At 70.8% G+C, this 55,761-nt stretch carries 58 protein-coding genes and 2 pseudogenes (1 of these 60 running past the window's edge); 30 read left to right on the plus strand and 30 right to left on the minus strand.

All coding sequences use genetic code 11. The features are described from left to right. Nucleotides 1-46, minus strand: the start of a protein-coding gene (locus V1227_RS32370) for a Maf family protein (RefSeq protein WP_329789039.1). The gene continues 554 nt to the left of window position 1, outside the view; only the first 46 of its 600 coding nucleotides appear in the window; the start codon lies at nt 44-46; its stop codon lies off the left edge, out of view. After that, nucleotides 6-1,418: an MFS transporter gene (locus tag V1227_RS32375; RefSeq protein WP_329789040.1), complete on the minus strand. Its 1,413-nt coding sequence runs from the start codon at nt 1,416-1,418 to the stop codon at nt 6-8. The genes V1227_RS32370 and V1227_RS32375 overlap by 41 nt, the downstream gene beginning before the upstream one ends. Before the next feature lie 77 nt (nt 1,419-1,495). Here V1227_RS32375 and V1227_RS32380 point away from each other — a divergent pair, with 77 nt between their 5' ends. Then, a complete protein-coding gene (locus V1227_RS32380; protein WP_236215830.1) occupies nt 1,496-1,885 on the plus strand; it encodes a hypothetical protein in 390 nt (129 codons plus the stop codon). A 6-nt stretch (nt 1,886-1,891) separates the two neighbouring features. On the opposite strand, the gene V1227_RS32385 is transcribed toward V1227_RS32380, so the two are convergent. Both V1227_RS32385 and V1227_RS32390 read right to left on the minus strand, forming a co-directional pair. Next, a complete protein-coding gene (locus V1227_RS32385; protein WP_329789041.1) occupies nt 1,892-2,128 on the minus strand; it encodes an acyl-CoA carboxylase subunit epsilon in 237 nt (78 codons plus the stop codon). After that, entirely contained in the window at nt 2,125-3,771 is a 1,647-nt protein-coding gene (locus V1227_RS32390) for an acyl-CoA carboxylase subunit beta (protein WP_329789042.1), read from the minus strand. The genes V1227_RS32385 and V1227_RS32390 overlap by 4 nt, the downstream gene beginning before the upstream one ends. A 117-nt stretch (nt 3,772-3,888) precedes the next feature. Here V1227_RS32390 and V1227_RS32395 point away from each other — a divergent pair, with 117 nt between their 5' ends. Genes V1227_RS32395 through V1227_RS32405 form a run of 3 tightly spaced genes read left to right on the plus strand, consistent with a single transcriptional unit; the run spans nt 3,889 to nt 6,149 of the window. Continuing rightward, entirely contained in the window at nt 3,889-4,695 is an 807-nt protein-coding gene (locus V1227_RS32395) for a biotin--[acetyl-CoA-carboxylase] ligase (RefSeq protein WP_329789043.1), read from the plus strand. Between the two features lie 13 nt (nt 4,696-4,708). Next, nucleotides 4,709-5,233 (plus strand): PH domain-containing protein, encoded by a 525-nt coding sequence (locus V1227_RS32400; protein ID WP_329789044.1) that lies wholly within the window; start codon nt 4,709-4,711, stop codon nt 5,231-5,233. After that, on the plus strand, nt 5,220-6,149 hold the full coding sequence (locus V1227_RS32405; protein ID WP_329789045.1) for a hydroxymethylglutaryl-CoA lyase: 930 nt from the start codon (nt 5,220-5,222) through the stop codon (nt 6,147-6,149). Before V1227_RS32400 ends, V1227_RS32405 begins: the two co-directional genes overlap by 14 nt. Before the next feature lie 288 nt (nt 6,150-6,437). On the opposite strand, the gene V1227_RS32410 is transcribed toward V1227_RS32405, so the two are convergent. Beyond that, nucleotides 6,438-7,583, minus strand: a complete 1,146-nt coding sequence (locus V1227_RS32410; RefSeq protein ID WP_329794163.1) for an IS110 family transposase — start codon at nt 7,581-7,583, stop codon at nt 6,438-6,440. A gap of 260 nt (nt 7,584-7,843) precedes the next feature. Then, nucleotides 7,844-8,293 carry a MaoC family dehydratase gene (locus tag V1227_RS32415; protein ID WP_329789046.1) on the minus strand — a complete coding sequence of 150 codons (450 nt, stop codon included), beginning with the start codon at nt 8,291-8,293 and terminating at the stop codon, nt 7,844-7,846. A 96-nt stretch (nt 8,294-8,389) separates the two neighbouring features. Here V1227_RS32415 and V1227_RS32420 point away from each other — a divergent pair, with 96 nt between their 5' ends. From V1227_RS32420 to V1227_RS32435, 4 genes are read left to right on the plus strand one after another with little or no spacing between them, the layout of a single operon-like run. Then, on the plus strand, nt 8,390-8,860 hold the full coding sequence (locus V1227_RS32420; RefSeq protein WP_329789047.1) for a YbaB/EbfC family nucleoid-associated protein: 471 nt from the start codon (nt 8,390-8,392) through the stop codon (nt 8,858-8,860). Then, nucleotides 8,857-9,171, plus strand: a complete 315-nt coding sequence (locus tag V1227_RS32425; protein WP_329789048.1) for a WXG100 family type VII secretion target — start codon at nt 8,857-8,859, stop codon at nt 9,169-9,171. Before V1227_RS32420 ends, V1227_RS32425 begins: the two co-directional genes overlap by 4 nt. A gap of 1 nt (nt 9,172) precedes the next feature. Beyond that, entirely contained in the window at nt 9,173-11,728 is a 2,556-nt protein-coding gene (locus tag V1227_RS32430) for a TNT domain-containing protein (protein ID WP_329789049.1), read from the plus strand. Beyond that, the gene (locus V1227_RS32435; protein WP_236221467.1) at nt 11,725-11,985 is read left to right on the plus strand and encodes a hypothetical protein; all 261 of its coding nucleotides are present in this window, start codon (nt 11,725-11,727) and stop codon (nt 11,983-11,985) included. Before V1227_RS32430 ends, V1227_RS32435 begins: the two co-directional genes overlap by 4 nt. Here the strand turns inward: V1227_RS32435 and hisN are convergent. Then, nucleotides 11,966-12,745, minus strand: coding sequence for a histidinol-phosphatase (gene hisN / locus V1227_RS32440; RefSeq protein WP_329789050.1), 780 nt, complete (start codon nt 12,743-12,745; stop codon nt 11,966-11,968). The two genes, V1227_RS32435 and hisN, sit on opposite strands and share 20 nt — an antisense overlap. 31 nt (nt 12,746-12,776) lie before the next feature. On the opposite strand from hisN, the gene V1227_RS32445 reads away from it, so the two are divergent. Both V1227_RS32445 and V1227_RS32450 read left to right on the plus strand, forming a co-directional pair. After that, nucleotides 12,777-13,451 (plus strand): response regulator transcription factor, encoded by a 675-nt coding sequence (locus V1227_RS32445; RefSeq protein ID WP_329789051.1) that lies wholly within the window; start codon nt 12,777-12,779, stop codon nt 13,449-13,451. Further along, complete coding sequence (locus tag V1227_RS32450) at nt 13,451-14,725, plus strand: ATP-binding protein (RefSeq protein WP_329789052.1); 1,275 nt, start codon at nt 13,451-13,453, stop codon at nt 14,723-14,725. Before V1227_RS32445 ends, V1227_RS32450 begins: the two co-directional genes overlap by 1 nt. An 18-nt stretch (nt 14,726-14,743) precedes the next feature. On the opposite strand, the gene V1227_RS32455 is transcribed toward V1227_RS32450, so the two are convergent. The 3 genes from V1227_RS32455 to V1227_RS32465 form a co-directional block, all read right to left on the minus strand. After that, entirely contained in the window at nt 14,744-15,280 is a 537-nt protein-coding gene (locus V1227_RS32455; protein WP_329789053.1) for a GtrA family protein, read from the minus strand. Next, nucleotides 15,210-15,809 carry a GtrA family protein gene (locus V1227_RS32460; protein WP_442916561.1) on the minus strand — a complete coding sequence of 200 codons (600 nt, stop codon included), beginning with the start codon at nt 15,807-15,809 and terminating at the stop codon, nt 15,210-15,212. The genes V1227_RS32455 and V1227_RS32460 overlap by 71 nt, the downstream gene beginning before the upstream one ends. 112 nt (nt 15,810-15,921) lie before the next feature. Next, entirely contained in the window at nt 15,922-18,180 is a 2,259-nt protein-coding gene (locus V1227_RS32465; RefSeq protein WP_329789054.1) for a sigma-70 family RNA polymerase sigma factor, read from the minus strand. A gap of 141 nt (nt 18,181-18,321) precedes the next feature. On the opposite strand from V1227_RS32465, the gene V1227_RS32470 reads away from it, so the two are divergent. The 7 genes from V1227_RS32470 (at nt 18,322) to V1227_RS32500 (ending at nt 24,275) form a co-directional block, all read left to right on the plus strand. Beyond that, on the plus strand, nt 18,322-19,089 hold the full coding sequence (locus V1227_RS32470; RefSeq protein WP_329789055.1) for a GGDEF domain-containing protein: 768 nt from the start codon (nt 18,322-18,324) through the stop codon (nt 19,087-19,089). Between the two features lie 110 nt (nt 19,090-19,199). Continuing rightward, on the plus strand, nt 19,200-19,580 hold the full coding sequence (locus V1227_RS32475; protein WP_329789056.1) for a GntR family transcriptional regulator: 381 nt from the start codon (nt 19,200-19,202) through the stop codon (nt 19,578-19,580). Then, entirely contained in the window at nt 19,577-20,371 is a 795-nt protein-coding gene (locus V1227_RS32480; protein WP_329789057.1) for an ABC transporter ATP-binding protein, read from the plus strand. Before V1227_RS32475 ends, V1227_RS32480 begins: the two co-directional genes overlap by 4 nt. Next, nucleotides 20,368-21,327 (plus strand): hypothetical protein, encoded by a 960-nt coding sequence (locus tag V1227_RS32485; RefSeq protein ID WP_329789058.1) that lies wholly within the window; start codon nt 20,368-20,370, stop codon nt 21,325-21,327. The genes V1227_RS32480 and V1227_RS32485 overlap by 4 nt, the downstream gene beginning before the upstream one ends. A 24-nt stretch (nt 21,328-21,351) precedes the next feature. Next, a complete protein-coding gene (locus tag V1227_RS32490) occupies nt 21,352-22,548 on the plus strand; it encodes a 5-(carboxyamino)imidazole ribonucleotide synthase (RefSeq protein WP_236221457.1) in 1,197 nt (398 codons plus the stop codon). Further along, nucleotides 22,545-23,033 (plus strand): 5-(carboxyamino)imidazole ribonucleotide mutase, encoded by a 489-nt coding sequence (purE, locus tag V1227_RS32495; RefSeq protein WP_329789059.1) that lies wholly within the window; start codon nt 22,545-22,547, stop codon nt 23,031-23,033. The genes V1227_RS32490 and purE overlap by 4 nt, the downstream gene beginning before the upstream one ends. Before the next feature lie 78 nt (nt 23,034-23,111). Continuing rightward, complete coding sequence (locus tag V1227_RS32500) at nt 23,112-24,275, plus strand: acyl-CoA dehydrogenase (protein WP_329789060.1); 1,164 nt, start codon at nt 23,112-23,114, stop codon at nt 24,273-24,275. Between the two features lie 44 nt (nt 24,276-24,319). Here the strand turns inward: V1227_RS32500 and V1227_RS32505 are convergent, their stop codons facing one another. The 3 genes and pseudogenes from V1227_RS32505 to V1227_RS32515 form a co-directional block, all read right to left on the minus strand. Next, complete coding sequence (locus V1227_RS32505; RefSeq protein WP_329789061.1) at nt 24,320-25,417, minus strand: tyrosine-type recombinase/integrase; 1,098 nt, start codon at nt 25,415-25,417, stop codon at nt 24,320-24,322. Then, nucleotides 25,414-25,643 (minus strand): annotated as a pseudogene (locus tag V1227_RS32510) (transposase); the annotation flags it as partial. The pseudogene V1227_RS32510 and the gene V1227_RS32505, both read right to left, overlap by 4 nt. 346 nt (nt 25,644-25,989) lie before the next feature. Further along, nucleotides 25,990-26,718, minus strand: coding sequence for a hypothetical protein (locus V1227_RS32515; RefSeq protein WP_329789062.1), 729 nt, complete (start codon nt 26,716-26,718; stop codon nt 25,990-25,992). Nucleotides 26,719-26,972: 254 nt separating this feature from the next. Here V1227_RS32515 and V1227_RS40745 point away from each other — a divergent pair. After that, a pseudogene (locus V1227_RS40745) lies at nt 26,973-27,302 on the plus strand (phage terminase small subunit); the annotation flags it as partial. A gap of 40 nt (nt 27,303-27,342) precedes the next feature. On the opposite strand, the gene V1227_RS32520 reads toward V1227_RS40745, so the two are convergent. From V1227_RS32520 to V1227_RS32530, 3 genes are all read right to left on the minus strand, one after another. Further along, nucleotides 27,343-27,702: a hypothetical protein gene (locus tag V1227_RS32520; protein ID WP_329789063.1), complete on the minus strand. Its 360-nt coding sequence runs from the start codon at nt 27,700-27,702 to the stop codon at nt 27,343-27,345. A gap of 109 nt (nt 27,703-27,811) precedes the next feature. After that, complete coding sequence (locus tag V1227_RS32525) at nt 27,812-28,294, minus strand: SRPBCC domain-containing protein (RefSeq protein ID WP_329789064.1); 483 nt, start codon at nt 28,292-28,294, stop codon at nt 27,812-27,814. After that, a complete protein-coding gene (locus V1227_RS32530; RefSeq protein ID WP_329789065.1) occupies nt 28,291-28,617 on the minus strand; it encodes an ArsR/SmtB family transcription factor in 327 nt (108 codons plus the stop codon). Before V1227_RS32530 ends, V1227_RS32525 begins: the two co-directional genes overlap by 4 nt. A 109-nt stretch (nt 28,618-28,726) precedes the next feature. Here V1227_RS32530 and V1227_RS32535 point away from each other — a divergent pair, with 109 nt between their 5' ends. From V1227_RS32535 to V1227_RS32545, 3 genes are all read left to right on the plus strand, one after another. Next, the gene (locus V1227_RS32535) at nt 28,727-29,485 is read left to right on the plus strand and encodes an META domain-containing protein (RefSeq protein ID WP_329789066.1); all 759 of its coding nucleotides are present in this window, start codon (nt 28,727-28,729) and stop codon (nt 29,483-29,485) included. Nucleotides 29,486-29,495: 10 nt separating this feature from the next. Then, complete coding sequence (locus V1227_RS32540; RefSeq protein ID WP_329789067.1) at nt 29,496-29,837, plus strand: META domain-containing protein; 342 nt, start codon at nt 29,496-29,498, stop codon at nt 29,835-29,837. A gap of 128 nt (nt 29,838-29,965) precedes the next feature. Continuing rightward, nucleotides 29,966-30,382 (plus strand): DoxX family protein, encoded by a 417-nt coding sequence (locus V1227_RS32545; RefSeq protein WP_329789068.1) that lies wholly within the window; start codon nt 29,966-29,968, stop codon nt 30,380-30,382. Here V1227_RS32545 and V1227_RS32550 read toward each other — a convergent pair. The 3 genes from V1227_RS32550 to V1227_RS32560 form a co-directional block, all read right to left on the minus strand. Next, nucleotides 30,363-31,046: a TIGR03089 family protein gene (locus tag V1227_RS32550; protein WP_236221450.1), complete on the minus strand. Its 684-nt coding sequence runs from the start codon at nt 31,044-31,046 to the stop codon at nt 30,363-30,365. The two genes, V1227_RS32545 and V1227_RS32550, sit on opposite strands and share 20 nt — an antisense overlap. 9 nt (nt 31,047-31,055) lie before the next feature. Then, nucleotides 31,056-32,258 carry an LCP family protein gene (locus V1227_RS32555; protein ID WP_329789069.1) on the minus strand — a complete coding sequence of 401 codons (1,203 nt, stop codon included), beginning with the start codon at nt 32,256-32,258 and terminating at the stop codon, nt 31,056-31,058. A gap of 66 nt (nt 32,259-32,324) precedes the next feature. Then, on the minus strand, nt 32,325-33,872 hold the full coding sequence (locus V1227_RS32560; protein WP_329789070.1) for an LCP family protein: 1,548 nt from the start codon (nt 33,870-33,872) through the stop codon (nt 32,325-32,327). A 126-nt stretch (nt 33,873-33,998) separates the two neighbouring features. On the opposite strand from V1227_RS32560, the gene rfbB reads away from it, so the two are divergent. Both rfbB and rfbD read left to right on the plus strand, forming a co-directional pair. Further along, nucleotides 33,999-34,985, plus strand: a complete 987-nt coding sequence (gene rfbB / locus V1227_RS32565) for a dTDP-glucose 4,6-dehydratase (RefSeq protein WP_329789071.1) — start codon at nt 33,999-34,001, stop codon at nt 34,983-34,985. Next, complete coding sequence (gene rfbD / locus V1227_RS32570) at nt 34,943-35,839, plus strand: dTDP-4-dehydrorhamnose reductase (protein ID WP_329789072.1); 897 nt, start codon at nt 34,943-34,945, stop codon at nt 35,837-35,839. The genes rfbB and rfbD overlap by 43 nt, the downstream gene beginning before the upstream one ends. 232 nt (nt 35,840-36,071) lie before the next feature. Here rfbD and V1227_RS32575 read toward each other — a convergent pair whose 3' ends face one another. Genes V1227_RS32575 through V1227_RS32595 form a run of 5 tightly spaced genes read right to left on the minus strand, consistent with a single transcriptional unit; the run spans nt 36,072 to nt 41,679 of the window. Then, a complete protein-coding gene (locus V1227_RS32575) occupies nt 36,072-37,163 on the minus strand; it encodes a glycosyltransferase family 4 protein (RefSeq protein ID WP_329789073.1) in 1,092 nt (363 codons plus the stop codon). After that, on the minus strand, nt 37,164-39,650 hold the full coding sequence (locus tag V1227_RS32580) for a glycosyltransferase (RefSeq protein ID WP_329789074.1): 2,487 nt from the start codon (nt 39,648-39,650) through the stop codon (nt 37,164-37,166). Nucleotides 39,651-39,653: 3 nt separating this feature from the next. Further along, nucleotides 39,654-40,205 (minus strand): hypothetical protein, encoded by a 552-nt coding sequence (locus V1227_RS32585; RefSeq protein WP_236221443.1) that lies wholly within the window; start codon nt 40,203-40,205, stop codon nt 39,654-39,656. Beyond that, entirely contained in the window at nt 40,202-40,777 is a 576-nt protein-coding gene (locus tag V1227_RS32590) for a hypothetical protein (RefSeq protein ID WP_329789075.1), read from the minus strand. Before V1227_RS32590 ends, V1227_RS32585 begins: the two co-directional genes overlap by 4 nt. Further along, nucleotides 40,777-41,679, minus strand: coding sequence for a glycosyltransferase family 2 protein (locus V1227_RS32595; RefSeq protein WP_329789076.1), 903 nt, complete (start codon nt 41,677-41,679; stop codon nt 40,777-40,779). Before V1227_RS32595 ends, V1227_RS32590 begins: the two co-directional genes overlap by 1 nt. 20 nt (nt 41,680-41,699) lie before the next feature. Here V1227_RS32595 and V1227_RS32600 point away from each other — a divergent pair, with 20 nt between their 5' ends. The 3 genes from V1227_RS32600 (at nt 41,700) to V1227_RS32610 (ending at nt 44,776) form a co-directional block, all read left to right on the plus strand. Continuing rightward, the gene (locus V1227_RS32600; RefSeq protein WP_329789077.1) at nt 41,700-42,686 is read left to right on the plus strand and encodes a glycosyltransferase family 4 protein; all 987 of its coding nucleotides are present in this window, start codon (nt 41,700-41,702) and stop codon (nt 42,684-42,686) included. A gap of 68 nt (nt 42,687-42,754) precedes the next feature. Beyond that, on the plus strand, nt 42,755-43,882 hold the full coding sequence (locus V1227_RS32605) for a glycosyltransferase family 4 protein (RefSeq protein WP_329794165.1): 1,128 nt from the start codon (nt 42,755-42,757) through the stop codon (nt 43,880-43,882). A 48-nt stretch (nt 43,883-43,930) separates the two neighbouring features. Next, on the plus strand, nt 43,931-44,776 hold the full coding sequence (locus V1227_RS32610) for a glycosyltransferase family 2 protein (protein ID WP_329789078.1): 846 nt from the start codon (nt 43,931-43,933) through the stop codon (nt 44,774-44,776). A gap of 349 nt (nt 44,777-45,125) precedes the next feature. Here V1227_RS32610 and V1227_RS32615 read toward each other — a convergent pair whose 3' ends face one another. Then, nucleotides 45,126-45,530, minus strand: coding sequence for a hypothetical protein (locus V1227_RS32615; RefSeq protein ID WP_329789079.1), 405 nt, complete (start codon nt 45,528-45,530; stop codon nt 45,126-45,128). 101 nt (nt 45,531-45,631) lie between these two features. Here V1227_RS32615 and V1227_RS32620 point away from each other — a divergent pair, with 101 nt between their 5' ends. Together V1227_RS32620 and V1227_RS32625 are read left to right on the plus strand one after the other, a co-directional pair. Then, nucleotides 45,632-46,699: an NDP-sugar synthase gene (locus tag V1227_RS32620; RefSeq protein WP_329789080.1), complete on the plus strand. Its 1,068-nt coding sequence runs from the start codon at nt 45,632-45,634 to the stop codon at nt 46,697-46,699. Continuing rightward, nucleotides 46,692-47,573: a DNA-3-methyladenine glycosylase family protein gene (locus tag V1227_RS32625; RefSeq protein ID WP_329789081.1), complete on the plus strand. Its 882-nt coding sequence runs from the start codon at nt 46,692-46,694 to the stop codon at nt 47,571-47,573. The genes V1227_RS32620 and V1227_RS32625 overlap by 8 nt, the downstream gene beginning before the upstream one ends. Here the strand turns inward: V1227_RS32625 and V1227_RS32630 are convergent. The 4 genes from V1227_RS32630 to V1227_RS32645 are packed head-to-tail and all read right to left on the minus strand — an operon-like array spanning nt 47,570 to nt 51,151. Next, complete coding sequence (locus V1227_RS32630) at nt 47,570-48,097, minus strand: NUDIX hydrolase (protein WP_329789082.1); 528 nt, start codon at nt 48,095-48,097, stop codon at nt 47,570-47,572. The two genes, V1227_RS32625 and V1227_RS32630, sit on opposite strands and share 4 nt — an antisense overlap. Beyond that, complete coding sequence (locus V1227_RS32635) at nt 48,094-49,416, minus strand: coenzyme F420-0:L-glutamate ligase (RefSeq protein WP_329789083.1); 1,323 nt, start codon at nt 49,414-49,416, stop codon at nt 48,094-48,096. Before V1227_RS32635 ends, V1227_RS32630 begins: the two co-directional genes overlap by 4 nt. Further along, entirely contained in the window at nt 49,409-50,362 is a 954-nt protein-coding gene (gene cofD / locus V1227_RS32640; protein ID WP_329789084.1) for a 2-phospho-L-lactate transferase, read from the minus strand. The genes V1227_RS32635 and cofD overlap by 8 nt, the downstream gene beginning before the upstream one ends. A gap of 33 nt (nt 50,363-50,395) precedes the next feature. After that, nucleotides 50,396-51,151 carry a site-2 protease family protein gene (locus V1227_RS32645; RefSeq protein ID WP_329789085.1) on the minus strand — a complete coding sequence of 252 codons (756 nt, stop codon included), beginning with the start codon at nt 51,149-51,151 and terminating at the stop codon, nt 50,396-50,398. 245 nt (nt 51,152-51,396) lie between these two features. Between V1227_RS32645 and V1227_RS32650 the strand changes: the two genes are divergently transcribed. Together V1227_RS32650 and V1227_RS32655 are read left to right on the plus strand one after the other, a co-directional pair. Beyond that, entirely contained in the window at nt 51,397-51,702 is a 306-nt protein-coding gene (locus V1227_RS32650) for a WhiB family transcriptional regulator (protein ID WP_051784712.1), read from the plus strand. 31 nt (nt 51,703-51,733) lie between these two features. Then, nucleotides 51,734-54,904 (plus strand): glycosyltransferase family 2 protein, encoded by a 3,171-nt coding sequence (locus tag V1227_RS32655; protein ID WP_329789086.1) that lies wholly within the window; start codon nt 51,734-51,736, stop codon nt 54,902-54,904. Nucleotides 54,905-55,237: 333 nt separating this feature from the next. Here V1227_RS32655 and V1227_RS32660 read toward each other — a convergent pair whose 3' ends face one another. Continuing rightward, complete coding sequence (locus V1227_RS32660; RefSeq protein ID WP_090095939.1) at nt 55,238-55,681, minus strand: metallopeptidase family protein; 444 nt, start codon at nt 55,679-55,681, stop codon at nt 55,238-55,240. Nucleotides 55,682-55,761 lie beyond the last annotated feature (80 nt).

Here is a 55,761-nt window from a genome sequence, read left to right on the forward strand (position 1 = left end):
GGACGCTAAGACGGGCGGGTGACTGGGAGGCCAGGATCAGACGCACGCGCCGAGTCTGTCACGCGGCTCGGAGGGGCCACCCTGCGAAAGGCGAACGCGGCCGCGATCCCGACCGCCATCACCGCGAGCAGCAGGTAGAACGACGCCCGCACGGCCGCGGTGAAGTCGCCCGTGGCCGTCAGCACGATCTGCAGCACGGCAGCCGTCGAGGCGCTGCCCAGCACGTTCCCGAACTGCCGCGAGGTGTTGTAGACGCCGGCCCCGGCGCCCAGCAGCGACCGGTCGAGCGTCCGCGTCGAGATGTTCGTGAGCGGCGAGAACACGAGGCCCATGCCGATGCCCAGCGCCACCATCGACGGCAGCAGGACCCACTGGGGACCGTCGCCGAGCAGGAACGTCATCGCGCCGGTGCCGAGCGCCATCAGCGCGAAGCCGGTGATCGGCAGGTACTTGGCGTCCGCCCGGTTCGACAGCCGTCCCGCGAAGTGCGCCACCACGCCGGACATCAGCGACGCCGGTGCCGTGACCAGGCCCGTCATCAGCGGCGACAGCTTCGGCACGGTCTGCAGGAACAGCGCCAGCGGGACGAAGACGCCGGTCACGGTGATGCCGATGGCGATGTTCGCGACGTTGCCGAGCGAGAAGTTGCGGTTGCGGAAGATCCGCAACGGCATCAGCGGCTCGGGGTTGCGCGCGGACGCCTGCCACAGCACGAACAAGGCGAGGAACAGCACGCCCGCCGCGATGATCTCGGCGATCGTGATCGGCCCTGCGACCCGGCCCCACCCGTAGTGCTCGCCGTTCTGGACGCCGAACACCAGCAGCCCGAGGCCGAGGCAGCACAGCACGACCCCGAGCACGTCGAACCTCGGCGCGCGGTGCGGCTGCAGGTCGGGGACCCACAGCACCAGCAGCACCACCGCGAGCACGCCGATCGGCAGGTTCACGAAGAAGATCCACTCCCAGCCGAGGTGCGTGACCAGCACGCCGCCGAGCAGAGGCCCGGAGACCGTCGCGAACCCGGCCACCGACCCCCACGTGCCCAGGGCCGCACCGCGCTTGTCCGGCGGGAACAGGTGCGTGATGAACGCCATCGTCTGCGGGGTCATGGCCGCCGCACCCAGGCCTTGGAGGACGCGGGCCGCGATCAGCGCCTCCACGCTGGTCGCGAGGCCGCACGCCAGCGACGCGAGGATGAAGAGCACGAGCCCGGCGCCGTAGAGCCGCTTGGGCCCGTACCGGTCGCCCAGCCGCCCGGTCAGCAGCAACGGCACCGCGAACGCGAGCAGGTAGGCGCTGACCACCCAGATGACGTCGTTCAGGGAGGCGCCCAGGTCCGTGATCATCGACTGCAGCGCCACGTTCACGATGGTCGTGTCCAGCAGCGTCATGAAGAAGCCGATGCACAGCGCGTACACGGTTCGCCAGTTCGCACGGTCCGATTGAGTAGTACTGCTGATGCGCGATCACCTCTTCAGTCGGCACTCTCAGCGGAGTGAAGCGCTGGGTGCTTGTCCTCACCGAACGCGGTTCCGATCGCGAAGGCAAGCGCAGACGGATCGCGGCCCTGCTCGTCGTCCTCGGCGGGCTCATTGGATCGTGGGGCGTTGGAAGCGTGCTCGCGAGCGACCCGATCGGCTATGGAGTTCCCGTCTGGCCGTTCGCCGACACCGCCGATCGCGCGGAGAACGCGCTCCTCACGTCCGTCGTGCCCGCTGTGCGCGGAAACCTGCCGGTCAACCAGGCAGGCGTGCAGGTGCTGAGGCGGACCACCGCCTACGGCAGCGCGTTCTGGACCCTGAAGCTCGAGGTCGACGGCGAGACCCGCTGCCGCGAGGTCGCCGTCGGTCTCACCGTCTCGAGCCGCCGGGTGGAGTGTTCCTAGCCGGAACTAGCCCGGGAAGCCGGACGCGCGCCACGCGCCCGGCCCGTGCTGCAACGGCCGGCGCACCCGGCGGGCGTGGTTCGCCCACTCCGAACGCCGCTCCGGCTCGTCCTCGGCGGGAGCGGCCGAGGCCAGCCCCGCGACGACCGCGGTCAGCGCGGCCAGCTGGTGGTCGTCCGGGTCGCCCTTGACGACCCGGAGCAGCGGCTGTTCCTCGGGCTTGTTCTCCTCGGGCGCGGTCACAGCGGGATGTTCCCATGCTTCTTGGGCGGCAGGGTCTCGCGCTTGTCCCGCAGCATCGACAGCGCCCGCGCCACGTGACCGCGGGTGTAGGACGGCGGGATCACCGAGTCGACGTACCCGCGCTCGGCGGCCACGTACGGGTTGCACAGCGTGTCCTCGTACTCCTGCTGCAGCTGCGCGCGCAGGGCGTCGACGTCCTCACCGTTCTGAGCGGCGGTGGCCAGCGTCTTGCGGTGCACGATGTTCGCGGCGCCGCTGGCGCCCATGACGGCGATCTGCGCCGTGGGCCACGCGAGGTTGATGTCGGCGCCGAGGTGCTTGGAGCCCATGACGTCGTACGCGCCGCCGTACGCCTTGCGCGTGATGACGGTGACGAGCGGGACGGTGGCCTCGGCGTAGGCGTAGATCAGCTTGGCGCCGCGGCGGATGATGCCGTTCCACTCCTGGTCGGTGCCGGGCAGGAAGCCGGGCACGTCGACGAACGTGAGCACCGGGATGTTGAACGCGTCGCAGGTCCGCACGAACCGCGCGGCCTTCTCGGAGGCGTCGATGTCGAGGCAGCCGGCGAACTGCGTGGGCTGGTTCGCGACGACGCCGACGCTGTGGCCGTCCACGCGGCCGAAGCCGACGAGGATGTTCGGCGCGAACAGCGGCTGGACCTCCAGGAAGTCGCCGTCGTCGAGCACGCGGTTGATGACCTCGTGCATGTCGTACGGCTGGTTCGCGGAGTCCGGGATGAGCGTGTCGAGCTCGCGGTCGGAGTCGGTGATCGAGTCCGAGATCGACCCCTCCGCCAGCGTGCTCTCGAACGTGGGCGAGTCGGAGAGGTTGTTCGACGGCAGGTAGCTCAGCAGCTCCTTGACGTACGCGATCGCGTCTTCCTCGTCGCTGCCGAGGTAGTGCGCGTTGCCCGACTTCGTGTTGTGCGTGCGACCGCCGCCGAGCTCCTCGAACGACACGTCCTCGCCGGTGACGGTCTTGATGACGTCCGGGCCGGTGATGAACATGTGCGAGGTCTGGTCGACCATCACCACGAAGTCGGTCAGCGCGGGGGAGTAGACGTGCCCGCCCGCGTTCGAGCCCATGATCAGCGAGATCTGCGGGATCACGCCGGAGGCCTTCACGTTGCGGGAGAAGATCTCGCCGTAGAGGCCGAGCGAGACCACGCCCTCCTGGATGCGCGCGCCGCCGCCCTCGTTGATGCCGATGATCGGGCGGCCGGTCTTGATCGCGAGGTCCATGACCTTGACGATCTTCTCGCCGTAGACCTCGCCGAGCGAGCCGCCGAAGACCGTGACGTCCTGGGAGAACACGCACACCGGACGGCCGTCGACGGTGCCGTAGCCGGTCACCACGCCGTCGCCGTACGGCCGGTTGCGCTCCTGGCCGAAGTTCGTGGAGCGGTGGCGCGCCAGCTCGTCCAGCTCGACGAACGAGCCGGGGTCGAGCAGGAGGTCGATGCGCTCGCGGGCTGTCTTCTTGCCCTTCGCGTGCTGCTTCTCGACCGCGCGTTCCGAGCCGGCGTGAACCGCCTCGTCGTTGCGCCGGTAGAGGTCAACGAGCTTGCCCGCGGTGGTGTGGACGTCCGGGGCGCCTGAGGCCTCGGTGGGGGCGTGCCCAATCGGCTCGGTCGCACTGCTCATGGGCTCGCAGCCTAACGAGACCATTGCTGAACTGCTCCGTGCAGTTGTCCAGGTCACGGCAACCTGTTCGTCGTGTTCGATCGCACGTACCCTCTTCCGTTCCAATAGCCTGGCGCGATGGACACCGCACTCGACGCCGAAGCGCTGCGCGCGAAGCTCGTCGCACCCAACGGCCCGTACGCCGCCCTCGACGTCGTGGAGAGCACTCCGTCCACGAACGCCGACCTCGCCGCGACGCCCGGTGCCGCCGACCGGACCGTGCTGATCGCGCTGGAGCAGACCGCCGGCCAGGGCCGTCGCGGCCGCACCTGGTCGTCGCCGCGCGGTGGCCTCTACGTCAGCGTGCTGTTCCGCCCCGCCGACGTGCCGCCGTCGCGGCTGCCGTGGCTGAACCTGATCGCCGGCCTCGCCCTCGTGCGCGTCGCGCAGTCCGTCGGCGTCGAGGCCTCGTTGAAGTGGCCGAACGACCTGCTGCTCGGCCCGGACGCGGGCAAGGGCGCCGGGATCCTGTCCGAGATCACCGCCGACGGCTCGGTCGTCGTCGGCATCGGCCTGAACGTCGCGAAGCTGCCCTCCGACGTCCAGCCCGCCCCCGGCGGCCTCGCCCCGACGTCGCTGGAGGACGCGGGCGCCGCCGGGCTCGACCGCGAGGAGCTGGCGTTCCGGCTGCTGGTCGAGCTGGCCGGTCTCGAAGGCGTGTGGCGCAAGAACGGCGGCGACGCCGAGGAGTCCGGCGTGCTGGAGGAGTACCAGGAGCACTCGGCGACCATCGGGCAGCGGGTGCGCGTCGAGCTTTCGGGTGGCGTGGAGCTGGAAGGCGTTGCTGTGCGCATCGAACCCGACGGCACGCTGACCGTGCGCGGCGCCGATGGGGTGGACCACGGCGTGTCCGCTGGTGACGTGGTGCATTTGCGCCGGGCGTGATTAGGGTTGGCCCATGGCCTACCCCGACGACCTGCTGAGTTCCGGCGAGCACGTCGTGATCCACCGGCACCCCCACTGGAAGGTGCTGATCTTCCCGGTGTTCTGGCTGCTGGTGGTGGTCGCTCTCGGCACCTACCTCGCAGGACTCGTCGCGGACCAGTCGTGGGCCTCCATCGCGCTGATCGCGCTGGCCGTGATCGGCGCCGTGCTGGTCCTCTGGCTGACGATCGCCCCGCTCGTGCGCTGGCGGACGACGCACTTCACCCTCACGTCGGACCGCGTGATGTACCGCGAGGGGGTGTTCAAGCGCACAGGCCTCGACATCCCTTTGGCTCGTGTGAACAGCGTCCGCTTCGAGCACTCTTTCGTGGACAGGCTGCTCGGCTGCGGCACGCTGGTCATCGAGTCGGCCTCGGACGAGCCGCTCGAGTTCGACGACATCCCGTCCGTGGAGAAGGTGCACACGATGTTGTACCGAGAGGTCAACGACAACCCCGGCGACGACTACCACCCGGGAGTCGTCGATGGGCGCGCGTGAGGTCGGCCTGCCCGACGTCGTGGGGTCCGGGTCGCTGCCCTCGCGGGTGACGATCTGGGAGGTCGGCGCCCGCGACGGCCTGCAGAACGAGTCGGTCGTGGTGCCGGTCTCGGTGAAGCTCGAGTTCCTGGCGCGGCTGGCCGCGTCGGGCCTGTCCGTTCTGGAGGCCACGTCGTTCGTGCACCCCAAGTGGGTGCCGCAGCTGGCCGACGCCGCCGAGTTGCTGGCCGGGCTGGAACCCGCGCCCGGCGTCGTGTACCCCGTGCTGGTCCCCAACGAGCGCGGGCTGGACCGGGCGCTCGAGGCCGGGGTCTCGCACATCGCGATCTTCGCGTCGGCCACGGAGACCTTCGCCTCCCGGAACCTGAACCGGACGCTCGACTCGCAGTTCGAGATGTTCGAGCCGACCGTCTCCCGTGCGCTGGCCGCCGGGCTGGAGGTCCGCGGGTACGTGTCGATGTGCTTCGGGGACCCCTGGGAGGGTCCCGTTGCCCGCTCCCAGGTCGTGGAGGTGGGGGAGCGGCTGCTGGAGATGGGCTGTTCGCAGCTGTCCCTCGGAGACACCATCGGGGTCGCCACGCCGGGGCAGGTCGAGGCTCTGCTGGCGGGGTTCTCGGATGTGTCGTCGTTGGCCGTGCACTTCCACGACACCTACGGGCAGGCGTTGTCCAACACCCTGGCCGCGTTGCGGTGCGGGGTGACCACTGTGGACTCCTCCGCCGGCGGGCTCGGCGGCTGTCCCTACGCGGAGTCCGCCACCGGGAACCTCGCCACCGAGGACCTGGTGTGGATGCTCGACGGGCTGGGCGTCGAGACCGGGGTCGACCTGGACAGGTTGGTGGAGACCTCGGTGTGGATGGCTGAGCGGTTGGGGCGGCCCAGCCCTTCCCGGGTGGTCCGGGCGCTGGCCGGGTGACGGGTCCCGGACGCGTTGTCCGCGGGTGGCCGGCTCGGGTCGGCGATCTTGTCGGGGGTGCTGGGTAGGTTGTGTTGCGAGGGGTCCTGAGGGTGGGGGGACGCCTGCGTTCGCGTGGGTGTGCGCGCTCTGTCCGTGGGTTCTTGTGTTGCGTGCGGCTGGTTGCGGTTGCGTTGTTCCCCTGGGGCTCTGCCCCCGGCCCCGGCAATCTGATCAGGGGGCCCGCGCCGTTGGCGGGTTGATGGCACGCCTGTTGTGTTGAGCGGCTGCCGGACGCTCCTATAGATGTCAAGCGGCGAGTGTGAGGTCTTTCATGATCGCTGTGTGGGCTTCGCGGAGGATGTAGCGCTTGAGGCAGCGGATGATGTCGCGTTTGGTGAGGCCTTGTTCGGTGCGTCGTTGCAGGTAGGCCTGGGTGCGTGGGCAGTAGCGCAGGCGGACGACGGCGACGATGTGCAGGGCTCGGTTGGCTTGGCGTTCGCCGCCTTTGTTGAGGCGGTGCCGGTCGGTGCGTCCGGATGAGGCGGGTAGTGGTGCGACGCCGCAGAGTTTGGCGAAGGAGGCTTCGCTGTGCAGGCGTTCGGGGTTGTCGCCGGCGGTGACGAGGAGTTGCCCTGCGACGTCTGTGCCGATGCCGAGTAGGTCGACCAGGGTCGGTGCGGTGGCCGCGACCAGGTGGTCGAGGTGTTTGTCGAGCTGGTTGATCTGCTGGTTGAGGGTGATGATCCGTTCGGCGATCGCTCGTAGGGCGAGCATCGTGCCGTGGGTGGGGTCTGCCAGTTGGGTGAGGTCGGGGTTCAGCGCGGCGCAGGCGGTGAGTAGTGCTTTGCGTTGCTTGTCGCGTAAGGCTTCGCGGAGTGCGGCGGGTGCGGTGGTGATCAGGTTGCTGAGTTCGTTGAGGGCGGCGGTGCGGGCTTTGACCGCGCCGCCGCGGACGATGCGCAGGGCGCGGATGGACTCGACTGGTCCGCTGGCTGTTTTGGGGGTGGCGGTGCTGTTGCCGGACAGAGCGGTGCGGGCGGCGTTGATCGCGTCGAGGACGTCGGATTTGCCGTGACTGCGGCGTGTTCTCCGGTTGGGCCGGGAGACTTCACGGACCGTGATGTTGTTGTGGCGCAGCAGGGTGGCGAGTTGTTTGCCGTAGGAGCCGGTGCCTTCGACGCCGGCTGCGTTGACCGGGCCGAAGCCAGTCAGCCAGCCGAGTAGTTGTGCGCAGCCCTCGGGGGGGGGCGGGGAATTCGGCGTCGCCGAGGACCTGGCCGAGGTGGTCGAGTGCGGCGGCGTGGTGGGTGTCGGTGTGGGTGTCGACTCCGCCGTAGACCTGGATGTGGGCAGGGGGGTGTGGGTCGGGCATCCTGAAGACCGCCGTCCTTGCTCGCTGGAACGTGGTGGGACGGCACGCGCCGGGCTGGGCGGGATGGACAGAACAGAGATGGGTCCTGTGGCGACAGGCTCCTATCAGGTCACTTCCGCCCGCCTGGTGACGTGCAGCGGGACCGCCTGGATCGGACGACAGATCCGGCGAAGGACACCACGGTCAGTTGCGTTGAGGGTCAGACCAGCCCAAGCGATCCCGTCACAGCATCCTCTCTGTTGCGTTGGGCGGCTGCCTGGTGCGCACCGGGGCGGCCTTGCCGAAAAGCCAAGACTGCTCGGCTTCGCCCTCGCGTCGGCTCGCCTTCTGCCTCGCGCTGTCAGGCGTCCTGGGTGCCCCGGGACGTGAACATGCCCGTCGCCACGAAGCGGTAGACCAGCTCGTCGCCGCGCTTCGCCGTTCCCTCGAACTCCACCAGGCCCAGCTCCGGGCGCTTCTTCGAGCGGCGGGCGCTGAGCACCGTTGCCGCGAAGGTCAGGCGGTCGCCGGGGTGGACCGGGGCCGGCCACGAGAGTTCGCGGCCGCCCGGTGAGCCCTGGGAGGTGCTGTCGGAGAGGACCTCGTCCACCCAGCGGCGCATCCAGAGGGAGGCCGTGTACCAGCCGGAGGCGGACAAACCGCCGAAAATCGAGTTCCTGCCCGCTTCCTCGTCCAGGTGGAAGGGTTGCGGGTCGAACTTCCTCGCGAAGTCCAGCATGTCCTCCCGGTCGACGATCACCTCGCCGAGCGGGATGATGCGGCCTGCGGGCAGATCCTCGTAGGCGATCACGCGTTGATCGTACGTAACTGAATTCGCTGGGAACCGATTCCTGGGCGAGGGCGTCCTAGAGCCCGAGCCCAGGGCTATGCGTGTGAGGGGGACTCGGTGGACGACCACCGTGCGCAGGTCGAGGAGCTGCTCGCCGACTACCGGCGCAGCCGCGAGCAGCTGGTTGCCGTCCAGCGCGAGCTCGCTGCCGTGTCCGGGCAGGCGTCCAGTCCTGACGGGACCGTCACCGCGACCGTGGACGGCGGGGGGAAGCTCGCCTCGCTGGAGCTCTCCGAGCTGGCCTATCGGCGGCACCGGCCGGAGCAGCTGGCCGAGTTGATCGTGCGGACCGTGTCGGCTGCTGCCTCCAGCGCGGCTGAGGACACCTACAAGGCGTTGAGCACGGTGTTGCCCGCCGCCACCGACCCCGCCGCGCTGGTCGCCGGTACCGCCGACCTGCGGCCCTCGGAATACGAAACCGTGGATCGGGGACAGCAGCCCGTTCGTGGTCGTGTCGTCGACGACGAGGACAACGAGCAACGGGAGAGCTGGCTCGACTCCGAGCTCATCGACAGGAGGGTCCGATGACCGGGTACGGGGCCGACCTCGGGCGGCTGGACGCCGGGGCGCGCGACCTCAAGGGCTTCGCCGGGCAGGCCACCGAGATCGCGGGGTCGCTCGACAGGGCGCTGGCCGCGTTCGGCGCCTGCTGGGGGGACGACGCCGTGGGGCAGAGCTTCGCCGCGTCGCACGAGAAGCCCTCCGGTGATGCCGCCGGGGCGCTGGCCGGGCTCGCGACGACGTTGGGGGACGTGGGCGAGAAGCTCGCCGCGACGGCCGAGACGTACCGGCACGTCGAGCAGAGCAACGCCTCCGCGATGAGAAGGTTGGACGGCTGACATGGGCATCGAGCTTCCCGCCGAACTCGCCGGCATCGCCGCCAAGGCGGGCGTCTCGTGGCCCAAGGCCGACGAGGACGCCATGCGCTCCAGCGCCACCGCGTGGCGCGAGGCGGGCGACAAGATCAAGGCTCTGGGCACTTCGTCCGACGGCGTCGCCACGCGCGCGCTCGACGGGCTGACGGGCGGCACGGGTGACGCCGCGCGCGGCCGGTGGGCCAAGGTCGTGGCGCCGGACGGCGACTTCCAGCGCGCGGCGCGCGGGTGCCACGCGGCCGCCGACCGGCTCGACCACGCCGCCCGGCAGGTCGGTGCGGCCAAGGTGGAGATCGTCCGCGAGCTCGTGGCGCTCGCCAAGAACAACGACGCGGCGACGGCGTCGGCCAGCGCCGGCAACCCCAACGCGCTGCTCGGCCTCGACACGCTGACCAAGGGCGCGGCGGCCAACGTCGCGAACCTCACCAACCTGCTGTCGTCCGCCATCCGCCTCGACAGCGGCGTGGACATGAGCCAGGGCTCCCCGCCCGTCAACACCTCGCCCGGTGCCCACGGCCCCGGTGGCGGAGGGGGCGGTGGGCTGCTGTCGCCGGTCACGGACGTCGTCGGTGGCGTCGTGGCTCCGGTGGCGAGCGTCGTCGCTCCCGTCGTCGAGCCCGTTGCCGCCGTGGTCGCCCCGGTCACCGAGGCCGTCGCTCCCGTCGTCGGTGCGGTGACCGCTCCGGTCGCCCCTGTCGTCGGTGCCGTGACGGCGCCCGTCGCACCGGTCGCCGGTGCGGTGACCGAAGCCGTCGCGCCCGTGCTGGACGCCGCTGCTCCCGTGACGGCACCCGCCGCCGCCGTGGTGCAGCCCGTGGTCGACGCGGTGCCCGGCGCCCACCAGGCCGTCGGCCCGGTGCTCGACGGCCGTGGCGACGGTGACGGGCCGCGGGGCGACGGGCCGCGTGGTGACGGGCCCGGTGACGGACACGGCCGCGGCGAAGGACAGGGACGAGGCGAGGGCCGGGGTCTTCCGGGGCTCGTGGCCGACACAGGTCACGCCGTCGCGCCTGCCGCGCACCACGCCGCCGACGCGATCCCGAGCGTTCAGGGCACTCTCGGCCCGATCGCCGAGGGCACGACCCGGGCGTCGGCCGCCGTGCTCGAGCAGCCGCTGGTCCGCGGTGACGTGCCCGGCCAGGCGGCTGCGGCGCCGCAGCCGCCCGCGGCTCCTGCCGCTCCCGCCGGTCCGGCCGCCGGCCCGATGGCCGGTGCTCCGGCCGCGGGGCCGACGGGCGCGCCCGTCGGCGGTGCCGCGGGTGGTGCCGCTCCGGCGGTGGCCTCCCAGGTCGGCGCGGCCGTCGGTCAGCAGGCCGGTGCGCAGCCCGGTCAGGCCGCCCAGGGCCAGCAGGCGCAGCAGGCCGCCAAAGCCGCGGAGGCGAAGGCCGGTGAGGCCAAGGCGGGCGAGGCGAAGCCGGGCGCTCCGGCGTCCTCGGCGGCCAAGACGGGCCTGCCCGGTGCCGCAGCGACGGCCGGTGGTCAGGCGGGCGGCGCGCTGCCGGGCCAGACCACGAGCCAGGTGCAGGCGCCGGCCCAGGGACAGGGCGGCCAGGCCCCCGGCCAGGCCCAGCCGGGTCAGCAGGGCCAGGTGTCCGGCAAGGAAGGCCTCGCCAAGGACGCCCACAAGGACCCGTGGAAGGACGCGCTGCACCGGGACGCCGAAGCGGGCGACTTCGGCACCGACGGCTCGGCGTCCGCACCGCAGAAGCTCGGCGACACCATCGCCACGCCCGCGGTTCCGCTCGCGGGCGTCGACCTCGGTCCGGCGGCCGCCGACCTCGGCGGTGCGCGGTCGAGCGCCCTCACCGACCGGCTCGAAGGCCAGCAGAACCAGGCGCTGGCCGACGCCGGTCTGGCCGGAGACGTCCTCCGCCACACCTACACCGCCGCGGCGGCGGGCAGCTGGTTCATGGCGATCTTCCTCAGCGCCGGGCAGGCACCGCGCCGCGCGCCGAAGCCCGCCCGCCAGCTCCCGCCCCCGCCGCAGGAGCAGGAGCAGGAGCGGGTCGTGCCGAGGTTCGCGCCCGGCGACCACCCGCGGGCGCACCTGGTCGGCACGTCCGCGCCGCAGCCGGCGGCACCGTCCGAGGGGCTGCGCCGGGACCACCCGGTCGTGCAGGAACTGCTGAAGGACCACGACCCGCTGGCGGGCATGCACGAACGCGATTGGGACAGCCTGTTCCTCAACGAGGACGGCACCCCGCGCTGGCCCGTCGAACGAGAGGGCGGCTACGAGGACAGCCAGCCCGAGGTGCTGAAGGCGGGCGCCGAGATCGACCGGTTCGGCACCCCGGAGGGCCGCGTCCTGAGCACGGCCGGCACGCCGTTCCGGGAGCGCTCGCTGCCCCCGCAGGCGGCGGACGAGGGCTACCGCCGGTACCGGGTCTGCAAGGACCTGCCGGTCCACCGCACGATCAGCGCGCCCTGGTTCGGGCAGCCCGGCGGCGCAAGCCGCTACCGCACCACCCACCCGGTCGCGGACCTCGTCGCGCTCGGCTACCTCACGGAGATCACCGCATGAACGTCGAGTCGCTGCCCGAGTGGCTGACCAGGATCGGCGTGCCGGACGACGTCGTCAGCATCGGTGAGGAGGCGGACCAGCGCTGGTGCCTGCTCACCGACGACGACGGCAAGGGCCACGAGGTCTTCTGGCAGGAGCAGGGCAACCGCTACGACTGGGCCCGGTTCGACGACGAGAGCGTGGCGTGCCACTACCTCTTCGGACGGCTGGCCTGGGCCCAGGTCGCGCGCGGAAGTCTCACCGCGCCAACAGCTTGAGCGCTTCCTCGTGCAGGTGGCCGTTCGACGTCAGCACGCTGCCGCCGTCGTAGCGCTCCTCGCCGTCGAGCGAGGTGAAACGGCCACCTGCCTCCGGGACCAGGACCTGGAACGGGGCGATGTCCCACGGGTTCGCGACGCACTCGGGCGCGAGGTCGATGGCACCCTCGGCGACCAGGCAGTGCTGGTAGAAGTCGCCGAACGCGCGGCTCTCCCACGTCGCGTCCACCAGGCGCAGGTACGCCTCGCGGGAGTGGTGCTCGACCCACGACTTGATGTCCGTTGTGGACACGTAAGCGTCTTCGAGAGAACGCACCCCCGACACGGAGATGGCGCGCTCACCGGAGGCGTCCGACGCGTAGGCGCCGGCACCGGTGGCAGCCCACCAACGACGACCCAGCGCGGGCGCGGACACGACGCCCACGACCGGCGTGCCGTCGACGACCAGGGCGATCAGCGTCGCCCAGATCGGCACACCGCGCAGGAAGTTCTTGGTGCCGTCGATCGGGTCGAGCACCCAGACGCGCGCCGCGTCCAGCGTGCCGCCGCGCTCCTCGCCCATGATGACGTCGTCGGGGCGTTCGGAGGCCAGCACGGCCCGGACCGCGTCCTCGACGGCGACGTCGGCATCGGTGACGGGTGTGCGGTCCGGCTTGCGCTCGACGGCGAGGTCGTGGGCGCGGAAGCGGGTCGCGGTGATCGCGTCGGCGGCGTCGGCGAGGCGGAGGGCGAGTTCGAGATCAGCATCGTGGCGTGACACGCGGCGATCGTTCCACGAATACGCTGGTGCCGTGAGCGTGGTGTTGCTGGCCGAGGACGACCCGGCCATCGCGGAACCCCTCTCCCGCGCGTTGACGCGGGAGGGGTATTCGGTGCAGGTCGTCGGGGACGGGCCGAGCGCCTTCGAGGCCGCCGCCACCGGGGGTGTCGACCTCCTGGTGCTGGACCTCGGCCTGCCGGAGATGGACGGGCTGGAGGTCTGCCGCAGGCTCCGGCAGAGCGGCAGGGGCATCCCCGTGCTGATGCTCACCGCCCGTGCCGACGAGGTCGACTTCGTGGTCGGGCTCGACGCCGGGGCGGACGACTACGTCGCCAAGCCGTTCCGCCTCGCCGAGCTGATGGCCCGCATCCGCGCCCTGCTGCGCCGCCGGGCGCCCGGCACGCTCGAGGTCAACGGCGTGCGCGTCGACCTGGCCGCTCGCCGCGTCACGGTCGACGGCAGCGAGATCCAGCTGGCGAACAAGGAGTTCGAGCTGCTCAAGGTGCTGATCCAGCGCGCGGGGCAGGTCGTGAGCCGCGACGAGATCCTCTCCGAGGTCTGGAACGACCCGGACCTCAAGGGCAGCAAGACGCTCGACATGCACATGTCGTGGTTGCGCCGCAAGCTCAGCGACGGCACCCCGAACTCCTCCGAGAAGCGCATCGCGACCGTGCGCGGCCGCGGCTTCCGCTTCAACGCCGACTGATGCGCCGCCGGATCCTGCGGGCCATCCTGCTCGCCGTCGCCGTCACGGGCTTCGTGCTCGGCATCCCGCTCGGCTACACCGCGCTGCAGCTCGTCGAGGACACCGCCCGCGGCGACCTCACCGAACGGGCCCAACGCATCGCGACGACGCTCGACGACCAGATCGCGAACCGGCAGAGCATCGACGTCGAGGCGGTGAAGATCGCCATACCGACGGACGGCCGCCTCACGGTCGTGTCGGGAGGCGTCACCAGCACCACCGGTCCCTCGCCGGGCGACAACCCGCTGACCGTCGAGCTGCCGATAGCGCAGCAGGGCAGCGTCCGGCTGGAGGTCCCCTCCGGGCCGATGCACACCAGCCAGGCCCAGGTGGCGGGCCTCGTGCTGCTCCTGCTCGCGCTCTCGGTGGGCACCGGCACGGTCGTCGCCCTGGTGACGGCGCAAACGCTTGCCCGGCCGCTCGGCCACGTCGCCGCCCGCGCGTCCCGCCTGGGCGCCGGCGACTTCCGTGCGGACGAGAAGCGCTACGACATCCCCGAGCTGGACGCGGTCTCCGAGGCGCTCGACACCTCGGCCACCGCGCTCGCCCGCCTGGTGCAGCGCGAACGAGAGCTGGTCGGCGACGTCTCCCACCAGCTCCGCAGCCGGCTCACGGCCCTGCAGCTGCGGCTGGAGGCCCTGGCGGAGCACCCCGAACCCGACACGGCCGCCGAGGCTCGTGCCGCGCTGGAACAGGCCGAACGCCTCGCCGCCGTGCTGGACGAGCTCCTCGCCGCCGCCCGCGCGGCCAGGGCCGTGGGCGCCGAGCCGCTGGAGATGAGGCCCGCGCTGACCGCGATCGCCGAGGAGTGGCGCGAACAGGTCAAGAGCCAGGGCCGGGCGCTGCGCGTGCGGGTCCCGGACGGCCTGCTGGCCCGCGCGACCCCGGCCCGCCTGCGCGAGGCCATCGGCGTGCTGCTCGACAACGCCCTGCGCCACGGCGAGGGCTCGGTCGTCGTCTCCGCCCGCGGCGAGGACGGCACGGTCGTGGTCGAGGTCAGCGACGGCGGTGCCGGCGTGCCGGACGAGCTGGCGGCGCACATCTTCGAGCGCGGCGTCTCCGGCGGCGGCTCGACCGGTGTGGGGCTGGCGCTCGCCCGTGCGCTGGTGGACGCGGACGGCGGCAGGCTCGAGCTCTCGACGGCGCGGCCGGCGACGTTCGCCGTGTTCCTGCCGGTGCCGAAGGCCCAGGACGTGGTGGGGATCCCCTGGAAGACGCCGACCACCCCGCGGTAGTGGAGTGGCGACGCGCGACTAGGAGTGGCCGAGTTCCTTCTCGTCCTCGATCGACCGCTTGGCGCCTCGGGCGTTCTCCTCGGGGAACACCCAGTTCTTGTAGCCGTACCAGCGGAAGGCCATCGCGACGAGCGTGCCGACGATCTGCGCGCTCAGGAAGTCCGAGACCTCCTCGGTGAGCCGCGACACGTGCGGTTCCTGCAGGTGGAACGCGTACCGCGCGATGTAGAGCGGCGCCGAGTTCAGCACGATGCCGATGCCGTTGACCAGGAAGAACAGTGCGGCCTCGTGGTGGCGCTCACGGCCACCGCGGGTGCGGAACGACCATTCCCTGTTCAGGACGTACGACACGATCGTGGCGACCAGGGTGGCGATGATCTTCGCCGTCACCGGGTTGTTCGGCAGCACGACCGTCTTGATCCCGAAGAACAGGACCGTGTCGATCACGAAGCACGTGCCCCCGACCAGGGCGAACTTCACCAGCTCACGATGCTTCAGCGCGATCGACCGGATCGGTTCCGGGAACCGGGAGACCACTGTTTCGGCTAGGGACACGGGGCGAGTCTACGGAGATCGGGTGAACGCGCCGGTCAGGCCGAGCTCCGGCGTCCGGGAAGACCCAGCGGCGCATGGCCCAGAACTTGAAGCCGGTGGCGAGCAGCATGCCGATGATCGAGCCCGAGACGAAGTCCGCGATCTCCTCGGTCATGACCGCGACGAACGGGGCCTGCAGGCCGAACAGGTGCCGCGACAGCCACAGCGGCAGGATGTTGATGCCGACGCCGAGGCCGCTGACCAGGAAGAACAGCGCGGCCTCGTGGTGGCGTTCGCGGCCGCCGCGGGTGTGGAACGACCACTCGCGCGAGAGCACGTACGAGGCGATGATCGCCACCAGGACGCCGATGACCTTCGCCGTGACGACCTTGTCGGTCAGCACGGTGAGCTTGAGCGCGTACCAGACGCCGTTGTCGATGAGGAACGTCGTGCCGCCGACCAGGGCGAAGCGGATCAGCTCGCGGTGCTTGTGCAACAGGAACTGGAGCGGTTCCGGCAGCCGGCTCATGGCGCGGCGAACGACTGGCAGCACCGCGCCAGCTTACGGATCAAGGTGACGACGCCTGCCCTCGGGTGTTACGTTCCGCCACTGAGAGGCGCGTCACCTGCACGTTCAGTGACGACCGAAGATCAACAGCTGGTCAGTTCCGCGGCGGTGCGCAGTCCGGCCACCCGATGATGCCGCCGATCAGCCCCGGGACCAGGCCGGGCGGCGGCTCGCACGGCTCAGGACCCGGCGGCGTGGTCGTCGACGGCGGGGTGGACGGCGTCGGCGTCGGCTCGACCGGCAGCGACGGCAGCGTCGGGACCACCGGCGTCGAGGGCTCGACCGGGTCGACCGGCACCACCGGAACGACCGGCGACTCCGGAGCCTTCGGCTCGGCGGGCTTCGTCGGCCTGGTGGGCTCGGTGGGGCGCGTGGGCTGCGTGGTCGTCGGCGGGACCGTGGCCGACGTCGGCGGCTCCGGCTCCTCCTCCACCGGCGGGTGCCACGGCCAGCCCTTCACCGGCACGGTGGCGGACTTCGCCGCGTTGCCCAGCGCGGCCCTGACGGTGATCTCGCCGCCCCGGTGCGGCCGCCCGAACGCCCACAGCGACATCCGGAACTTGCCGCCCCTGTCGAGGTCGGCGACGCAGCGGATCGAGTTCTTGTCCGTGCGCCGGCATTCGGGGTACGCCGTGAAGAGCACGACGTTCTCCGACGCCGACACGTCGAGCTTCAGCGTGCCGGCGCGCGGGCCCTTGTTGCGGACCTGCACGTCCACGCGCGGGTCCCAGTGGATCTGCTGCCACGTCGACACGGTGAGGTCGATGTCGTCGTTCACCGGCGGCACGTCGACCGCGACGCTGACGTCGACCGAGATCGACGCGCCCGCGCTGATGGTGCCCGTGATCGTGCCGGGAACGGCGGCGTCGGTCGCGCGCAGCCGGAACAGGAACGTGGCCTGGCCGCCGGGCGCGATGCCCTGCGGGGTCGCGCACGTGATCATGCCCGTGCCGGCCGGGCAGGTGACGTTCTGCTCGGCCGAGCCGTCCGGCTGCAGCACCCTGGCGGTGAACGACGACGCCCCGCCGGTCGAGACCACGCCCGGCGGCAGGGTCAGCACCATGCTCGCGGGCGGTGCCGCGGTGCCGCCCGTGTTCCGGACGGTGATCGGGAAGTCCTTGGGGTCCTCGCCCGGCGTCAGCACGTACCCGCTCGGAGTCGTCGGCGTGAGCGACGGCGGAGCGGGTTCGGGCTCCGGCTCCGGCTCGGGTGCCGGCTCCGGCGCGGGCTCGGGAGCGGGCGCGGGCGCGGGAGGAGCCGGTGGTGGCGGCTCCGGCGCGGGTTCCTGGGACGCGGGCGGCGGAGGTGCCGGCGGCTGGGCAGGGGGAACGAGTGCCGGCGGCACCGGTCGCTGGGTCTGGACCTGGGTCTGCGCCGGGGGCGTGGGGATGGCCTGGACGGCGGGAACCTGCTGCTCACCGCCGCTCGCGGCCAGCGCGATCGCCACGGCGGCGGCGACCGCGGCGGCGGAACCGCCGACGGTGACGAGCTGGCGGGGGATCGCGGCACCGGCCGCGCCCGCGCCCCCCGCGGTCGCTCCGGCGCCGACGACGGCCGTGGTCGTGCCGGCCGCCACCAGGTACGTCGTGGCGCCGATGCCCAGCACCAGCGGGGCGACGAAGATCCGCAGCGCGCCGTTGACGTCCGCGAGCTCGGCGGCGAGCGCCCGGCACCGGCCGCACTCGTCGAGGTGCGTCTCGACCTGGGTCGACTCGCGCTTGGACAGGCCTCCGCGGGTCCAGGCGCCGAGCCGGTCGACCGTCGCCCGGCAGCGTTCGGCGTCGGTCTCGGTCAGGTGCATCTGCAGGTACTGCTGCTTGAGGCCCTCACGGGCGCGGTACGCGAGCGCGGACACGCCGTTGGCCGTCATCCCGAGCAGCGGGGCGACCTCGGCGGGCGACTGGCCCTCGATCTCGGTGTGCCACAGCACCATCTGCCAGCGCTCCGGCAGGGCCGCGAACGCGCGGGCGGCCAGCGACCGCTCGAGACCGGCGACGGCCGTGTCCCTGAACGCGACCGGCGGCGCGACCTCGGTCATGTCCTCGGTGAGGTCGACCCTCCGGTCGCGGCGGGTCTTGTCGTACGCGGTGTGGCGCAGGGCCGTGAGCAGGTAGGCGCGGAAGGCCGAGTCGGGGCCGCGGCCGGCGCGGAGCGTGTCCAGCACCTTCGCGAACGCCTCGGACACGAGGTCGTCGGCCTCTGCCTGCGACCGGGCCAGCTGGCGGGCGAGGTTGTAGGCCGCCGCGACGTGGCGTTCGTACAGCTGGCCGTAGGCGTCGATGGTGCCGCCGCGCACGGACTCGATGAGTTCCGCGTCGCTGGGCCCGTGGACGTCTGCAGGAACGATCGCCACAGTCTTCGTTTCCCTCCTCGCGGCGCTCAGTGTGACTTACGGCGCGCAGCGCAGTCATCTCAATCCCCCGCGCGGGTTGCGTCACGAACGGGCGACGGGTGCGTCTCCCACCTGGAATCGGGTGAGCTGAGAGGAGACCGGGTGGGTGTCGCACAAGCGGAACGCCTCCTGAAGTCGAGGTGGCGCACCGCCACCATGGCCGCAGGCTGGGCTTTCCCCGCGGACTGGCCGCTCGCCGAGGTCGACGACGTGTGCGCGGCGGTGCTGGAGGGCGCCGACCCCGGCGACGCGCTGGTCCGCCTGGGCCGGGCGAGAGCCGAGACAGGAGCGGGCCTCGGCGAGACGTTGCTCGACCTGGCCGCGCTGCACGCCGTGCTGACCGACTCGTCGCACGTCGTGTCGCCGGACGTCGACGCGCTCCCCTCGGGGATGCTGCGGATGACGGCGCTGGGCTGGGCGGACGTCGTGACGAGGCAGGTGGGCGACTGCGCGGCCGAGGACCCGCTGACCGGGCTCGCCACCGCCGCCTACCTGCGGACGCGCCTCGGCGAGGTGTACCGGGAGACACCGGTCGCGCCGCTGGACTACGTGCTCGTACTGCTGCGGCTCGACGTGCACCGCGCCTCCGGCTGGTCGCGCGTCGTCGCCATGACCCTCGTGTCCGACGCGCTGCGCACCGTTTTCGACAACGGGGAGACGTTGGCGACCCTCGGGCCGAGCGTGGCCGCGGTGCTCGTCCGTCGTGACGAACTGCTCTCGCGCAAGGTGTCGAACCTGCGGGTGCTGGCGGCCGACCGCCTCGCCGACGACCCGAACGTCCGGCCGGCCGGACCCGCGAAGGTCTGGATCGAACGCCTTCCGGACTCGCACACCAAGGCGTGTGCGCTGCTCACCTCGCTCGGGCGCTGATTTCCCCTGTCCCGCGCCCAGGGGTTCTCCCCGCGTCCCCACCGGGCCGCTTCCCAACGCTCCCGAAGTGTTCTATTGTCCTAGTCAATTAGAACAATCTGGGAGCGTGCGTGGTCGAGTTCCACGTTGACCGCGGCAGCGGCTTTCCCGCGTACCTGCAGCTCGGACAGCAGGTCAGGGAGGCCCTGAGGCTCGGCTGGCTGAAGCCGGGCGACCGGCTGCCGACGGTCCGCGACGTTGTCGCCACGAGCGGCGTGAACGCGAACACCGTGCTCAAGGCCTACCGCGAGCTGGAGCTCGCCGGCCTCGTCGAGGCCCGCCAGGGCTCCGGCACCTTCGTCAAGGCGTCCCTGGGGTCCGCCGCCCCCGAGGACCTGGACCCGCTGCGCGAGAGCCTCGCCGGGTGGGTCGCGGAGGCACGCTCCGCCGGGTTGGAGGACGAGGACATCTACGCGCTGCTGCGCGAGGTGCTGAGTGGGGGAGCGCAATGAGCGTGGTCGCGGCCGGGCTGTCGAAGTGGGCGGTCCGCAACGTCTCGTTCGAGCTGCCGCCGGGAAGCGTCACGGCGGTGGTGGGGGCCAACGGCTCCGGCAAGTCGACGCTGCTGAACGTGCTGGCAGGGCACCTGCGGCCGGAGTCGGGGCACACCTCGACCGCGGGCAGGGTGGCCCACGTGCCGCAGCACAAGCCGATGTACCGCAGCTTCAAGGTCGCGGACGTGCTGGAGTTCGGGCGTCGCATGAACGACGTCTGGGACCACCGGCGCGCCGACGAGTGGCTCACCAGGTTCAAGGTCCCGCGCAAGCTCCAGGCGGAGGACCTGTCCGGCGGCCAGCGCACGCACGTGACGCTGGCGCTGGCGCTGGGCTCGCGCCCGGACGTGCTGCTGCTGGACGAACCGCTGTCCGAGCTGGACCCGCTCGCGCGCCGCGAGGTCATGCGCGAGCTGCTGACCGAGGTCAGCGACAACGGCACGACGCTCGTCTTCTCCACGCACGTCGTCGCGGAGATCAGCGGCGTCGCCGACCGGCTGCTCCTGCTGTCCGGCGGGAGGGTGCTGATCGACGGGGACACCGACGAGCTGCTCGAAGAACACGTTCTCTACACAGGCCCGCACGCCTTGAAACCACCCGTGGAGGGACCTGTGGTCCTCGCGAAGCACGGTGAGTCGCAGTCGTCGTTCCTCGTGCGCTCCGGCGGCACGCCGATCGACGAGCCGTGGACCGCGCGGTTCGTGACGCTGGAGGAGCTCGTCGTGGCACACCTGGAGCGTGCGGCATGAGGCTCGAGTCGCTCGCCTGGCTGACCTGGCGCCAGCACCGCTGGTCCGTCATCGGGGTCGTGGCGTTCGGGCTGCTCGCCGCAGCCGCCCTGCTCTCGACGGAGAACGGCCAGGCGGGCTCGCTGCTGATGGCCGGCTTCTACGGCCTCATGGCGCAGCTCGTGTTCGGTGGCGTGGTCGGCGTCTTCTGGGGTGCGCCGCTGATCGCCCGCGAGCTCGAGGAACGCACCTACTTCGTCGCGTGGGGACAGGACGTCACCCCGGTGGAGTGGTTGCGCGGCAAGGCCCTCGTGCTCGGATCGCTGGCCGTAGCGCTGGGTGCGCTGGTCGGGGCCGGCAACGGCTTCGGCGGCCGGGAGGGGGCGTGGGCGGGCTTCGAGTCGTCCCCGCTCGTGCAGGCCGGCTACGCGGCCCTCGGGTTCGCGCTCGGAGTGCTGATCGGCCTGCTGTCCCGGCACGTGGTGACGGCGATGGCCGCGACGCTGGTGGTCTTCACGCTCGTCCGCGTGCTGCTGGCCGTGTACGCGCGGGACCACTACCTGCCTCCGAAGCGGTTGATCGCCACCTGGGGGGAGACCGCGACGCCGCCCGGCGGCAGCGTGGAGCTCGGCAGCGGCTTCGTCGGTGCCGACGCGGAACCCGTGTCCGTGGCGGAGGTGTGCCTGGGGGTCGACGCGGACACCTGCATGCGCGGCAAGAAGTTCGCGATAGGCACGTACGTCGACTACCAGCCGGTCGACCGGATCGGGCTGTTCCAGTTCTTCGAGTTCGGCGTCTGCGCGCTGCTCGCCGCCGGGCTGTTCGCGCTGGCGTTCCGGGGGCTGCGCCGCGGCGGGACCTGGAAGCCCTCCCGTTCGCACCGCCGCATCACGCCCGAGGTGTCGGTCGTGGTGCTCACCGAGCCCGCCGCGGGCGGGGAGGACGCGCAGAAGGCCACCACGACCAAGGCCGAGTGAAGCCGCAGGTAGAATGCCTGAACCGTGGACTCTCGCACCCGTCTCCCCGTCGTCGGAATGATCGGCGGCGGCCAGCTCGCCCGCATGACGCACCAGGCCGCGATCCCGCTCGGGCAGTCGCTGCGCGTGCTCGCCGTCTCCGAGAACGACCCCGCCGCGCTCGTCGCGCGGGACGTGGTGCTCGGCACGCACACCGACCTGGACGCGTTGCGCGCGTTCTCGAAGGGCTGCGAGGTCGTCACGTTCGACCACGAGCACGTGCCCGGCGAGCACCTGCGCGCGCTCGTGGCCGAGGGCGTGAAGGTGCACCCCGGTCCGGACGCGCTGCAGTACGCGCAGGACAAGCTGAAGATGCGCGTGCGGCTCGCGGAGCTGGGGTTGCCGGTGCCGCCGTTCGCCGAGGTCCACGGCGTCCGCGACGTGCTGGAGTTCGGCGCCGAGCACGGCTGGCCCTGCGTGCTGAAGGCGGTCCGCGGCGGCTACGACGGCCGTGGCGTGTGGATGCTGAACACCCCGCAGAGCGCCGAGCGGGTCGTTCCCGAGCTGCTCGAAGCCGGGACGCCGCTGATGGTCGAGCAGTGCGTGCCGATGCGCCGCGAGCTGGCCGCCGTCGTGGCGCGCTCGCCGTTCGGCCAGGGTGCGGCGTGGCCGGTCGTCGAGACCGTGCAGTCCGACGGCATCTGCGTCGAGGTCCTCGCACCCGCTCCGGCGCTGGACGGCGACGAGGCCCAGGCGCTCGCGCTGAAGGTCGCCGACGCGCTGGGCGTCGTCGGCGTGCTGGCCGTCGAGCTGTTCGAGACCGCCGGCGGCGTGGTCGTCAACGAGCTCGCGATGCGCCCCCACAACTCCGGCCACTGGTCGATCGAGGGCGCCCGCACCTCGCAGTTCGAGCAGCACCTGCGGGCCGTCCTCGACTACCCGCTGGGCCGCACCGACCTGATGGCGCCCGCCGTCGTGATGGCGAACGTCCTCGGCGCCTCCGAGCCGCCCGCGATGGGCCCGGACGAGCGCGTGCACCACCTGTTCGCCCGGTTCCCGGACGCGCACGTGCACCTCTACGGCAAGGAGGAACGGCCGGGTCGCAAGGTCGGCCACGTGACGTTCCTCGGCAACGACATGGCCGACGTCCGCCACCGCGCCCGCCTGGCCGCGGACTGGCTCTCCACGGGCGTCTGGTCCGACGGGTACGACATCCACGGCGAAGAGCGGAGCGCGGAGTGACTCAGGTTGGCGTGATCATGGGCAGTGACTCGGACTGGCCGGTGATGAAGGCGGCCACCGAGGCCCTCGCCGAGTTCGACGTGCCGTTCGAGGTGAGCGTCGTCTCCGCCCACCGCACCCCGCAGCGCATGCTCGACTACGCGAACTCGGCCGCGGGCCGGGGCTTGCGCGTGATCATCGCGGGCGCCGGCGGTGCCGCCCACCTCCCCGGCATGGTCGCCTCGGCCACCGTGCTCCCGGTGATCGGCGTCCCCGTGCCGCTGAAGTACCTCGACGGCATGGACTCGCTGCTCTCGATCGTGCAGATGCCCGCGGGCGTCCCGGTGGCGACGGTGTCCGTGGGCGGCGCCCGCAACGCGGGCCTGCTGGCTGTCCGGATGCTGGCTTCCTCCGACGCGGCCCTGCAGGAGCGCATGGCCCGCTTCCAGGCGGAACTCGAGCAGCTCGTACTAGACAAGGACGCGGCTCTGCAGAAGTCCCTCTGAGTGCTCAACAGCACAGCGGCGCTCGACGTGAACGGGCGCTAACATCGTGCCGAGTATTCGCTACTGGGAGGTAACAAGGTGAACCCGAGCTTCGGCACCTATCAGCTCGCCGAGGAGCACGAGGCGCTGCGAGAGGCCGTCCGCTCGCTCGCCGAGAAGGAGATCAAGCCGTACGCGGCCGAGGTCGACGAGAACGAGCGCTTCCCGGTAGAGGCCCACAACGCCCTGGTCAAGGCGGGCTTCGCGGCCGTCCACGTCCCCGAGTCCCACGACGGCCAGGGCGCCGACTCCGTCGCCACCTGCATCGTCATCGAGGAAGTCGCCCGCGTCTGCGCCTCGTCCTCGCTGATCCCGGCCGTGAACAAGCTCGGCACGATGCCGATCCTGCTCTCGGCCTCCGAAGAGCTCAAGCAGCTCGTCATGCCGTCCATCGCCTCGGGCGAGGCCATGGCCTCCTACGCCCTGTCCGAGCGCGAGGCGGGCTCCGACACGGCGTCGATGCGCACGCGCGCGGTGCTGGACGGCGACCACTGGGTGCTCAACGGCACCAAGTGCTGGATCACCAACGCCGGCGAGTCCACCTGGTACACCGTCATGGCCGTGACGGACCCCAACGCCGCGAAGAAGTCCGCCGGCATCTCGGCGTTCGTCGTGCACAAGGACGACCCCGGCTTCTCGGTGGGCCCGAAGGAGCGCAAGCTCGGCATCAAGGGCTCGCCGACCCGCGAGATCTACTTCGAGAACTGCACGATCCCGGAAAACCGGATCATCGGTGAGCCGGGGACGGGTCTGAAGACCGCTTTGAAGACGTTGGACCACACGCGTCCGACGATCGGTGCGCAGGCCGTCGGCATCGCGCAGGGCGCGCTCGAGGCCGCGGTCGCGTACGTCAAGGACCGCAAGCAGTTCGGCAAGTCCATCTCAGACTTCCAGGGCGTGCAGTTCATGCTCGCCGACATGGCCATGAAGATCGAGGCCGCCCGCCACATGGTCTACGTCGCGGCCGCCAAGGCCGAGCGGGGCGAGCCGAACATCGGCTTCATCACCGCCGCCGCCAAGTGCTTCGCGTCGGACGTCGCCATGGAGGTCACGACCGACGCCGTGCAGCTGTTCGGCGGCGCCGGGTACACGCGCGACTTCCCGGTGGAGCGGATGATGCGCGACGCGAAGATCACGCAGATCTACGAGGGCACGAACCAGATCCAGCGCGTCGTCATGTCCCGCGCCCTGCTCAACGGCTAGATCAACGATCTTGACCATGGTCCGGAGGCGGCTGATTTCCATGATCATGCCGCCTCCAGGCCGTGATCTTGAGAACCGAACACACCGTTGATAGCGAGCCGTGCCCGCTCGTGACTGGACGGGACCAGGTGCGTGTATGTGCGGAGCGTGAAGCCCGGATCGGAGTGACCCAGGTACTCGGCCAGCTCCTTGACCGAGACGCCCTGGGAGAGCAGCACCGAGGCGTAGAAGTGTCTCAGCGCGTGCATCCCGTCCGCCCGCTTGCGGTAGATGAGACCGGCCTCCCGGAACGCGCCCATCCAGACGACCTTGTGGAACAAGTCGCCCGTGTAGAGCCGTCCACCGTCCCCAGTGGCCAGCAGGCGGACCGTCACCGGGTCCCCCTCCGGGTCCTTCCACGGCAAGGTCACCTCGACCGGCGGGTACAGCTTCATGTGCCCCCTGATGGCCCGCAGGATGCCGGACGCCAGCGGCACCACCCGCCGCTTCCCGCCCTTGGGGAGCGCGAACACGAGCCGACCACGAACGACCCTTAGTTGCCGCTGAACGCGCAGCACCATCCCGGCGTCGTCCACATCGTCCGGTGACAGGCCGAGGATTTCGCCTTGCCGGAGACCGCAGCCAGCGCCGAGGGGGCAAACGATCGCGAAGCGCGGTTCGATCGCCCCCTCGATCTCCAACACGCGGTCTTCCGGCCAGACGATGATGTTGGGGCTGACCGACGTGGGCCGCTTGATGGTCTTGGCCTTGCACGGGTTCTCCGTGATCAGCTTGTCTTCAACGGCCGAGTCCATCACCGACGACACGATGGTGAACAGCACCGTTTTGTAGTTCTCGCTCAGTCGTTCCTGCTCCAGGATGCCGAGCCATTCCCGAACAGTTGCAGGCTTGATCTTGCCGACCGGCAGTTCGCCGAAATGTGGGCAGATTCGGCTATCCAGTCGACTCCGGATTGCCTCCCGAGTCGCCGCATCGGGCGACTGCGCTTGAATCCAGTTTTCGGCTTGCGTTTTGAACTTGCGCTTACCTGCTTTCGGGTCTATGTACTTGCCCTCCAGTTTGTTGGACTCCACTTCCAGCAGGAAGTCATCTGCCCGCTTCTTCTGCCGGTCCGGGTAGCTCTTGCTCTTCTCGGCTCCCACGCGGCGAACCGCTTGTACACCGTCGGCCACGGCGGGAAGTCCACGGGCAGGGCCCGCCACTTGATGCCGTTGTCGACCACGTAGAGGATCGCGTCCACGATCACCTGACGGCAGTATTTCTCCCGCCGCCCGCCCGACCGGCCAGGCACGCCGGGTCGGGCAGCAGCGGATCGCGTTCGGCCCACTGGGCGTCGGTGACGTCGGTGGGGTACCGAGCTGTCCGCACGGTGGGCTGGTGGGAGGCGGACAGGCGGCAGCACGGGGCACCCGCGGTGACACCGCCCGCGGGATCGGGCACGATAACAACGGAACTCCTGGCAGAGCGGCGCTTCGACAACGTCCGATCTACCAGGAGTTCCCTCGTCTCCGCACCAAAGGCCCTCACCTGATCAAGCTCGGAAACGGCCACTGACGGCATGACCCGCCTGGTCAGGGGTGCAAGATTCGGCGCGGGTGACAGGATGGCGCTTATCCGCTACGCAAGCGAGCGGAGGCGGTTAGACGCTAATGGCAGTTTGATGGAGAAGAGCAAATACATCCTACCCCTATACCGTACCGACTGCCGTTTGAGATCATTTCAGATGCTTGAGAGAAGCAGTCCGGATTCCTTTAATGATGTCTTGTCCAAGTTGATCCACTACGTCACTCTTGACCCTGTTCCATTCGGTCATATTAATTTTCAGCATAATCCCGGATGCCTTCAATTTGAATTCTTGGTACGTTGATGATACAAACATGGTACGCCAGTCGTCAATGTAGTTACTGACACTAAAAAATGCGTAACCCCAGCAAGGTTGGCCGTTCGCGTCATGGAACGTGGGGGACTGTCCGAAATCCGAGTAACTTTTTGAAGTCTGCGTGTGGCCCCACCAAAAGTTCATAAAGTCGGTAATGGCAGGATCTTCGGAATTGCCGGAAATGAGTTTATTAAGGCCGGACCAGATGGACGAGGAAGCATTGCCCGCGATAGCTTGTAGTGCCTCTGTAACGAGATCGCCAAGCTTAAGGGTTCCCGAGTGAGTTTCTTCGTATGTGCTGAATTTCGACGAGGAAGCTACGTCAACCCATCCAACGCTCTCATTAAGGGCTTTCGTGAGGGTGTCGTACCAAACTTTGCTGTGGTAGAGCGACTCTCCAGTGGGGACGTCTGCTGGCAACAAGCCGCGTGCGGCTTCCTGCATGAATAGAATAGTTTGGTTTACCGCATCGAGTTCGTCCGGTGGAATGTTGATGCTGGGCACTAGGGTATCGGTAACTGCGGATACAGTATCCGGTTTGACTGTCTGGACGGTTCCGGTCATGTCACGCTCCTCTGTTGGTCACGCACGCCTTGGCTTTCACATTTGCCCACCTCGGCGTCCATCCATTAGTCCAACATCATGGGACAGGTAGGCGCATGTCCAAGTGGGGCGTGTCGCCCAAAGGAGGGAGGGAACATGGCACGCATTTACGCACTAGTAACGTACGGTAATTTTGTAACTCACTCGTCCTGGGGCGTCTTCACTTCACAGCGGAGTGGAATCGAAGGTCCAGTATAGATAAGGAGTTGACTCTGGTGGGTACGCGCGGCCCCGTTCCCAAGCGCAGTGATCAGCTCATGGGCCATTGGTCCAAGGATCGGAAGGATGGTGCGTCCAAGCCTGAAATGCGGGGTACGGTCAAGATGCCGCCACTCGCCATTCCCGGGGCGCATCCGCTTGCACGGGCCTGGTATCGGTCGCTGGCCGAGTCGGGACAGTCCCGCTACTACGAACCGTCGGACTGGCAGATGGCGCGTGTAGTGGCCGCTCAGCTTTCGGACTATCTGGGATCCGGGAAGCTGTCCGCCAACATGTTCGCGGCGTTACTCGACGCGTTCGACAAGCTTTTGACTTCCAAGGGTGCCCGGCGCAGGCTGACCCGATCCGGGCGTCGAGCACGGATCGCTACCTGGAAGCCACGCAGGTCCCGATCGCCTCGTCCACGGCCCCCTTCGCCCCGAGCACGCACGGCGACTCCGCGGTCAGCGACCTGTCCGCGAGCTGCTGCGCGGCCGCGATCGCCACGTTCATGAGCCGCGTCGGGCTCCCGCTGTCCGCCGCGGCCTTCACCGCCTCGGAACGGGCTTCCTCGGTCGTGCAGGACAGGTCCGTGCCGGCGCGGTCGACCCGCGGCAGCCACAGCGCCTTCGTCCCGGCGGGGCAGGGCTCGACCTGCCACCGGGTGTTCGCCGCGGCCGACGCAGCCGGTGCCGAGAACACGACGAAGCCGAACACGAGACCCAGAGCCAAGAAGAAACGTCCCATGACCCCGAAGGTAACCGCGGCTACCGGCCCCGGCCGGGGGAACCGTTGTCACCAAAGGTGATTACGCAGAGCAGGGGAACGGCCACAGTGGACCGTTCCCCCACGGGGGTCACGACAGCGTGGCCAGGAGCTCGCCCAGCCGCTCGTACGACCGCCCGGCACCGTCGGCCATGCCCGTGGCCAGCACCGCGTCGCGCGCCTCCTGCGACACGAGCCGCATGGTGGTCGTCATGGTCGTCCGGCCGCCCTCCTCGACGAACTCGACCACGGTCCGCGCCGGCGGGTTGTCCTCGAAGATCTCGGTGTTCGCGATGCGCGAGTGCGGCACCACCTCGGTGTACTCCCCGTGCATCTCGAACGCCTGCGAGCCGTCCGGCAGGGCCCAGCCGTAGCGCCACTTGCCGCCGACGCGGAGGTCGATCTCGCAGATCGGCATCTCCCAGCCGTCGGGGCCGAGCAGCCAGCGCCGCAGGAGCTCCGGTTCGGTGTACGCCTTCCACACCAGGGCGGCGGGCGCGTCGAACGAGCGCGTCATCGCGATCTCGGTGTCGGACGGCAGGGTGACCTCGGTGCCGAACTTGGTGGTGCTCATCGGTCGTTCTCCTTCATCTCGGTCAGGAGCGCGTCGAGGCGCGCGTAGCTCGCATCCCAGAAGCGGCGGTAGTTCTCAGCCCACACGGCGACTTCCTCCAGCGGTGTCGCGTCGAGCCGGCAGGGGCGCCACTGGGCCTCCCTGCCGCGGGTGATCAGGCCTGCCTTCTCCAGCACGCGCAGGTGCTTGGAGATCGCCGGGCCGCTGATGTCGAACGGCTCGGAGAGCTCCTTCACCGTCGCCGGGCCCTCGGTGAGCCGCGCGAGGATCGCCCGGCGGGTGGGGTCCGCCAGCGCGGCGAAGGTGGCGCTCAGCTGGTCCATCTCTTACCTAACCACTTGGTTATCTAACCTCTTGGCTAAGTAAGCCGCATCGACGTGCTGATGTCAACCCCCGGGCAACCGCGGAGCGTGCCGGTTCCGTCCTGGAACCATGAGCAGCCGAATCGTCCTCGCCGTCCTGGTGCTGGCCGTCGCCGGATGTGGTGACCGGCCCACCGGTCAGGGCGCGGACCTGCGGGGCAAGGTCTACGTCTCGTCGTCGGTCACCGAGCAGGGCAAGCCCCGTGCCCTGGTCGAGGGCACGAGCGTCGAGCTGAGCTTCACCGGCGACGGCAGGCTGATCGCCCGGGCGGGCTGCAACCAGATGCAGGGGCCGGTGGGCCTCGACGACGGCAAGCTCTCGGTGGCGGAGCTCAGCACCACCACGATGGGCTGCCCGGACCCCGAGCTGCACCGGCAGGACCAGTGGCTGTCGGACCTGCTCGACGCGAAGCCCGCCTGGAAGCTCGACGGCGCGAACCTCGTGGTCACCGGCTCCGGCGCGGAGATCGTCCTCGTGACCGAGCAGCCCGCCACCCTGGAGGGCACCTGGACCGTCGACGGACTCGTCACCAGTGACGCCGTCTCGTCGGTGCCGCAGGGCGCGAAGGCCACGCTCGTCTTCCGCAACGGCGTCATGAAGGTCGACACCGGCTGCAACTTCAACGGCGCCGACCTGCCGTACGAGCTGAGCGGCCAGGTGCTCAAGGTGCAGCTGGGGCCCACGACGCTCAAGTCGTGCGGGCCGGTGGACGAGGTCGAGAACGCCGTCCGGGCGGCGTTCGAGGGCGGGCAGGTCACCCACGAGATCAAGCGCAGCACGCTGACGCTGACGAACGCGTCCGGCGCCGGTTTGACGCTCGAGAAGTAGGAGGAACGGCATGCGGGAACTCGAAGGTGTCTGGACGGTCGACGGGCTCATCACGAACGACGACGTGTCGCCGGTGCCGGCCGGGGTGAAGGCGACGATCTCCTTCGAGGACGGGCGGATCGACGTGCACGGCGGCTGCAACAGCGGTTCGGCCGACGGGTGCGAGGTGGACGGCCGGACGATCACGTTCGGCCCCCTGGTCTCGACGCTGATGCTGTGCGGCCCGGACGAGATGGCGGTGGAGCACGCGGTGTTCACGGCGCTCGGACGAGGCGAGGTCACCTACCGGATCGACAGCGGGGCGGTGACGCTGACGAACGCGGAGGGCGCGGGACTGAGGCTCAGGAGGTAGGCGATCTGCGAACCTGTGGAGTCGCTGTTGGCTTCCTGTCGAAATCATGAGGTCGTTCAAACCTGCACTACTTTTGGTTCGAGGTTGAACGACCTTCAGCGGAATGACAGGATCGGGGAGCAACGGACATGGTCAAGGACATCGCCGCACTCATCGGGCGCATCGCCGTCGGCGTCGTCTTCGTCGCGCACGGCTGGCAGAAGTTCACCGAGTTCGGCATGGCCGGCACCGCCGCGTCGTTCGACAAGATGGGGGTGCCGCTGCCGACGCTGTCCGCGTGGTTCGCCGCGGTGGTCGAGCTCGTCGGTGGCCTCGCGCTGATCGCGGGCCTCGCGTTGCCGGTCGCCGGCGTGCTGCTCGCCGTCAACATGCTCGGCGCGTGGCTGATCGTGCACCTGCCGAACGGCCTGCTCGGCGAGGGTGGCGCCGAACTGGTCGTCGTGCTCGGCGCCGCGGCCCTCGCGCTCGGCTTCAACGGCGGCGCCTACGCGCTGGACCGCGTGCTGTTCAAGAACAACAGGGTGCTCAACCCAGCTGCAGCGTGACCTTCTCGCTCTCCCGGCGCGCGGCCACCAGGCCCGCGTCGGGATTGCTCACCTGCACCAGCGATCCACCGGCCGCCAGCACGGCCAGGAACCCTTCCACCACACCGGCGGGCACGTTCCACTCCACAGTGGACAGAACGCGCTGGTCGGCGCCCAGCTTCGCCCCCAGGTCGCGCGCCTCGGCCACCACTTCCTCCACAGTGGACCCGCACAGCGCCGGCGTCGTGCCGGGCGTCGGCTGCCACGGCGTGAAGTCGTCGCCGTGCACCCGCACGTCGTCCATGTAGTCGACGGGTGCGCCCGAGCCCCGGCCCCAGACGTCCAGCGAGGCGACGGCCACGACGTCCGCGTCTGCCGTGCCGCCGGGCGGGACGACGGCGACCTTGGCCTCCTCGCCCGCGCCGACCACGTGGGCACCGCACCACCACGCGCCGAGCAGCAGGCCCGCCGTCTGCCAGTGCGCGGGCAGCAGCACCGCCACCGGGTCACCCGGCTCGACGTCGTGCTCGTCGCGCAGCCAGTTCGCGGTCTTCGCCGCCCAGTTCGCCGTCGTGGCGCGGGACAGCTCCATGCGCGTGCCGGCCGCGTCGTCGAAGTGCGTGATCAGCGGCCGGCCGGGGTCGGCCTTCAGCAACGGCGTGAAGAGGATCTCGGTCACGCTCACGCGGCACTCCTAGTCGACGCAGGGCACATCCTGTTGGGCCTGGACGGCGTGCGCGCCGTCCAGCGAGAGCAGCTTTTCAGGGCCGAACCGCGACGGGCCGGCCGGGGTCGTGGACGACGGTGCCGTGGAGGAGGGGGCGGGCGCCGGGGTCTCGCCGATCTGCTGCGCGACCCACGCCTTCACCGCCTCCCGGTCGACCGTGACCACGCTCTGGCCGCGCTCGTTGCGCGCGTCGATGTTCGTCACCGGGATCGTGGCGAACTCCACGTTGCCCGACGCGAGGCCCTGCGCCTGCGCCGCGAGCGTCGCGAGGTCGAGCTTCTGGTCCACGACGACGGACTTGGACACCGCGTCCAGCAGACCGTTCATCTTCGCCGGGTCGGCGAACGTGCCCGCGGACAGCAGCTGCTTCATCGCCTGCGACATGAACACCTGCTGCCGCGCGATGCGACCCAGGTCACCACCGGGCATGTTCCGCTGCCGCACGAACGACAACGCGTCGCCGCCCGAGACCAGCTGTTCGCCCGCGCGGAAGTTCGCGCCGGAGTTCGGGTCGGACGTGCCCGCCTTCAGGCACACCTTCACGCCGCCGATCACCTCGGTCAGCAGGTAGAACCCGTAGAGGTTGATCTCCGCGTAGTGGTCGACGCGCATCCCGGTCAGGTCCTGCACCACCTGCACCAGCGCCTTGCGCCCGGCCTCGTCCGACCGGCGCTCGCGCTCCTGCTGGTCGCTCACCCCTTCGGCCTGCAACCGCTCGGCGGTGAGGAACTTCACCGCGCCGTACGCCGAGTTGATCTTGTCCTCGCGGAAGCCGGGGATCGGCACGGACGTGTCGCGCGGGATCGAGATCGCGCTCGCCTTGCCGCCGTTGCGCGGCACCCGCATGACGATGATCGTGTCCGTGTTCACCGTGTCCGTGCCCTCGGTGCGCAGCTTGCGCAGCACGTCCGCGGGAAGTGGCCTGCCCTGCGCGTCCGTCCGGCTGTCGCTGCCCACCAGCAGGATGTCGATCGCGCCGTCCTCGGCGGGCGGCGAGTTCGGGATGTCCTCCAGCACCTGGAGGATCTCCGTGGTGTTGGTGTTCTGCTTCACCAGGCGCAGAGCGGTCCAGAAGTAGCCGGAGAACGCCAACGTTGTCACGGCCGCGAGTGCGATGACCGTACGGCCCAGTACCCGTGCGGTCTTCTTCGCGCGTGCGGCAGTGCTCACCGTCGGTCCTCCGTGTGCTGGATTTGCGTGCTCAGCGTAACTATCGGAAGACCGTTACGCGGGGTTTCAGTTCACGCAGACCAGTCCGCCCGCCGTGATCGGCGGGGTGCTGCTCGAGGTCGCGGCGGACGAGGAACCGGGGACGCCCTGGAGGTCGACGTCCTCGGGGTCGTCGGGCGGGGTGTAGTCGGTGCCGACGAAGACCTGCACCTGTCCCTTTCGGACGGACGTGTCCTCCTCGACCTTCGTGCTCGCGCCGAGCTCGGCCGCCACCCTGCGGGCGGAGCCCTCCTCGCCCGGCGCGTGCCGCACGACGGTGGTGTCGCTCGTCTGCGGCGCCGCCGACACGGGTCCGCGCTGGAAGCCCTTGGCGGCCAACGCGTTCATCACCTCGCCCGCGAGGCCCTGCACACCGGCGGCGTTGAGGACCTGCACGGTGATCGACGAGGCGGGCGGCGCGGGGAGCTGAGAAGTCGTCGTGACCGGGGGCGAGCTGCTCGCCGTCGTCCTGTCCGCGGCCAGGGTGGTGAGGAACTTCTTGACCTCGGCGGCGTTCACCGGCAGCACGTTGCCGTCGCTGTACGTGTCCGTCGGTTCGCCCACCGGGATCGTCTTGAACTCGATGTTGCCGCCCACGAGGCCCTGCATCTGCTCGGCGAACGTGGTGATGTCCCAGCCCGAGCTGAGGATCACCGACCTCTGCACGGCCTCGACCAGCCCGTTGAGCTTGGTGGGGTCCGTCAGCGTGCCGGTCGACAGCACCTTCTTCGCCAGCGCCCCGATGAACACCTGCTGGCGCACGACCCTGTCCAGGTCGCCGCCGGGCAGGCCCTTGCGCTGCCGCACGAACGACAGCGCCGACACGCCCTCGATCGTCTGCGGGCCGGCCTTGAAGTTCGCGCCGGAGTCGCGGTCGGCGGTGTCCTCCTTCAGGCACACCTCGACGCCGCCGATGGCCCTGGTGACCTCGTAGAAGCTCGCCAGGTTGACCTCGGCGTACCGGTCGATCCGCACCTGGTTGCCGGACAGGCCCTCGATGGTCTTGATCAGGGTCTTGCGGCCCGCGGCCATCGACTCGGTGCGGATGCGCGCCTCGTCGGTCACCCCCTGCGCACGCAGCTCCTGGTCGACCGTGTTGCGCTGGCGGGCGAACGCCGAATTGATCTTGTGCTTGCCGAAGCCGTCGGCGATCTCGACGTAGGAGTCGCGCGGGAACGAGATGGCGACCGCGCGCGTGCCGTCGACCGGGATGTGCACGAGGATCACCGTGTCGGTGTTCTGCTCGCCGTCGGGGATGCCGCCGTTGAGCAGGGCCAGCGCCTCCTGGGACAGCGGGTTGCCCTGCGCGTCCGTGCGGCTGTCCATGCCGACCAGCAGGATGTCGACCGCGCCGTCGAGCGGCTTGGGACCCTGCTTGGTGAGCTCGTCGGAGATGACCTCGGTCTTGACGATGCCGTCGTTCGCCGTCCGCAGCCTGTTCCAGCCGTAGGACGTGATGACGAGCACAGCCGACGAGACGAGGGCCACGAAGATCTTCCCCGCCACCAGGAAAGCGCGGAAAGCCGCCGACGGCCGGGCTCCCGTCACCCCGACCGGCAGACTTCTGCCTTCCACAGCCGTTCCCTCCCCCACAACCACCAGTCTAGTTCTTTATAGGTCAGACGACGTGACGTTGCTGTGGGTTGCAGCGATTACGTACGTGGAAGACTGCGAGCGGGGAACTCCACGGGAGGAAGTGGCATGCGCGTACTGGTGACAGGTGGGGCCGGGTTCATCGGCTCGCACTACGTGCGGGAGTTGGTGAGCGGGTCCTACCCGGCGTTCGCCGGTGCCGAAGTGGTGGTGCTCGACAAGCTCACCTACGCGGGCAGCGAGACGAACCTCGCGCCGGTCGCGGGCGAGTTCGAGTTCGTCCGGGGCGACATCTGCGACGCCGCCGTGGTCGCCGAGCAGATGCGCGGCATCGACGTCGTGGTGCACTTCGCGGCCGAGTCGCACGTCGACAGGTCCATCACGGGGTCGGCCGACTTCGTCCTCACCAACGTCCTCGGCACCCAGACGCTGCTCCAGGGCGCCCTCGACGCGGGCGTCGGCCGGTTCGTGCACGTCTCGACGGACGAGGTCTACGGCTCGATCGAGGAGGGCTCCTGGAGCGAGACGCACGTCCTCGAGCCCAACTCGCCGTACTCGGCCTCCAAGGCCTCCTCGGACCTGCTCGCCCGCGCGTTCCACCGCACCCACGGGCTGCCGGTGAGCATCACGCGGTGCTCGAACAACTACGGTCCGTACCAGTTCCCGGAGAAGGTGATCCCGCTCTTCGTCACCAACCTGATCGACGGCGAGAAGGTGCCTCTCTACGGCGACGGTCTGAACGTCCGCGACTGGCTGCACGTCGACGACCACTGCCGCGGCATCCAGCTCGTCGCCGAGGGCGGCCGGCCCGGTGAGATCTACAACATCGGCGGCGGCACCGAGCTCACCAACCGCGAGCTGACCGAACGGCTGCTGGCCGCGACGGGCCGCGACTGGTCGGCCGTCGAGCCGGTGCAGGACCGCAAGGGCCACGACCGCCGCTACTCGGTCGACATCTCCAAGATCTCCTCCGAGCTGGGCTACGCGCCGCGGGTGGACTTCACCGCGGGCCTCGCGGACACCGTCGAGTGGTACCGCGAGAACCGCGCCTGGTGGGAGCCGCTCAAGCGCCGCGCCGCGCCGGCGAGGGGCTGAGGGCGTTGATCCTCGTCCCAGGAGGTCGTGGCCAGCTCGGCCACGACCTCGCCGCACTGTCCGCCGACGTCCGTGCGGTGTCCTCCGCCGAGCTGGACGTCACCTCGGTGACGGCCGCCGACCTGGCCGGCGCCTCCGCGGTGGTCAACTGCGCCGCCTACACCGCCGTCGACGCCGCCGAGACCGACGAGGAGCGCGCGTTCGCGGTCAACGCCGTCGGTGCCGGGCTCCTCGCCGAGGCGTGCGCCACCGCGGGCATCCCGATGGTCCACGTGTCGACGGACTACGTCTTCTCCGGTGACGGCACGCGACCCTACGAGCCGTCCGACCCGGTGGGCCCGAAGTCCGCCTACGGCCGCACGAAGCTCGAAGGCGAACGCCGCGTGCTGGAGGCCGGCGGGTACGTCGTGCGCACCGCGTGGGTGTACGGCGTGCACGGCTCGAACTTCGTGAAGACCATGGCGGCACTGGAGTCCTCGCGGCCGACTCTGTCCGTTGTGGACGATCAGGTCGGCTCGCCGACGTGGTCGCGCGACCTCGCGGCCGGTCTTCTCGAACTGGTGTCGGTGCTGCCCTCGGAGCGCCTGCTGCACGCGACGGGCGGCGGTGAGACGACGTGGTTCCGCTTCGCGCAGGCGATCTTCGAGGAGTTGGGCGCCGACCCCTCGCGCATTCAGCCCTGCACCACGGCCGAATTCCCGCGACCCGCCCCGCGACCCGCCTACTCGGTGCTGTCGGGGGCCGCGTGGGCGAAGGCGGGGCTGCGCCCGTTGCCGCAGTGGCGAAGCGCCCTTTCGGAGGCGTTCCGGGCGGGCGTCGTAGCTCCGCGTGCAGGTGCTGCGCCATTGGGGTGACCGGTCTGGCACGGCCGTTGCCGGTGCGGCAGCCTGTTCGGCATGTTCGATTCCGGGCGCACACCTCAGCGTCCCGCGACAGAGGATTCCGAACGGCAGCGCTTCCTCAAGAGCGTTGCCGTCGTCACGGGCTCTCGGCAGGTCTCGATGAGCCAGCTCGACAAGTGTTCGCCGAGGCCGCACTCCCGGTGAAGCGCGGGGGCGCCGGGGTTTCCGGCGCCCTGCGGCGAGCTCAGGAACGGCTGCGCCGGTACGCCTCGACGGTCTTCTCCGCGCACCGCCGCCAGGTGAAGCCGGACGCGTGCGCCCGGCGTTCGGACTGGGCCTCGGGGGTGGCGGGAGCCGCCACGGCCCTGGCGAGCCCGTCGGCGAGCCCCTCGACGTCCCCGACCGGCACGTGCAGCGCGTGCCCACCGGCGACCTCGCGCAGGGCGGGCACGTCCGAGCACACCACGGGAACGTTGCAGGCCAGCGCTTCCAGCACCGGCAGGCCGAAGCCCTCGTCCCGCGACGGCAGCACCAGCGCCGTCGCCCCGGCCACCACCGACCGCAGGTGCACGTCCGAGAGGTACCCGGTGCGCAGCACCCGTCCGTCCACACCGGACCGGCCGGGTCCGACGATCACCAGCGGCGGCAGCGACGGGTCGGAGGCGTGCGCCTCGGCCAGGTACCCGAGGCCCTTGCGCGGTCCGTCCGCACCCACGAACAGCAGGTACTCCGACGGCAGCCCGAGCCGGCCGCGCAACGTCGTGGACGGCGGCCGTGCGGCGAACCAGGCCGGGTCGACGCCCAGCGGCGTCACGACGATCTTCTCCAGGGGCACCGAGAACCGGTCCGCGACCACGGAGGCCACGGCCGCGGTGGGCGTGCAGATCACGTCCGCGCGCTGGGCCGAGAGCCGGACCAGCTCCGGCAGCCGGCGGTCCGACGGCGGCAGGTCGCCGGGGGCGTCGAGGAACGCCAGGTCGTGGATCGTGACGACCTTGCCGGCCCGGATCGTCGGTGGCAGCACGAAGTTCGTGGCGTGCATGACGTCGGTGAACCCGGCCAGCACCTCGACCGGCGGGAACGGGGCGTTGAGCCACATCTGGCGCAACGCCCGTGCCGCGACGGGCAGGCCGCGCGCCGTCACGTCGTGCGGCAGCACCGTCCGCAACGCGCGCCAGCCGCGCAGGGTGAACGCCACCGCCCGGACGTCGACCTCCTCCGGCATGGACGCCAGTTCTTCGGCCAACGCCGCTGTGTAGCGGCCGATTCCGGTGCGGTGCCCGAGCAGGGGGGTGCCGTCGAGCAGCACCTTGAGGGGTTTGCGGGATCTCGCCATTTACCTGCCACCACGCGCGATCTTGCGCAGACGCCCCGTCGCCCGCTTGGCCAACTCGGTCGGGCCGCCCGCGTCCAGGTACTCGCGCACCAGCTGCAGGTCCCGCTTCACCTTGTCCGCCGTGCTCAGCTCCGGTGTGCGCACCATCGGTGCGGAGCCGGGCAGGCGGTCCGCGGCGGGCCTGGGGTTGCGGCAGAACTCCGCCAGCGGCGCGAGCGCCGTCTCCCAGGTGAACCGCTCGCGGACGACGGCGATGCGCTCGCGGCACGCGGCCGCGAACTCCTCGTCGTAGAGCACCTTCTCCAGCGCGTCGGCCAGCGCCTCCGGGTCCTCCGGTGGCACGACGACGCCCAAACCCTCGCGCAACACCAGGTCCGCGAACGAGTCGCCGGACGTGGTGACGATCGGCAGGCCCGCCCACAGGTAGTCGAGCACCCGCGTGCGGAACGCGAACGTGGTCTCCACGTGCTCGTAGTGCGTGGTGACACCGCAGTTCGCGTCGAGCAGCCAGTTCTGCCGCTCGGTGTAGGGCACCCAGCCGTCGTTGAAGAACACGGTCTCGCCGGTCAGCCCCAGCTGCGCGGACAGGGCCCGCGTCCGGCCCGCGATGTCCATGTCCGGGACCTCGGGGTTCGGGTGCTTCATGCCGAGGAAGTAGAGCTTCGCGGACGGCTGCCGCTCGCGCAGGTGGCCCATCGCCTCGATCAGCGACAGCGGGTCGAACCAGCTGTAGACGCCACCGGCCCAGATCACGACCTTGTCGGAGTCGCTCACGCCGGGCACGACGCCCTTGATCGCCGGGCCGGTGCGCTGCGGCGGCTTGCCCGACAGTCCGAACGGGACGATCCCGAGCAGCGACTGCGTGGTCGGGTCGTTGTCGTACAGCGTCGGCGTCAGGCGGCCGAGCGCCGCCAGGTGACCGAGCCAGAAGTGCCGCTGCCGCTCCGACGCGCACAGGAAGAAGTCGCCGCGTTCGAGCTGCGTGTTCAGGACCCTGGTGACGGTCTCCAGGTCGAGGGCGCGCTTCTCGTCCGTGTCGTCCTTGCCCTGCTCCAGCAGTTCCAGGTGCATCGGGTCGTACATGTCGCAGACCACGATCTTGGTCGACGACGCCTTCTTCAGCTCGCTGACCATCTCCAGGGCGTGGCCCTGCAGCACGACCACGTCCGCCCACTCGACGTGCGGCGGCAGCTCCTTCGGCCGGGCGCGCTCGACGGCGAACGGCGCGTCCGGCGGCGCGCACAGCGGGTTCGTCGTCACCAGGCGCACCTGGTGCTCGCCGGACAGCACGTCGGCCATGTGCCAGGCGCGGATCGCGGGACCCGCCATCCGGTCGGAGATCGCGTCACCGGTGATCACGAGGATCTTGCGCGGCTTGCCGAACACGTCGTCGAGGCCGAGGACGTCGACGAGGATGTCGTGCGCCGCGAGGTAGCGCGGCAGCGGGTACGCGGGCTCCAGGGCCTTGCGCATCAACGGGACCAGGTCGGTGTCGGACAGCCGGCGCGCGGCCTGCTCGGCCTTGCGCGACTCGGCCAGCGACGGCATCTGCTCGACGAACTGGTCGATCGCGAGGAACCCGGCGAGCGCCTGCCGCGACATCCCGACCGGCTCGCGGTCCTGCGCGGGGTCGGCGGGCCTGCGGGTGATCTCCAGCTGCGTCGGGTCGATCTCCCCGCGCGCGGTCGCTCGGCGCACGCACAGCGCGAGCGCGGCGGGCAGCACCTTGGCCAGCGTCTCGTCGGAGAAGTTCTTGTAGAGCGACATGAGCGCGTTGCGCTCCAGCAGGTACAGCTCGCGGCTGTGGTCGATCGAGCTCATCGACGCGTGGTGGCGGTGGTAGGTGAGCGACGCCGGTTCGTAGCGGACCCGCCAGCCTCGCAGGTTGAGCCGCCAGCCCAGGTCCACGTCCTCGTAGAACATGAAGAACCGCTCGTCGAACCCGCCGAGCTCGCGGTAGAGCTCCGCGCGCACGAACATCGCCGAGCCGGTGCCGAACAGCACGTCCTTCGCGCCGTCGTGCGAGCCGTCGTCGTCCTGGCCCACGTGGCGCTTGTAGCCCATGCCGAACCAGGTCAGCCCGCCGTCGACGAAGTCGATCTTCTCGCCGTCCCAGTCGAGGACCTTGCTCGCGACCGAACCGACCGCGGGCTCCGCGTGGAACACCCTGATCGCTGCCTTGATCCAGTTCCGGTCCGCGCGGGCGTCGTTGTTGAGGAACGCGAGCACGCCGCCCCTGGCGTGCTCGACGCCGAGGTTGCAGCCGCCGGCGAAGCCGAGGTTGCGCTCGGAGGTGATGATCTCGGCACCGGGCAGGGCGGACCTGAGCCGTGCGGTGTCGTGCGCCTCGTTGTCGACGACGATCACCTGGAGCAGCTCGGCGGGGTAGTCCACCTCGGCCAGCCCGCGCACGCAGGTGATGGTGTCCTCCGCGCCGCGGTAGTTGACGACGACGACGGACACGACGGGCAGTGAGGATCGATCCACGCGCTAAGCCTGCCTCATCACTCTGCGCGCCCGCAGTGTGGTTGCACAGATCAACAGCAGCAGGACGGCGGCGGGCACCCCGAAGACCCACTCGCCGGACCAGTCGTTGCGGTCGGCGAGCAGCGGCTTCATCAGCGGGTGGCGCAGGACGGTGGCCGGACCGGGCGGCATCCGCTTGTCCTGCTCACCCCGCACCACGATCCGCAGCTCGGCGCCGTCGGGGCAGGTGACGTGGTGGGCGAACACCGGGTTGTCCGGTCCGGGGACCTCCTCCACGCTCGTGATGACGCACGTCTGCCGCGTGGCCAGGACGTCCATCAACGCGCGGTGACCGTCGCCGACGAGCACCGCCGTGCCGGGGATCACGACCATGAACGCGGGCAGCACCAGCCACGCCGGGCCGAGCTTGCCGACGCCCCACGCGAACGCGAACGACAGCAGGCACGCCGGTACGAGCACCACGAGCTGGTACTCCTCGGGCACGACGGCACCCAGCACGACCGCGGCGGCGATCGCGGCGAGCCCGACCACGACGAGCGGCACCGGCCGCCTCACGGCTGCTTCCTGATCAGCCAGGCGACGGGAACGAGAAGAGTCATCGCTACGGGGACGCCTGTGACCGGCAGGAGGTTCCACCGCGCATCGTCGGCCCACACCGGCCGCAGCGGCGGCCCGACGAGCACCTCGGTCTCGCGCACCGCCAGGCGGTCGTCCCAGTCGCGGTCCAGCTCGACCTCGCCGCTGCGGCACGTCAGCACGTAGCCGACCGACGGGTACTTGGCGGACGGGTGCTCGTCGGTCTCGGCGACGACGCAGCGCTCGGTGTGCCCGATCCGCTGCATCAGCACGCTGTGCACGCCGAACGTCAGCAGGAACGGCGCCACCAGGCCGAGGACGAACGCGGGCAGGGCGACCCACCTGTTCTCGGCGAGCCCGCTCACGCCGAGGGCGTAGGCGAGACCGCCGAGCAGGGCGACGAACACCAGCCCGTAGGTCAGCGTGACGCTGAGCCCGACGCCGGTCGCCAGTGCGACCAGACCGCCGCTGACCAGCAGCAGGGCGAACCGTCGCGGCACCGGCGAGGTGTCCGGCCGGTGGAGCGCGCGGGGCTCGCGGCCGCGTGGCATCAGCGGCCCGCCCAGTCCTGCCAGACGCGGCGGCGGGAGACCTCGGTGGTGATCCTCACCCTCTGGAAGAGGGTGGCCGGGAGCCGCAGCAGGACCTCCCCGAACACGCGGGCGCGCAGGCCCGGGCGGAAGTTGGCCGCGTCCGGGACGTCCTTGCGGAACGGCAGCAGCACCGTGATCGCGAGGAACCGGGCCAGTTGGGTGGCCGCGACGCCCGCGGGGGCGCAGCGCAGCAGCATCAGCAGGCGGTTGCGCTCGTTCCAGCGGTGGAAGAGCACCGAGCCGGGACGCGTGCTGGCGCCGTGCCTGTGGCGGACGCGCGCCGGTCCGACGGAGATCACGCGGTGCCCGGCCAGCCGCAACCGCCAGGCCGTGTCGGTGTCCTCGTAGTAGCAGAAGAAGCTCGCCGGCACGCCGCCCACGGCCCTGAGCACGTCCGTCCGGAGCAGTGCCGCACCCCCGCAGAACCCGAACACCTCGCGTCCGGCCAGCACGACGTCCCTGCCGTGGCCGTCCGCGGTCAGCGCCACGCCGACGGACTGCGTCGAGCCGTCCAGGAGCAGGATCGACGAGGTGGCGGCCGCTGCCAGGGGATCGGCTCCGAGAGCGCTCTCCAGCTCGGCCAGCCACGACCGGTCCGGCGCCGCGTCGTCGTTGAGCCACGCGACGTACGGGGTGTCCACCCTGTCCAGGACGGCCGCGAGCCCGCCCGCGTAGCCGAGGTTGCGCGGCAGCCGGACGACCTCGTGCCCGCCGAGCAGCTCGGCCGTGCCGTCGTCGGAGGCGTTGTCCACGATGATCGTCCTGTGTGGACTCTTCTGGGCGGCGAGGGCGTCCAGGCACGCCTTGACGTGGTCACGGCCGCGCCACGTCACGACCACCACGGTGCTGAGAGCGGACACGGCGTGAGACGGTACGCGACGTGCCCGAGCTAGTAGTGCTGACCGAGCAGCTCAACGCCCCGGTCCCCGGCGGTACCGGCCGCTACACGGCGGAGCTGCTCCCGGCGTTGGCGAAGACCGCCCCGGACGGCTGGTCCGTGACGACCGCGGCGACGGCCCGCGCCGACCGCGTGATCAGGGTGCCGCGCCGGGTGCTCGTGGCGCTGTGGGAACGCGGGCTGCCACCGGCGCTCGGCCCGCACGTGCACGCCCCGACGCCGCTCGCCCCGCTGCCGGGGGCCGTCGTCACCGTGCACGACGTGGTGCCGTGGACCCATCCGGAGACGTTGACCCCGCGCGGCGTCGCGTGGCACCGCAAGGTGATCTCCCGTGCGGCGCGTGAGGCCCGTGCGCTCGTCGTGCCCACTCAAGCGGTTGCGTCTCAATTGGCGGAGTGCGTTCGGGTCGAGGTGCCGGTGCACGTCGTGCCGAACGGCGTGACACGGCTCGTCAGCGCTTCACGGCCTGATGACCTGCCACCGTCGTACGTGCTCGCGGTGGGGACGATCGAGCCGCGCAAGGGCTTCGGGTTGCTGGTGCGGGCGACCGAACGGCTGCGGGTGCCGCTGGTCGTGGTCGGCCCGCAGGGGTGGGGCGACGTCGACCTGCGCGCGCCGCACGTGACGTTGCTGGGCAGGGTCTCCGACGAACGGCTCGCCTCGGTGCTGGCCGGTGCGACGGTGCTCGCCGCCCCCAGCCTGGCCGAGGGCTTCGGGCTGCCGGTGCTGGAGGCGATGGCCGCGGGCGTGCCCGTCGTGCACTCCGACGACCCGGCCCTGGTGGAGGTCGCGGGAGGTGCCGGAACCGTCGTGAGGCGGGGTGACCTGGCGTCGTTGACGGAAGGACTGCGGGCCGTTCTGGCGGATCCTGGTCACACCGTCTCGGCCGGTCGCACCCGTGCGGGCGAGTTCACCTGGGAAAAGACGGCGGAGGGCGTCTGGGCGGCCCACGCTGTACGAGCGGATTAGCGCATTCTCGCTCGGCGCTTTCCCCGATGACATTACGCTAGCTGATCGTGCCGAGTGCCGAACCCAGCGTGCTGATCGACGCCACCGCGATCCCCGCAGACCGTGGTGGCGTCGGCCGTTACGTGGATTCGCTCGTCGCGGCGCTGGACGCGGACGGCACCAAGCTCTCCGTCGTCTGCCAATCACGGGACGAAGAGCTGTTCAGCAAGATCGCGCCGAACGCCCGCGTGATCCGCGCCGCCGACGCCGTCGCCACCAGGACGGCCCGCCTGGCCTGGGAGCAGACGACGCTGCCCCGCCTGGTCCGCGTGCTCGGCGTCGACGTCGTCCACTCGCCGCACTACACGCTTCCGCTGGCCAGCAAGGCCGCCTCGGTCGTGACGCTGCACGACGCCACCTTCTTCACCGACCCGGTGCTGCACTCGTCGGTCAAGGCGCGCTTCTTCCGCGCGTGGACCCGGGCCTCGCTGCGCCGCGCCGACCTCTGCGTCGTCCCGTCCCAGGCGACCGCCGACGAACTGGTCCGCGTCGCCGCGGCCGACCGCCGGGTGCTGCACATCGCGCAGCACGGCGTCGACACCGAACGCTTCCACCCGCCGTCACCGGACGAGATCGCCGCCGTCCGCCGCACCCTGTCGCTGGCCGGCACCCCGTACGTCGCGTTCCTGGGAGCCCTGGAACCGCGCAAGAACGTCCCGGCCCTGATCCGCGGCTTCGCGCAGGCGGTCGCCGGCCGCCCCCACCCGCCCGCCCTGGTGCTCGCGGGCCAGCCCGGCTGGGACAGCCAGGTCGAACGGGCGCTCGACTCCGTCCCGCACCGCATCCGCGTGATCCGGGCGGGCTACCTGCCGTTCGAACAGCTCGCCGGCTTCCTCGGCGGCGCCGAGCTGGTCGCGTACCCGTCGCTCGGCGAGGGCTTCGGCCTGCCGGTGCTGGAGGCGATGGCGTGCGGCGCGTGCGTGCTGACCACCCGGAGGCTGTCGCTGCCGGAGGTAGGCGGCGAGGCGGTCGCGTACTGCGGCGTCGGGGCGGGGGACATCGCGGCGGCGATCGCCGACCTGCTGGACGACCCGGCCCGCCGCGCGTCGCTCGCGGCCTCGGGGCAGCAGCGCGCCAAGGACTTCTCGTGGGCCGTGAGCGCCGAGCGCCACCGGCTGGCCTACGAACGCGCCGCGGTGGTGCGCCGCCGCAAGTGACCCCGGTGCCGCACAGGGCCGTCGGCTGACGGCGCTACTGTGTCGCGCGTGAACTACGGCGACGGACTTGGTGTCGTGACGGTCACGTACTCGCCGGGCGAGACGCTGGCTCCGTTTGTGGACACCCTCGCGAAGGCCACTTCCCGTCCCGTGCGGGTGGTCCTCGCCGACAACGGCTCCACCGACGGGGTGCCGGAGGCGGTCGCGGCGTCCCGGGACCACGTGGAGTTCGTCCCGACCGGCGGCAACCTCGGCTACGGCGGCGGGGCCAACCGCGGCGTCGCGGCCCTGGGACCCGACATCGGCTGGGTGCTGATCTCCAACCCCGACATCGAGTTCGCTCCGGGCAGCGTCGACGCGCTGCTGGAAGCCGCCGAGAGGTGGCCCCGCGGAGGGATGTTCGGGCCGTTGATCCGGGAGCCCTCCGGAGAGGTCTACCCGTCCGCCCGGTTGCTGCCCTCGATCGGGCGCGGGATCGGACACGCCCTGTTCGGGTCCGTGTGGAAGTCGAACCCCTGGACGCGGGCCTACCGGCAGGAGAAGGAACCCGTGGAGCGGACGGCCGGGTGGTTGTCCGGGTCCTGCTTCCTGATGCGGCGCGAGGCTTTCGACGCCGTGGGCGGGTTCGACGAGAAGTACTTCATGTACTTCGAGGACGTCGACCTGGGGGAGCGGGTCGCCGCCGCCGGGTGGGACAACGTCTACGTGCCCGACGCCGAGGTCGTGCACATCGGGGGGCACTCGACCGCTCGGGCCTCCACCCGGATGTTGAGGGAGCACCACCGGAGTGCTTACCGGTACCTGGCTGATCGGCATCCCGGGGTGCTCTGGGCCCCGTTCCGGGCGGCTTTGAGGGCCGGGTTGGCTTTGCGGGTGAAGCTTCTCACTCGGTGAGGGGTGCCTGTTTTACCGCTCGCGGCTCCGCCCCGGACCCCGCCGATCTGATCAAAAGCCGGGCCGGCGCCGTTCGCGGGTTGATGGCACGCCTGGTGCGTTGGGCGGCTTGCTGTTGCGTTGGTGGGGTGTCTCGGAAAGACGGCTCGCCTTCGGCGTCGCGGTGACTTGCGTGCGGCGGCGGCGCGCCGGGTCTGCCGGCGTCGGCGTTCTGTCGCGCCGGACTGTCAGACCTGCCGAGTACGTTGGGTCGCGGGGGGTCCTGATCCACAGGGGACGCCTGCGTCAGCCTGCGCGGCCGCGCCCGTGGTGTGTGGTGCCGAGTTCCAGCCCGCGGGTGCGGCAGAGCTCACATGTCGCCGCTGAGCCGTTTCGACAGCGAGTTGCGGTTCTGCTGGTGGTTCGAGACGGTCGGGATCATGCCCGGCTGGACGACCTGGGTGATCTCCGCGTCGTCCTTGTGCTGCGGCTGTGCGGGCATCGGCTGCGTCGGCATCTGGGGCTGCTGCGGCTTGTGCGGCTGCTGCTGGTGCGGGGGGCGCTGGGTGTGCTGGTGCTGACCCATCTGCGCTGGTTGCAGGATCATGGTGGAGTCCGGGTCCCGGCGCGGGTCCATGGCGTTGACCAGCGTTCGGGGGATCTGCTGCGTGTCGGACGCGTCCATGGGGGACGTCATGTTGTCCGGCGTCACGATGTTCCGCCCACGTGCGCGGGCGCGGGCGAGCATGGCGTCGGCCCGGTCGCGGGGGTCCATGTCGGATTTTGCTCCTTGCCGGGACCAGATCCCGTATGACGATCTGCTTCGTGTCAGAGTATTCCGTCGAACGGCTCGCTGTAACGCGGAGGAGGAAAAAGGTGCACGGCGTCGAAGCTGTGGTGCTGGTCGGGGGCAAGGGCACCCGTCTTCGCCCGCTGACCCTGTCCGCTCCCAAGCCCATGTTGCCGACCGCGGGGGTGCCGTTTCTGACGCACCTCCTGTCGCGGATCAAGGAGGCCGGCATCACGCACGTGGTGCTGGGGACCTCGTACAAGGCCGAGGTGTTCGAGGAGTACTTCGGGGACGGGTCCCGGCTCGGGCTGGAGCTCGAGTACGTGGTCGAGGAAGTGCCGCTGGACACGGCGGGGGCGATTCGCAACGTCGCGGACAAGCTGCGTGAGCCCGATGTGATGGTTTTCAACGGCGACATCCTCTCGGGGGTCGATCTGACGGGGATCGTGGACACGCACCGCCGGCACGAGGCCGATGTGACGCTGCACCTGGTGAAGGTGCAGGACCCCAGGGCTTTCGGGTGCGTGCCGACGGACGACGAGGGGCGCGTTCAGGCGTTCCTGGAGAAGACGGAGAACCCGCCGACGGACCAGATCAACGCCGGGTGCTACGTGTTCCGGCGTGAGGTGATCGACGCGATTCCCGCCGGGCGGCCGGTGTCGGTGGAGCGCGAGACGTTCCCCGGGCTGCTCGAGTCGGGCAAGCGGTTGCAGGGCCACGTGGACGCCACGTACTGGCTGGACCTCGGCAAACCGGAGGCGTTCGTGCAGGGGTCCGCGGACCTCGTGCGCGGCGTTGCGCCGTCTGCCGCGGTTGCACAGCCCGGCGACTACCTGGTGCTGGAAGGCTCGGCGGTGCACGAGGGCGCCACGGTCAAGGGTGGCAGCACGGTCGGTTTGAACTGCACGGTCGCAGAGGGGGCTGTGCTCGACGGCGCGATCCTGTTCGACGGTGCGGTTGTCGGTGAGGGTGCCGTTGTGGAGCGTTCGATCGTGGGCGCTGGTGCGCTCGTGCAGGCCGGTGCGGTGCTGCGGGACGCCGTGGTCGGCGACAGCGCCGTGATCGGTGCCCGGTGTGAGCTGATCGGCGGGGCGCGCGTGTGGCCGGGTGTGGTGCTGCCCGAGGCCGGCGTGCGCTTCTCGACGGATGCCTAGCAGAGCCTGGACACCACCGTTCCCACTCGACCTGGGCGCGGTGCTCATGCCGCTGCGCCGCGGACCCGGCGACCCGTCCTTCAGCGCGGAGGGCGGCGTCTGGTTCGCGGCGAACACGCCGTGCGGTGCCGGAACGGTGCACATCAGGAGCGTCGGCGGCGAGGTGCTGGCGGAGGCCTGGGGTGAGGGCGGGCAGTGGCTGCTCGACGGGCTGCCCGCCCTGCTCGGCGCGGACGACCCGGTGGACGAGTTCGTCGCGCACCACCCGGTGGTCGCCGAGTCGAGGAGGCTGCGTCCGGGACTGCGGCTCGGGTCCACCGGACGCGTCTGGGACCTGCTGTTCGCCTCGATCCTGGAGCAGAAGGTCACCGGCGTGGAGGCGTTCCGGACGTGGCGCGAGCTCGGCCGGCGGTTCGGTGAGAGCGCTCCCGGGCCGAAGCCGCTGAAGGTTCCGCCGACGCCGCAACGGTTGCTGGCCCTGCACGACTGGGAGTGGCACCAGTGCGGCCTCGACGGCGCGCGCCGCCGGACGCTGGTCAGGGCCGCGCAGGTCGCGCACCGGCTGGAGAAGGCCGCCGAGATGCGCAGCCGCGAGCTGCTCGAGAAGGTGCCGGGAATCGGCGTGTGGACCTCCGCCGAGGTGGCGCAACGGTCCTGGGGCGACCCGGACGCGGTCAGCGTCGGCGACTACCACGTCGCCAAGAACGTCACGTGGGCGTTGACCGGCACGCCGGGCGACGACGACGCCATGATGGAGCTGCTGGCGCCGTACCAGCCGCAACGCCACCGCGCGGTCCGCTACCTGCTGGCGGCCGGGCTGACGCGGCCGCGGCGGGCACCGAGGTTCTCGCCGCGCGACTACCGCGGGTTCTAGCGCAGCCGCGCGAGAGCGCTCTCGATCAGCGGGTGCAGGTCGTCCACGTTGTCGGGCAACCCGTCCAGCGGCCACCACTGCAGGTCGACCGACTCCGCCGACCGCACCGGCTGCGCGCCGACGGGGGCGCGGACCAGGAACCGCACGTCGAAGTGGCGCGTCGGCTTGCCGAGCGAGCACGTGATCGGGTGCACGTCGAGGTGGATCGGCGTCGGCTCGATGCGCAGGCCGCGCATGCCGGACTCCTCGGTGGCCTCGCGCAGGGCCGCGGCGGACAGCGACACGTCCTCCGGCTCGCAGTGGCCGCCGAGCTGGAGCCACCGGCCCACCCGCGGGTGCAGCGTCAGCAGCGCGTGCTCGGCGGTGGCGTCCAGGACCAGCGCCGAGGCCGTGATGTGCCCAGGTTCGCAGGAGCGCAGGCAGGCGTCCTCGCGGGCCGCCAGGAAGCCCAGGTAGGCCTCGCGCAGGGCGTCCTGGCCGGAGAACCGGCTCAGCGTCGAGACGGCGTCGGCGTGCAGCGTCACAGCTCGACCAGCCCTTCCAGCGGCTCGCGCGGGACGAGCGGTTCGACCGGGTGGCCGACCGCTACCGCGCCCAGCGGTTCCCAGTCACCGGGGACACCCAGCACGGAACGCACCACGTCCGCGCAGAAGATCGTCGACGACACCCAGCACGAGCCGAGGCCCTCGGCGGCCAGCGCCACCAGCAGGCCCTGCACGGCGGCGCCGCCGGCGACCGTGAACATCGTCTTCTCGGCTTCGGCCCGGCGCTCGTCGGGGTAGCCGTGCGCCCCGTCGCGCACGAGGAACGGCACCACGACCTCGGGCGCCTCGACCAGCAGGTCGCCGCGCCGCACCCGGCGCGCGATCTGCTCGGGCGTGAACCCGTCGGCGCGCAGGTCGGTCTCCCACTGCTCGCGCATGGCCCGCAGCAGCTCGGCGCGCTTCTCCCGCACCAGGACGAACCGCAGGGGCTTCGTGTGGTGCGGCGCGGGCGCGGTCAGCGCCGCGCCGACAGCGCGCTTCAGGACGGCGAGGTCGACGGGCTCGTCGGAGTAGAACCGCACGGACTTGCGCAGCAGCACGGCCTCCGCGCGGCCCCGCGCCAGCGCCTCCTCCGTGCCGAGGCGGAACAGGTCCTCCTCGACGGGGCGGTTCAGGTCGCGCGCGGTGGAGCCGTCGTCGACCACGTCGAACCCGCGCAGCACCGCCACCGGAACCCCGCCGAGCTTGCCCTTCACGAGGTCGGCGGCCGCCGCGATCTCGTCGGCGACCGCGACCAGCGTCACCGCGAGCTGGTTGCCGTGCTCGTCCACCGAGCCCGCGTAGTCGTGCAGCACGCGGATACCGGACGAGCCGATCGCGGCGTCGGTCTGGCCCATCCGCCACGCGCGGCCCATCGTGTCGGTGACCACCACGGCGACCTCGACGCCCAGCGCGGCCTTCACCGCGGCGCGCAACGAGGCCGCGGAACCGTCCGGGTCGACCGGGAGCAGCGCGATCTCGTCGCCCGCGACGTTCGAGGCGTCGACGCCGGACGCGGCCTGCACGATGCCGAGCTTGTTCTCGGTGATCAGCGTCCGCACCTTGCGGGCGAGCACGCGCACCGACTCGGCGTCGACGTGCTCACGCCGGATCCTGTCGCGTTCCTCGGGATCGGCCGGCACGCGGACCAGCCGCCCCTCCACTTTGGACAGGACTTTGGAGGTGACGACCAGCACGTCGCCGTCGCGCAGCCAGGGCGCGGCGTTCACGATCGCGCCCGCCAGGTCGTCGCCGGGGCGGAACTCCGGTAACCCGGTGACCGGCAGCAGCTCCAGTGCCGCGGCGGCGTGGTCAGCCAACGTCGACCCCGGCCAGGTCCAGCGCGGCGCGGGCCATCTGCGCCGTGGCGTCCACATCGGACATCAGCAGCGGGACCGCCCGGACCGCGACACCGGGGACGTCGGCGCGGTCGCCGGTGTGCACCAGCCACGCGTCGAGGATGCCGTCCTCGGAGCACTTGCGGGAGCCGTAGTGCCGCCCGACCGCCTCGGCCGAGGTCTCGACACCGATCGCGTCCAGACAAGCGTCGGCCATGCCCCGCAACGGCTTCCCGCCGATGATCGGCGACAGGCCCACGACGCCGGCGTCGGTCTTGCGCAACGCGTCGCGCACCCCGGGCACGGTGAGGATCGTGCCGATGCTCACCACGGGGTTGGACGGGGCGAGGACCACGGCGTCGGCCTCGCCGATCGCGTCCAGCACGCCGGGACCGGCGGTGGCCGTCTCGGCGCCGACGAACGCGAACGACCTCGCGGGCACGGCGGCGCGGTGCTTGACCCACCACTCCTGGAAGTGGATCGCCTTCTGCTCGCCGTCCAGCTCGACGACGACGTGCGTCTCGACCCTGTCGTCCGACATCGGCAGCAGCCGCACGCCCGGCTGCCACCGGTCGCACAGGGCCTCGGTCACGGCGGACAGCGGGTAGCCGGCGCGCAGCATGCGGGTGCGGACGAGGTGCGTCGCGATGTCGCGGTCGCCGAGGCCGAACCACGTCGGCTCGGCGCCGTACGCCGCGAGCTCCTCCTTGACGGTCCACGACTCGCCCTCGCGGCCCCAGCCGCGGTCGACGTCGATGCCGCCACCGAGCGTGTACATGCAGGTGTCGAGGTCAGGGGTGATGCGCAGCCCGTGCATCCACACGTCGTCACCGGTGTTCACCACGGCGGTGACGTCCGCTCCGAGTGCTTTGAGTCCCTGCAGGAACCTGGCGCCGCCGACCCCGCCGACGAGTGCTACGACCTTCACGCCCGCCCATGCTTCCACAGCGCCGGATCGCCCTCACAGGTAGCGCCAGAACGAGAACGTGTCGGACCCGACGTAGGCCGCGAAGGTGTCGCCGCCGACGAGCTCGAACACCCAGGCCGACACCTGGAAGAAGAGCCGGCTGACCGCGCTGAAGCCGATCAGCACGGCGAACAGGACCAGCGGCGCCCACGGCCGGGCCTTGGCGCCGAACCGCTGCGCCTCGTAGGGCAGGAACGGCTCGATGGCGCCCCAGCCGTCGAGGCCGGGGATCGGCAGGATGTTGAGCACGAACGCGAACACCTGCAACAAAGCAAGGTACGAAATCGCGGCGGCGAGGGCGGCGGGCGGCGAGAAGATCGCCACGACGAGCGCGAGCAGGACGCCGATCACGAGGTTCGACAGCGGTCCCGCGAGTGAGACCAACGACTCGACCCGCTTGTTGCGCAGGGCGTGGTGGTTGATCCACACCGCGCCGCCCGGCAGCGGGATCCCGCCCATGACCAGCAGCACCAGCGGCAGGACGATGCTGAGCACGGGGTCGGTGTAACGGCGGATGTCGAGGGTCAGATAACCCTTGTCGCGCACGGAGAAATCGCCGCCCCGGTACGCGACGGCGGCGTGCCCGAACTCGTGCAGGCACAGCGTCACCGCCCACCCGGCGAGTACGAAGAGGATCGTGCCCGAGATGACTGCCACTTCCCCTTCGAGCAGGGTGAGAGCAGCTCCAGCGGCCGTCGCCGCGAGCAGGCCGAGGAACAGCGGACTGGGGCGCACTGCTGATCGCTTCACCCCTCCAGTGTGGCGTGTCGGCCGGCCTTCTGGGCCGTTCGAGGACGGGTTGCGGCACATGGATCACTGTCTGTGCTGCGCGTCAAGGTTTGAGCGGCCAATTGCGGGAATATCCCCCGACGTGTGGACTCCGCTTGACCGCCCGCTGTGACGCAGGTGTAATCACATCGGTGTCATTCGTCGTTGTGGGAGCGGCGTCTGGCGTCCGCCAACCGGGGAGAGCGGAAGGCGAGGAGGCGGACGAAATGCAGGAATTCGAAGAGCTCGAAGAAGATCACGTCACACAGCCGGTGGTGCAGGGCGAGCTGTCGTACCTGTTCGACCCTGCCGACGAGCAGGATTGGCAGGAGCGCGCGCTGTGCGCGCAGACCGATCCCGAGGCGTTCTTCCCCGAAAAGGGCGGATCGACTCGGGAGGCCAAGCGCATCTGCCTGGGCTGCGAGGTTCGTTCGGAGTGCCTCGAGTACGCACTCCAGCACGACGAACGCTTCGGCATCTGGGGCGGTCTCAGTGAACGGGAGCGCCGCAAGCTGAAGAAGCGAGCTGTCTAGAAGCGTGATCTTCTTGCCTTAACTTGGGGATGTGACAAGTCCTCACCCGAGGCTCCGGACAGCGCCGGTGCTGTGCGTCCTGGTCTGCCACGACGGCGACCAGTGGCTCAGCACGGCGCTGTCGGCCTTGCGGCGCCAGCGAATTCGTCCCCGGCACGTGATCGCGGTCGACACCGGATCGACGGACCGGACGGCAAAAGTCCTGGCGGAGGCGGAAGATCTGCTGGACGGGGTGCTGACCGCGCCGCGCGGCACGGGCTTCGGCACCGCCGTGCGCATCGCGGTCGAGCACGCCGTCGAACGCTGGGGTGATCCCGGCAGGTGGCTGTGGTTGGTGCACGACGACAGCGCGCCCGAACCCGACTGCCTGGCCGCGCTGCTGACCGCGGCCGAGGTGTCCCCGTCGGCTGCCGTCCTCGGTCCGCTGTGCCTCGATTGGGTGGATTCCCGGCTGGTCGTCGAGGCCGGTCTGTCGACGGATTCTTCAGGACATCGACAGACGGGCCTGTCCTCGGCGGAACATTCCGCATCGTTTCAGCAGAGCACCGAGGTTCTCGCCGTCTCGTCCGCGGGATCGCTGGTCAAACGTGAGGTTTGGCACGCCCTCGGCGGTTATGACGAAGCGATGCCGCTGCTGCGCGACGACGTCGACTTCGGGTGGCGCGCCAATCGCGCGGGTCATTTGGTCCTGTGCGTACCCGTCGCACGCATGCGACATGCGCGCGCCGCAACTAAAGGCGCACGCCGTTTGGACGCGGCGATGGCGCGGCCCGGTCCGTCATTTCGAGGCGTCGACCGGGCGCACGGCATGCGTACTTTCTTGGTCAATTGTTCCGGTCCGTCGTTCCTCGTCGGGGTTCCGCGCCTGCTGTTGCTGTCGTTGCTGCGCGCACTGGGCTTCCTGCTCCTCCGGCGTTTCGCCGACGCACACGCCGAGGTCGGCGCCGCCCGCTACCTCCTGACGAGGGGCCGTCTGCTCGAAGGCCGCCGCGCCCGCCGCGGCTCCGCGGTCGTCCGCGGCCTCTTCACCAGCAGACTCACGAGACTGCGCAACGCGATCCGCGCCGGAGCCGCGTTCCTGGTCCGCCGCCGCCTCGAAGCCGACGCCGCCCTGGGTCGTTTGCCCGCAACCGATTCGAGCGCGACGTGGCTGGAACCGTCCGAAGTGGACCCGCGCCCCGTCGGCCCGGCGGCGTTGCCCGCCGGCGCGTCCCGCGGCCGTCCGCGCGTCGCCGGTCTGCGGCGCCCCCCGGTGGTCGTCCAGGTCGAGGCTGCCGTTCCCGGCGCGCTGCGACCTTCGCCACGCCCGCGCCCGTCGCCGGGTCCGCGCGCCACGTCCGGGATGGTCTTCGTCGAGGTCGACCAGTCGCGGATGCTGTGCAAGCTGCTGCTCGCGCCTCCCGTGCTGCTCCTGCTCGGGCTCGCGGTGGTCGCCGTCGCGGCCAACTCCTCGCGCCTCGGTCTCGACCTCGCCGGTGGCCGCCTGCTGCCCGTCGGCTCGGTGGGCGAGGTCTGGTCGACGTACCTGGCGTCGTGGCACCCGGTCCACGGCGGCACCGCGGCCCCGGCCCCCGCGGCCCTGGCCGTCCTGGGCCTGATCCCCGGCGGCCCCTCGTTCGCCGTCGCACTGCTGCTGCTCGGCGACATCCCCCTCGCCGCGTTGTCCGCCTACATCGCGTCACGCGGCATGCGCGTACGGCGTTCCGTGCGCGCGGTGATCGCCGCCTTCTACGGCCTGCTGCCCGTCGCGACCACTGCCGTGTCCGAGGGGCGTCTGGACGTAGTCGTCGTCCACGTTGTGACGCCCGTTGTCTTCGCGGGCGTGTACGCGGTCTTGCGCGCGTCGTCCACCCACGCCTGGTTGCCCATGGCGTCCGGCACCGCCATCGGTGTCGCCGTGCTGGGCGCCTTCTCGCCGCTGACGCACGCGGTGGTGATCGTCGGCGCTCTCGCGGGCTTCATCGCCGTGACGGGTGGCGCACGCCGCATCGCGGCTTTGTTCGTGATCGTGCTTCTGCCGATGGCGTTGCTTCTGCCGTGGCCGGCCGTGCTGCTCCAGCACCCGGAGATGGTGCTGAACGGCCTCGGCGCGGCCTTCGACTCGCCGCCGCCGAACCTGATCGTGTGCTCGGTGTTCGTCGCGGCCGGGTTCGCGGCCGCCGTGCTGCGGCCGAACCTCTCGATGCTGCCCGGCCTGCTGGTGATCGTGCTGGGCATCGGGGCTCTCGCCGCCGTGGTCGCCGTGGGGGCGTGGCCGGGGACACCGTTGGTGATCCTCGCCTGGGGGCTCGTGCACGTGGTGCTCGCCGGGTGCCAGCGCGGCGTGACGCCCGGTGTGGCCGGTCGGGCTCCGGTGCGCCGGGCCGTGTACGTCGTGGGCGTCGTCACGCTGGTCAGCCTCGGGATCGCCGGAGTCCTGGACCTCCGGACCGGGCCGTTGAAGGCGGACGGCGGGCTGGCCCTCAACGCGTCGCTGACCGCCGAGCTGGAGCGGAGCGGGCGGTCGGTGCTGGTCCTCGGTTCGCCCGCACGTCAGGTCGCGGGGCGGATGCCCGCGTTCGGGGACGACGACCTGGTGCCGACCGTGTCGTCACCTGCCCGGTTGCGGCGGTGGAACTCGTCGTTGCTGGACGGGTCTCCACCTGCGGTGAAGGTCGCTTTGGCCCAGGCCGCGTCTTCCGGCGTGGCGTTCGTGGTGCTGCCCTCCCAGGAAGCCGCCGCGCGGGTCGCCTCCGCTGCCGGGGAGCTGGTGTCGGTGGCGCCTCCTGCTTCGGACGGGCGCCCGGTTCTGCGGGTCCGCCTGGCCGCGGACACCGGGGTGCTGCTGGCGCCTGACCTGGCCCGGCGGGCCCGGACCGGCGGGGAGCCTCCCGCCGAGCCTGCCGCGAGTGGGGTGGCGCCGGTCAACGTGTCGCTGCCCGAGGTGGCTGTGCGGGTCTCGCCCGGTGGGGAGGGGCGGGTGCTCGTGCTGGCCGCCGAGGACGAGCCCGGGTGGCGGGTCTTCGTGGACGGGGCCGAGGTGCCTGTCGTGCGGGCTTGGGGACATCTGGTGGGGGTGCCGTTGCCCGCCGGTGGGGCTGAGGTCACTGCGTCGATGTCCACCGTTTTGAGGGATCTTTTGTTGTTGGGGCAGGGGGCGGCCGGGTTGTTCGCCTTGTTGACCGCTGTTCCTTCTCGGCGGCGGGGGGTTTCTGGGGTGTAGGGCGGCTGGTGCTCCTGTTGTGCGGGTGCCTGTTACTGCTCGGGCCGGCGCCGGTCGCGGGTTGATGGCACGCCTGGTGCGTTGGGCGGCTGCCGGTTGCTTGGTTTGGTTGCGTTGGTGGGGTGGCTTGGAAGGACGGCTCGCCTTCGGCGTCGCGGTGGTCTGCGTGCGGCTGGGCGGCTGGCCTGACGGCTCGCCTTCGGCGTCGCGGGAGTGTCGGACCTGCTCGGTACGTTGGGTCGCGGGGGATCCCGAAACCGAGGGGACCCCTGCGCGAGCGTGCCGTCGTGGTCGAGCGGGTGGCTGGGCACCCGGCCGGGTGTGAGAGGCGTCTCAGCCCTCGTCGATCACGTCCGGGTCGAGGCCCAGGTAGTTCGCCACCTGTTCCACGAGGACTTCGTGCACCAGGTCCGCCAGGTCCGCGCCGTCCTTCGCGCGCGCCTCCAGCGGGCGGCGGTAGAGAACGATCCGGGCACGGTTGTCGGAGACCGCGGGGAGCAGGCGGGCCAGGGGGACGCTGCCGTCCTCCACCACGCCGTCCTCGCCCTCGACCTGCACTTCCGGCACGTCGTCGACTGCCACGTCCAGCTGCGTCAGCTCGGTCCGCCAGCGGGCCTCGATGGGTTCGAGGGCTTCGATGACCAGGGCGTCGAAGCGTTCCGCCCTCGAGCGGGCCGCGGGGAGGGTGGCCGGGTAGAGCGGGCCGCGCAGGCCTCTGCCGTGCCGGTCGCGGTTGCGCCGACGAGGCGAATCCTGTCGCCGTGAACCCCTTGCCATCACCACAACCCAGCAGCCTAGTTGCTCCCCCTGACGACTAAACACAGCGTGCCTCACACACAGCCTCGCGTGGACGCGCT

The organism is Lentzea sp. DG1S-22, from assembly GCF_036321065.1.
GTDB lineage: Bacteria > Actinomycetota > Actinomycetes > Mycobacteriales > Pseudonocardiaceae > Lentzea > Lentzea jiangxiensis.

Excerpts from the sequence above, each read along its gene's own strand:
- V1227_RS32575 (WP_329789073.1), bottom strand. The coding sequence starts at position 37,163 with ATGGCGAGATCCCGCAAACCCCTCAAGGTGCTGCTCGACGGCACCCCC.
- V1227_RS32525 (WP_329789064.1), bottom strand. The coding sequence starts at position 28,294 with ATGAGCACCACCAAGTTCGGCACCGAGGTCACCCTGCCGTCCGACACC.
- V1227_RS32535 (WP_329789066.1), top strand. The coding sequence starts at position 28,727 with ATGAGCAGCCGAATCGTCCTCGCCGTCCTGGTGCTGGCCGTCGCCGGA.
- V1227_RS32425 (WP_329789048.1), top strand. The coding sequence starts at position 8,857 with ATGACCGGGTACGGGGCCGACCTCGGGCGGCTGGACGCCGGGGCGCGC.
- V1227_RS32435 (WP_236221467.1), top strand. The coding sequence starts at position 11,725 with ATGAACGTCGAGTCGCTGCCCGAGTGGCTGACCAGGATCGGCGTGCCG.
- V1227_RS32485 (WP_329789058.1), top strand. The coding sequence starts at position 20,368 with ATGAGGCTCGAGTCGCTCGCCTGGCTGACCTGGCGCCAGCACCGCTGG.
- V1227_RS32625 (WP_329789081.1), top strand. The coding sequence starts at position 46,692 with ATGCCTAGCAGAGCCTGGACACCACCGTTCCCACTCGACCTGGGCGCG.
- V1227_RS32545 (WP_329789068.1), top strand. The coding sequence starts at position 29,966 with ATGGTCAAGGACATCGCCGCACTCATCGGGCGCATCGCCGTCGGCGTC.
- V1227_RS32615 (WP_329789079.1), bottom strand. The coding sequence starts at position 45,530 with ATGGACCCCCGCGACCGGGCCGACGCCATGCTCGCCCGCGCCCGCGCA.
- V1227_RS32480 (WP_329789057.1), top strand. The coding sequence starts at position 19,577 with ATGAGCGTGGTCGCGGCCGGGCTGTCGAAGTGGGCGGTCCGCAACGTC.
- V1227_RS32660 (WP_090095939.1), bottom strand. The coding sequence starts at position 55,681 with ATGGCAAGGGGTTCACGGCGACAGGATTCGCCTCGTCGGCGCAACCGC.
- V1227_RS32390 (WP_329789042.1), bottom strand. The coding sequence starts at position 3,771 with ATGAGCAGTGCGACCGAGCCGATTGGGCACGCCCCCACCGAGGCCTCA.
- V1227_RS32520 (WP_329789063.1), bottom strand. The coding sequence starts at position 27,702 with ATGGGACGTTTCTTCTTGGCTCTGGGTCTCGTGTTCGGCTTCGTCGTG.
- rfbB (WP_329789071.1), top strand. The coding sequence starts at position 33,999 with ATGCGCGTACTGGTGACAGGTGGGGCCGGGTTCATCGGCTCGCACTAC.
- V1227_RS32405 (WP_329789045.1), top strand. The coding sequence starts at position 5,220 with ATGGGCGCGCGTGAGGTCGGCCTGCCCGACGTCGTGGGGTCCGGGTCG.
- V1227_RS32530 (WP_329789065.1), bottom strand. The coding sequence starts at position 28,617 with ATGGACCAGCTGAGCGCCACCTTCGCCGCGCTGGCGGACCCCACCCGC.
- V1227_RS32515 (WP_329789062.1), bottom strand. The coding sequence starts at position 26,718 with ATGACCGGAACCGTCCAGACAGTCAAACCGGATACTGTATCCGCAGTT.
- V1227_RS32650 (WP_051784712.1), top strand. The coding sequence starts at position 51,397 with ATGCAGGAATTCGAAGAGCTCGAAGAAGATCACGTCACACAGCCGGTG.
- V1227_RS32400 (WP_329789044.1), top strand. The coding sequence starts at position 4,709 with ATGGCCTACCCCGACGACCTGCTGAGTTCCGGCGAGCACGTCGTGATC.
- V1227_RS32450 (WP_329789052.1), top strand. The coding sequence starts at position 13,451 with ATGCGCCGCCGGATCCTGCGGGCCATCCTGCTCGCCGTCGCCGTCACG.
- V1227_RS32590 (WP_329789075.1), bottom strand. The coding sequence starts at position 40,777 with ATGCCACGCGGCCGCGAGCCCCGCGCGCTCCACCGGCCGGACACCTCG.
- V1227_RS32395 (WP_329789043.1), top strand. The coding sequence starts at position 3,889 with ATGGACACCGCACTCGACGCCGAAGCGCTGCGCGCGAAGCTCGTCGCA.
- V1227_RS32540 (WP_329789067.1), top strand. The coding sequence starts at position 29,496 with ATGCGGGAACTCGAAGGTGTCTGGACGGTCGACGGGCTCATCACGAAC.
- V1227_RS32430 (WP_329789049.1), top strand. The coding sequence starts at position 9,173 with ATGGGCATCGAGCTTCCCGCCGAACTCGCCGGCATCGCCGCCAAGGCG.